The organism is Alkaliphilus peptidifermentans DSM 18978 (assembly GCF_900101495.1).
GTDB lineage: Bacteria > Bacillota > Clostridia > Peptostreptococcales > Natronincolaceae > Alkaliphilus_C > Alkaliphilus_C peptidifermentans.
Map to the genome: position 1 here is coordinate 57,672 of NZ_FMUS01000014.1, position 53,723 is coordinate 111,394.

A 53,723-nucleotide genomic window follows, 5' to 3' on the forward strand; every position below is an offset into this window, starting at 1 on the left:
CATCGTAGGCAGCTCTTTGGCTATAGGGCCCAGTATGACCAAATCCAGAGCAAGCAGCATATATAATAGAAGGATTGATTTTTTTAAGTTCTTCATATCCTAGTCCTAGTTTTTCCATAGTGCCTGGTCTGAAGTTTTCTACAACTACATCACACTTCTTAACCATTTCAATGAATAGCTGCCGTGCTTTTTCCTTTTTGAGGTTTAATGTTATGCTTCTCTTATTTCTATTCAAGCTTAGAAAATATGCACTTTCTCCTTTTACGTATGGCCCAAATTGTCTTGAATCATCACCAACACCTGGCATTTCTATCTTAATGATATCTGCTCCCATATCACCTAAAACCATAGTGGCATATGGTCCTGCCAATACCCTCGTTAAATCTAAAACCTTTACTCCCTCAAGGGCTTGATTCATGTTCTCCCTCCATTCTCTATAGTATACTCATCCTTAATTTTTCTTTTTTAGATTTTTATCATTCAACATTCTACATTTAACAATTTCTTAACTTTTAACTCTTTAGGTTGTTTTTCATTTTCAATTTTGCATTTTCAATTTTCAATTTTGTTTTAACTCTCAACTCTCAACTCTCAACTATCAACTATCACTTGGTTGAGGTTTTATCTCCTATATGGTATTCTTTTAGCAGGCTCGAAGCTGCTCTTCCCTTCCATAAGAATATCACCATACACCTTTACATTTCTATCCTCTAGATGGTCAAATATCATAGGAGATTTTGTACCATAACTAACATGTTTGATTGGATTACTATCTAGCTTCGCAGCTATAATCTCTTCTGTTCCTCTTGCCAAAGCAATTGTTTGACCTATAGGATTTATAATCATACTATGTCCGAAAAAATAGTTTTTGGCAGCGTCAGGCCCAATTGAATTGGCTCCTAGAAGATATACATGGTTGTCATATGCTCTAGCCTTGTTTACAAACTCCCAAATTTCAAAGCTCCTAAGTAAAGCAGAGGGCCGGGTGATAATCTCTGCTCCCTTTAGGGCAAGCACCCTAACCAATTCAGGGAAATCACCATCATAGCAGATTACCATCCCAATTTTACCTAGCTTAGTTTCAACCACCACCACTTCATTACCAGGGGTAGTCCAACCTCCACCCTCTAACCTTTCAGTAGGAAAAGGATGGGTTTTTCTATAATTACCCAGTATCTCTCCCTTATCATCGATTAAAATTGAACTATTATATATTATTCCCTTCTCAGGTCCCCTTTCATAAAGAGGAAAAACAACATGAACCCCTAGTTGGCCAGCAAGCTTTTGTATTTTTTCTGTATGCTTTCCTGGGATTGGCTCAAGTAAACTATAAAATTCATCCGGGGTCATTCCAGGAGTAAATCCTGTAGTAATGGATTCTGGAAACAATACCAGCTCTGCATCATAATCCTTGACAGCTCGTTCTAACCAATGGCAGCATTTATCGATATTATTATTAATATCGTTAGGTTCTACTGCAATTTGAACACAGGCAGCTATATGGTCTTTCATTTTCATACCTCCTAAAATAATTGCCCACCCTTTTGGGCAGGCAATCAATATCTATTCTTTGTCAAAGGCAACAATTCTAGAAATACTAGATTCTCCTCCAACAAACTTCCATGGGAAGCATCCAATAACAAGGCGCTTATTAAGGACCTTATTGATTTCTCCTCCAACATTTTCAGCATGAATTATTTCATGAGGCTTAGGAAATACATGAACATGCATTGCTTGATATGTATTTGGCCATTTATATATTTCATTTAAGCCTTTTCCATACTTTTTCTTCATATACTCGTCAGCCATTTGTGCTTCAAGTGGCTCCCAGTCACGGATTTTTGTATTCATTGGATGATCAGCAGATCCACAGTCAACTCCAATCCATTTTATTTCCATTTCCTTAACCCAGTCTACAAAATCCATAGATGGCCCTGGGTGTCTTAACATATATCTTCTCTCATCTGCTTCTGGTTGATCCCATCCATATTTATGATACCCTGTATTAATTATGAGAATATCACCCTTCTTAACTTCAACCCTATCTGTTATATCCTTTGGTGTGTAAATACCATAGTCTTCTGCTATATCTGATAAATCAACTACGACACCAGGTCCAACTAATTTTTCTAGAGGTAAAGATGCAATATCTCTTCCTGCAGTATCAAAATGCAGTGGTCCATCTAGATGAGTACCCACATGATTTGATGTTGTTATTAGCTGTCCGTTGGCACCATTGGGTGATAGTCTTTTAAAAAACTTAATTTGTAATGGCTCATAGGTAGGCCACGGTGGTGTTAAATGACTTAAATTTTGAGTTAAGTCGTACATTTTCATATTGTTCCAAAATTCCATAATACATCCTCCCTTATTTAAATAATATTAAAAGTTTAGAGTTTAGAGTTTAGAGTTAAGAGTTTAATAAAAATTTCATGAAGAAATTTAAACATTCGACATTCAACATTCACTCTTCATTCTTCACTCTTCACTCTTCACTCTTCACTCCTCATTCTTCACTGTTTACTGTTTACTCAACTAGTCCTTCTTCTGTTAATGCATCAACAAATGCCTCTAAAGCATCTTCAAAGCACTTCATAGGTGGTCTAACCAAGCCAGCACCAACTTGCCCTACTCCAGGCTCCTTATGGGCTATTCCTGTATTAATAATTGGAAGAATTCCTGTCTCCACAACCTTCATAATATTAATCCCTGTAGCAGTTCCCTTAAAATTTAAAACTGGTATTTTATATGTGTTGTTTTCCGCCTCTGTAATCTCGTACATGAGCTTTGAGTAATTTATTGCATCTTGTGGATTACCTCCAACGAATTGAACAATAGCCTGAGCAGCAGCCATGGCAAATCCGCCAATACCAGTTGTTTCTGTAATTACACTATCTCCAATGTCTGGATTAGCATCTTCAGCAGTAAATCCTGGAAACAGTAGTCCATCAACTATCTCAGCTGGTGCAGTAAACCAACGATCCCCTAAACCACTTACTCTAATACCAAATTCTGTTCCATTTCTAGACATAGCACAGACAATTGTACTATATTTAATTCCCATAGCAGGATCAAGAGAAGATTTACAGGCTGGCATAGTTAAATTCAAGAAAAAATGATCATTGCTATTCATAAAGTTTAAAACCTCAATTTTTTCTTGGTTACTAAAGGAGGTGTTAATAATATGGGCTGCAAGCTCTCGTATTAACAAAGAGGTACCAGCTTTATTTCGATTATGTCCCTCGTCTCCCATCATGATCACTTGAGCAATCATAGATTTTAAATTAATTGGACCAGCCAAGCCTATAGCTTCCTTTAAAACTGGCGCAAGGATTGTTTCCATCCACTTAAGCCGTTTAATTACATCTTCACTGTAGGCACCATAGCGCAGAACTTTACCAAGTCCTTCATTCAATGTACAAAAGGCATAGTTCCCAAAGGTTTTATTCTCCACTATAAAAACAGGCATTGAGGCTGTTACAACTCCAGCCATAGGTCCAACGGCATTATGGTGATGACATGGATCAAACTGTATTTCACCAGATTCTACTAAAGCAATTGCATCTACTTCATTTTCTGCTAACCCTTCATATATTAGACCTCCTATAACTGCTCCCTTCAATGGTCCACTCATATTCTCCCAAGTAATGGGGGGACCAGCATGTAGAATAGTCTTTGATGTCATACCAGGAATTACATCACCAGCTACTCCTATTCCCACCAGGGTAGGTTGAGCGCTAAGGATACGTTTCATGGTCTCTTCATTTGCTTTTTTTATTAAATCCTGAACCATTCAATCACTCCTTTTAATATACTTTAAAGATTAAGCTAATTAATAATTAATAATGAATAATTAGTAATGAGTAATTATGGCAGAAATTTGTAGCCAAATTTCTTATTATATCTTTTTTTCTCGATTTATCTTTGTTTTTCATTACTCATTTCACATTGCTATTTCTAATTGATCTTTCATTACTCATTGGTTTTACATTCCTCATTGATTTCATTTTAGCTTTGAAAGCAACGCTATCATTTTTTTATTACCCCCAGCAGGAGGCCTCCAATCCACGTGTACTACCTTAACCTTCTGATTTTTTAGATCTTCAGCAAAGGATCTTAATCCAATATTAGCAACTTTTAATTCAGTTTTAAATAAATCATTAATCTTGGACATATTATTCCCTGCCTTTCCTATGATACATAATCAAATCTGCTGCCAGTCCAACTGCACGAGCATTTGACGCCATTACCACAACTCCAGCTTCCATAAGCTTTCTTTCTTGTTCTTTGAGATTTTGAGGATCTGCTTCAGTACCACTGACAGAAGCAATATAAACAGCCTCATATCCTTTTTGCCTCATAATTTCTCGTGCTTTTTCTATTGAAGCTATCATTTCTCCTGCTGGATCATGATGTGAACCATAACCAAGAACAAAGTCCATTAAATATACTGCAACTTCTGTATCCTCTGCCTCTTTAATAAGCCTTTCCTGTCTGGTGGCTGGGTCGATCATAGGATGTGCCCTGCCAACAGTGAAGGTATCATCACCCAAGTCAATACATGAATTTTCTTTGCTTTCAATAGGATCCATTAGTTTCAAATGTGGTTTTAATGGAATATTGGAATAGATATCACCAATAGTTTTTGAAAGCATTATCATTGCTTCGTCACATAAAGTACCACCAGTATAAAGTCCTCGTATATATTTCTGATCTTTATTGAGATTTTTAGCAAGCATCTTTATTAATGAATCTCTTCCTTCCTCAATAATTTCAGGGGTTTTCATTTTAATATTTGTTAATTGAACAGCCTTAATTGCTGCATCTTCAAGTGTTAAAGCTGGCACACCACCATATTTTTCTATTACTTCAATATCTCCTCCAATAAAAATAACTACAAAGGGTTTACCGGAGTCTTTAGCAGTCTTAAGTACCTTTTCTGCTATTTCTGGTGCTGGTGGCTTTGAAATCAAAAGAACTACCTCTGTCTTTTCATCCTGTTCTAGAGCCTTTATTCCTTCAATCATCATAATTCCACCGATATCTAAGCTTAAATCTCTACCTCCAGTACCAATAGCCTGTGATACTCCACCACCAAATTTATCTATTAATACACTTGCCTCTTGTATACCTGTCCCCGAGGCCCCAACAATACCAATACTTCCTTTTTTAACAACATTTGCAAAGGCTAGAGGTACTTGATTAATTATGGCAGTACCACAATCTGGCCCCATCATCAATAAACCTTTTTCCTTTGCAATCTCCTTTAAAGTCTTTTCATCTTTTACACTTACATTATCACTAAATAGTAAAACATGTAGATTATTATCAAGAGCTTTTTTAGTCTCAGCAAAGGCATATTGGCCTGGCACTGAAATAATTGCAATGTTTAAATCAGGAACATTTTTTAATGTAGATTCTAATGTTGCCGGAGAATACTCTTCAGTTTCATCATCCTTTTTGCTTAATAATTCCTCCAGCTTTTTTAATAGTATTTCAAATAGCTCCTCATTAGTACATTTTACAGTTACAAAGAAATCATTGACGGTTAAACCTTCTATTGTTTCATTTGAAAGCCCCAAATTTCGAGCCAGTTCCTTATTAAGATCCGTTGCCATTCCCACAAGAACCTCTTCAACACCTTCTAAGCTCTTTAATTCTTTGCTTATTCGCATTAGAGTAACAGAATCGTAGTAGGTATTTTTTTGTGTTTTTATTTTAATATTCATTAAAAGCACCCCTACCTCTCCATAATTCATTGCTTAACAGACAGCCTATATATATTCCTGCAGCTAGATCTGTGCCGGAGGTTTCGCCATTATTGATTACTGATTTTAGTGGGTTATTTAAATCCTCTGGCTTACTGACAGAAAACAAACTAATCATCAGTTGTTTTACATTTTCTGAAACCTCACCATTGGAAGCAAAGGTAAGCATTTCTGCACTAATTTTAGTAGTCCTGAATTCTACTCCCTCAACAAGACTTTCAGCAATTTTGTAGATTTTCTCCACATTTTCAGCCAAATAAATTGTACAGTAAACCATTGCAATTATTAGACCTGTTAAAAAGTCGTCGGCAGAAGGTGTTAGCCCTGGCCCAAATCCCACAATTTCCTTTGCTGCCTTTCGAGCTCCTTCTGTGTTATTATTTATTATTGAATCCAATAGCTTTAGCATTCGCCTTTCTATGAAATAGCAATAATGATTATATAGGATTTCATCATTGTTAGATCGATTGGTTAGCTGCTTTTCCAGTTTGGCAAATATTGGTGCGATTCCGTTGAAATTCCCTTCTGAAACCAATGCCTCCCTAAAAAGCTCTAGCTTTTTTTTAAAATCAACATCTTGAGCTTTATCGAATGTACTGTCTGGTCTACTGTCCCATACCAATGCCTCTGATAGGTTAAGCTGAAATTTCCCATCTGCAGCTTCAAGATATTGTTTATTGATAGTTACCTTCATTCCTGGATTAAAATTTAATGAATGAAATGAATTTTGAGAAGGTAGTTCTAATACAATTCCCCTGGGTGGTATTGGTACCTGTGATGATACTATTGAAATCAGTTTATCATCTGGTGTAATAATATTTAATACACGATTAAATATTGAGTGTATCTTACCATTAATCTTCATCTCATTATCAATTAGTTCTTTAGTGTGATGACACATCCTTATTGCTTTCATATTATTAACCCTTCTTTACATTTTATTAAGTAATACCCCTTTTATTTTTTTCTCTATCTATTATTCTTTTTTTGTATAAGGATAACCTTTATACAGAAATTCTAAATCAAAATAGTAGTTTTTGTAATGCTTTACTATATAGATTGATTTATCCTTTCATATATTTTCAATGCAACCTGAAGGCTTAGCTTATCATCTGCATTATCCATATCCATACTGGTTATTTCTTTAATTCTTTGCATTCTATATATGATGGTATTATAGTGAGTATACATTTCCTTTGAAATTCTTTTAAGATTTCCACCATGCTCAAAGTACATCTGTAGAGTTTTTACAAGTTCTGAATCCTTACCTTGATCATATTCAACTAGAGGCTCAAGTGTTTCCTTATAGAACTGGAATAGTTCCTCCTCCATATTATCGCTACTAAGCACTCTATAGATACCTAAGTTATCATAGTGCTGATAAAGATTTTTATTACTGTACTGATAGTTATTAACTGCCTTTACCGCCTCTTGATAGCTTTTCCATAGGTTTTCTGGTGACTGATAAAATCTACCCAAACCAATAGATATCTGGGTATCTTTAAGCTCGAATGCTGCATTCTCAAGAATTTCTTTAGCAAACTGCATCAGCTCTTTCTTTATTTCCCACCAAGGCTTATTTCTATCATTACCATATAGTACTATGATTTCATCGCTTTTGTTTCCAAATACACATTTCATTTGCCGATTTCTAGTTAATCGATCAATCATTTGTAAAACCTTACTGTTAATTCTATATAGGAAGCTTGAATTATTTAAGGTTTCTTTTACAAATCCCTTTAGATTTGATATAGAAATAACCATGGCAGCATACCCAAGCTTTTTATCAAAATCGAATAGGCTTGCTCTATCAATGGCTTTCTTAAATCTTTTTTCATCTCTTGATAGAAGATCATCTAGAAACTCAATCTTATGTCGACTTTCCACCTCGAAAAGTGAAATCTTCTTTACTAAGTCTAATAAAATGATCGGAATAGAGGATTCTATTGCTGTAATCTCCATGGGATTCATGTGTTTATTATCTTCCCATATTATTAAGTATCCATAATGTCGATCTTCTCCATGAATAGGATAGATGATTCGCCTAATTTCTTTAGTATCCACTTGATCTGTACATATCCTAAACTTTTCAATATCTCTTGGATACTCAATAACCTTTACAAGGCTTTCATCTTCATCAATGATTCTTTTGTATTCATTTTTCACTTCAAGTTGACTGGAAATTACGAATGTATCGAATATGTTTTCCTGAATTGCAACTGTATTTCCAACTGATTTATGTATACCCTCTGCAATTTTATCTAAGCTTCCACCCTTAATCATTACATCAATAAGTCTGTTATGTATCTCATCCACCTTAATTAATATACTTGTTTGTCGATTAATTATTTCCGTTAAGGCGGGCATCATAATATCTGTATAGGAAACCTTAAAGGGAATTTCGATTATTGGGAATCCCTCTTGATTTGCAACCTGTATAACCGCTTGTGGCAGCTCTGCAATATATCTTTTCATTTTAATGCCGATAGCAGCTACACCCTTTTTCTTGAGTTTAGGGATTAGATCTTTCAATACCAGCAAGTCGTCTTTAATGGAATAGGCAGTGGTCAATAATAATTCGCCTTGTGTTACCCAGTCTAATATATCCGGAACCTCCATTACATTTATTCTTGTTACCTTCCTCTTTAAGCCCGATCTACCAGCAAGTATTTTGGCGTCCTTCATAATATCAAATTTCATCATGTCTTCAATATTAATACCAAAAGCTCTAAACAAAATTAACTCCTCCTTAGTAAGTGGCATTAAAAAATCTTTTATATATAAATACTAATATATTATAATTTGTGTGTTTTTGTATTTTTTGTTAAGTATTAATAAGTACACCCTCTAAAGCATTATAAAAGTTCTTGATTCTTTGTTAATATAATTTAATTATAGTTAATTCTATTTGTATATCCCTCTACTTATTCTATATAAAAATTCACCTTCCTTTGTTATATATTCACAAAAAAACGCCCCTTTATTTAAAGGAGCGTTTGAAGTGGGGCTTTAGTATTTATTCAGGTAAAATCTTGTTTAGTACAATACCAACTATAGCAGCCAAGGCCATACCTTCTATGGTTATTTCTGTACCCTTAATTGGTATCGGTAATACTGCACCTCCTAATCCTAAAACTAGAATAACTGCTGCAATAATTAGGTTTCTTGATTTACTAAGATCTACCTTGTTTTCCACCAGTGTCCTGCCCCCTATGGCTGCAATCATACCAAATAATATAATAGAAATCCCACCAACTACTGGAGTAGGAATTGTGGAAATAACAGCACCTAGCTTAGGTAGAACACCTAAAAGTATGGCGAAACAAGCAGCAACCTGCATAATTAATGGTTTATGTACTCTTGTTAATGCTAAAACACCTGTATTTTCTGAATATGTAGTATTGGCAGGACCACCAAACATAGCAGAAATAGTAGTAGCGATACCATCACCAATAAGTGTACGATGAAGCCCAGGATTCTTCATAAAATCCTTCTTTACGGTTTCGCCAATAGCCAACACATCGCCAATGTGCTCTACCATAGTTGCAATAGCAACAGGAGCCACCATCATAATGGCTGTGAAATTAAACTTAGCTATTGTGAAATTTGGTACTCCAACAACCGCGGCATTAGATACTGGAGAAAAATCTACATTGCCCGTAATAACAGCAAATAAATATCCACCAACCAAACCACATATTACAGGTAAAAGTTTAATGAATCCTCTTGTGTAAACACTTACACCAGCTACAATCAGAAAGCTCACAATAGCCATTAGCCATCCACCCGAAGCCATATCAATGGCCACTGGAGCTAATTTTAACCCTATAACCATAATAATTGGTCCTGTAACTATTGGCGGGAAGAAAGCTACCACCTTCTGATAACCCACTGCATATACTAACCCAGCTAATATAAGATAAATGATACCTGCAACTACTATACCCCCAAGGGCATAGGGCATTCCAAAGTCCGAATGATTAGCTACCAGAAGAATTGGTGCGATGAAAGCAAAGGATGAGCCCAGAAAAGCAGGCACTTTACCCTTTGTAATAAAGTGAAACAATAGTGTGCCAACACCTGCCATAAATAAAGCTACAGAAATATCTAATCCTGTAATTATTGGTACCAGTACTGTTGCTCCAAACATTGTAAAGGTGTGCTGAATCCCCAAAATGATGGTTTTACTGAGTGGCAACGAATCCTCTTCCCGGATGGTTTCCAGAGCATCATTTGTATAAATCGCTTTCTCTTTACTCATAAAATCGCTCCTTTCTCTTTCTAACCTTCTAAACCCACTTCAAATAAATTAGCTTTATATTAGACGACCGAGCCACATCTCATATGCAGCTCGGACATCTTTGTCTACTTTTCTTTCAAGGCCCTTAATATTTTTTCAGGGGTTATAGGTAAAGACATGATGCGTATTCCTAGAGCATCGTTAACTGCATTGGCAATTGCAGGTGCTGTTGGCACCATACAGGGCTCTCCCACTCCCCTTGCCCCAAATGGGCCGGTTGGTTCTTCATTTTCAATAAAGCTAATAATCATTTCTGGCATATCATCTGCTGTCGGAATTTTATAATCCACAAAATTTGGATTCAATACTACACCTTTACTTATAATTAACTCTTCAAATATGGCTGAACCTAATCCTTGTATAATTCCACCTTCTATTTGACCTTCTATCAATTGTGGATTAATTATCTTACCCACGTCAAAGCTGGAGGCAACCTTCAACACTTCAATCTTTCCTGTTTCTGTATCAACTTCAATTTCAACACCTTGACAGCCATAGGTCCAAAAAGCTACAGGCTTTTCCCCTTGACCAGTCTGTTTATCAGTGTTCTTTACTCCTGGAGGTATAAATGATCCTCTTCCAATGATAGGTCCATGAATTCCTGAGCCATCCTCCAAAGATAGTCCAAGTGCCAGTTCATTAATTGCTATCTTCTTTTGAGGTTGAGTATCTGAGTTTATATATCCATCCTTTAGGTATAGTTTATCCTTTTCAATTCCAAGCTTCAGCTGAGCCAGACCAAGCAATTGCTCCTTTGCATCTTCACATGCCTTTATAACAGCATTACCTGTGCAATAGGTTATTCTACTGGCCACCGTTTGCCACTCATATGGAGTATGGTCTGTATCCCCTGTCTTTATTGTAATTCTATTGGGCGGTATCGATAATACCTCCGATGCAATTTGTGTTAATACTGTATCTGAGCCTTGCCCTATGTCCTGGGCACTTACCATTAGATGAGCTGTACCATCATCATTTATTTTTATAATAGCAGACGAAGCTACATTATTAGGCATTGAGGGAGCTTTATAGGCACATGAAATTCCTCTACCTACTACTCTATTAGGCTTTGACGGGCTTTGCTTTATACTGTTTTCCCAATCTAGCTTTTTAACAACGTCCTCTAAGCAGTCTTGAAGTCCACAAACATCCACAACTTGCCCTGTTGCATTTTTTCCACCAGGTCGCAATCCATTGATTCTTCTTATTTCTACAGGATTAATATCTAGCTTTTTAGCCAACATATCTATATTTTGTTCTATTGCGAAGTGAATTTCTGACATTCCAAAGCCACGATAAGGCCCTCCTACTGGATGGTTTGTATACACACATATGGAGTCAGTCCAAACATTAGGAACATCGTATGGCCCTGTAGAGGCATACCCTCCTGCCCTAACAATATTTACACCGTACTCAGTATAGGCACCTCCATCCCAAATAAATGTGTTCTTAACTGCAACAATTTTACCATTCTTGTTTATTCCGGTCTTAATAGTAGCATGTAGTCCCTGACGTACAAAGCTATTAATAAATTCATCTTCTCTTGTATATGTTAATTTTACAGGCCGACCATTGGTCTTCATGGCTAAAGGAATGACGATTCCTTCAAGGGTGGTACCAGCTTTCCCTCCAAAGCCTCCACCAACAGCAGGAGAAAGAACTCTTACTTTATTTAAAGGAAGATTAAATGCCACAGATAAGGCTTTTTGAACCGCATAGGGAGATTGACAGGTGGACCAAATGGTTAAGCTTTCATCAGGGTCCCTCTGGGCAATTACACTATGGGTTTCTATAGGGCAATGTTGAATATGGGGAACAAAAAACTCATTTTCCACAATAAACTCAGCTTCTGCAAAGCCCTTCTCAACATCTCCCTTTCTTATTTTATAGTGATTACTAATATTTGTACCGGGCTCCGGAAAAAATATAGGGCCCCATTTGTATTCCTTCATGTCTGGATGAACAAGGGGAGCATCCTTTTTTAATCCTTCTACTGCATTGGTAACAGCAGGTAGTTCTTCATATTCCACCTCAATAAGACCAATAGCCGCCAAAGCTATTTCCTTTGATTCCGCAGCCACTGCTGCAACACCTTCTCCCCTGTATCTTATACGATCAGTGGCAAGGAAGGTCTTATCCTCTAAATATAGTCCTACTCGGTTAGCAACATCTTTCCCAGTAATTACAGCCTTTACACCGGGTAGTTTTTCTGCCTTACTTATATCTACCTTCAACAATTTTGCATGGGGGTAAGGGCTTCTCTTGACGGCAGCATACAGCATCCTAGATAATTTTATGTCATCTACATACTTTAATGCACCTGTAACCTTTCTAATGCCATCAACACGATTTATACTTTCACCAATATATCTCATTATATCCCCTCCCATCAAGACTTATCTTCTTTAAGGGCAGCTGCAAGAATTGCCTCTACTATCTTTTTATAACCTGTACATCTACATAAATTACCATTAATAGCTTCTATTACTTCCTCTTCAGTAGGAGCTGGTTTCTCCATTAACAAGGCTTTTCCAGACATAATCATACCTGGCGTACAGTATCCACACTGTAGCGCACCATTATCAATAAAGGATAGCTGTAGTGCATCTAGCTCTGTCCCCTGCGACAGACCCTCAATTGTCAATATGTCCTTTCCATCAGCCTCCACCGCCAGCATTAAACAAGCATTAATGGGCTTTTTATTAACAAGCACTGTACAGGCTCCACACTCACCTGCACCACATCCCTCTTTTGCTCCAGTCAAGTCAAGGTCTTCCCTTAATACTTCCAGTAGTGTTCTGTTAGGTGCAACAGTCATGCTAATTTCTTCATGATTCAATGTGAAATGGATATCATATTTCATACAATTGCCCCCTTTATATAACTAATTCCTTTAATCCACGCTTAACAAGAACCTTTATAATATCCTGTCGATGCACCCTTGAAGCTCTAACATCATCTATTGGCGAAGCTTCATCAAGTGCTAAATTCGCTGCCTCTTCTATAACTATTTCTGTTAAATCCTTATCTCTTAAATACTCTTCTGTTCTTCTACAACGAATTGGGGTAGGTGCTACTGATCCAAGTGCAATTCTAATATCTCCATCAATTTTTGCTATCGAGGCGCACACGGTAGCTAAATCAACCGCATCTCTTCTGGCATGCTTCTGATATAGACCTAATATCTCTTTGTAGGCGGGTATTCTAATGCCCACAACAACTTCTCCAGCCTTTAAGCAGGTTTTTCGAACCGAGATAAAAAAATCATGGATAGAAATTTCCCTTTCTCCACCAGGACCAAAAATTTTAACAAATGCATCCAATATAAGAAGTGGTGTTGCTGTATCTGCAAGTGGTGATGCATTAGTTATATTTCCCACCATAGTTGCTCGATTTCTTACCTGACATGACCCTACTGTGTGGGCAGCTTCAGCAAGTATTTTATAATTACCAATCACATACCTGTTATTCATCATATCATTCAAGGTTGTACAGGCACCCACTGTTAAACCATTATCCTCACAATAGGATATCTCCTTCAGTTTTTCTATTCCTTTAATATCAACAACTATACTTGGACAACTACGTCCTTCATTCAAGGCAACAATCAGGTCAGTGCCACCATTTAGTATCTTTGAGTCACCATATTCCAGCAGTTTTAAACTGACTTCTTCAATGGTATTTGGTTTGAAATATTCAAAGGTCTTCATAAATACACCCCCAACTTGTTCTATTATTTAATAATAGCTTTCTTATTACATCTCAAAAGTAGTAAGAACAATGATCAAAATCATTTCATGCTATAAAATTAAGTTGAAATTATTAGTTAATAATTTCGTCAAAACCTTATGAAATCATTTGTTAAAACTATCTAAATTTGATATGCATTTTTGGTATTTATTTTGATATTATTTTCTTAATATTCTTACTCTTTCCTTTAATATATTTTATCATATATAGATGATGCAATAAACATATACCTTTCATTGAACAAGCAATGTTTTATATTATTATGTTAAATTTCTAAAACAAACCTTTTAAAGTTTGTATTTTTACAAATTTTATGTTATAAAAAAACTAATGTTTTACTATGGAGGAAGTTTTATGTTATATAAAGTATCTATTGCTCTTATTGTTATTTTATTAGGTTTTGCCTTCTTTAAGTACACTGGATTAGTTGCCCTTCACAATAGGGTTAGTTTCAAATCAACTGATATTTTTAAAATGGACTTACCTAAGACTATTGAACACTTATAAAGGTATTTAAAAAATTATTTGTGCTATTTTTTTACAATTTTATTTTATTGAGAAGGATTACAAAGATAACTGTAGAATTACTACTAATAGATACATTATAAAATATAAAAGATTTAAGGGGATATTGGTATGGAAAGCAATAAAATTTTATCTAGTGATGTAGAAGGTATCTTAAACAGTATACCAGGAGTACTTTCTACAAAGGTTGTCTTTAACGATAGTGAAGACATTGAAGAACTTCATGTGATATCAACTACAGGGCGTAATCCTAAGCAAATTTCTAGGGATATTCAGTCCATAATTTTTGCTAAATACGGCTTGAACTTCGATCATAAAAAAATTAGTATTGCTCAAATCGACGCTTTAGAAAAAATCAAAGCAGAAAAACGAATTGAAATTGAAGAGATTTTTTACACAGTAAATGGCAATGAGCTTAAGGTAGGAGTTAAATTAAAGCGAAATGATACGGTTTATACTGGCATCGACGAAAGCCTAAATACTACCAATAACTCTTATCGCGTTATTGCCAACGCCACATTAAAGGCTCTTCAACAGGTGGTTTCCGAATACTGCTTTTTTTCAACTGAGGATGTGGAGATAATTTCTATAGGTAAAAAGGAAGTGGCTGTTGCCGCCATTTGCTTTGTAAGTGGATCCCATGAGGAAATGCTTGTGGGTACTGCAACTGTTAAGGGTGATTTAAGAACAGCTGTTGTTAAAGCAACCCTAGATGCCGTAAATAGGAGATTAATAAGCTTAGTTTGTGATTAGTTTTTACTTAGTCAGCTTTTGTAATTTAGATCGACTGCCAAAACAAAAACCAAAACAAAATTGCCTTTCTTAGCGAAGTGTAGCCGCCTACTGCTCTAGCGTCGCAGTGGAGAAATACATGGGGAGGCTATATTAATGACAGTTTTAACAGTAATCGTAAATGTTTTGTTGAGTGCTGCTGCTCGTTTATCTTGGTGGTAAGTATTAAAAACTTTAGTCGATCTAAATTACTTAAATTTGGAGGAGTCAGTATGGAGCATCTACCTAAAAATGCAAGATTGTATATCATTTTTATTATATCTTTAGCATTTATTTTTGGCATCTTACTTTTACTCAATTACACAGTACCAACAATACAATCTTTTTTATTGTTTTTGTTTCTATCATTTTTAATGGAATCTATGGCAGTTCTTATGCCAAACGGTGTTGCTGTCTCTGTAGGTTATGCAGTGGATTTAACTACAATGATAGTACTAGGTCCCCTGGGGGCGGCACTATGTTCATGCTTTGGAATGATGTTGCGTTACACAAAAGTTTCAAACGAAGATAGGCGCCATATAGGTAATACCCCTTTATATAAAACTCTCTTTAACGGTTCACAGTGTTTGTTATCAATAGGTCTGGCTTCAATTGTCTACTATAGCTTCAACACTTCAGTTGGCGATCCATTTTTCTACCTTAATATTGTACCGTTGTTTACTGCTATATTAACTTACTTAATAATAAACACTTCCATTATGACCAAGCTTTTTTCTATTTTACATAAACAATCCTTTAAAGAAATGTTTGTTAATAATATAAAATGGACCTTACCTAACTCCTTTGTTATTGCAACATTGGGGATTTTTATAAGTATTTTATACCTTCACTATGGAAGTATGATTATGTTGTTATTCTTCGGTCCTTTAATGCTGGCACGACATAGCTTTAAAATGTATTTGGATATGAAAAACCTTTATATGGAAACAGTATATGCCCTTACTAAGGCGGTGGAGGCAAAGGACCCCTATACCGATGGTCATTCTAAGCGGGTTGCAGAACTATCCGTTAGACTTGGAGAGTTTATGGATTTGCCCCAACAAAAAATAGAAACAATTAAAACTGCTGCTCTACTACATGACATAGGAAAAATAGGTATAGAGGATTCAATACTAAATAAAGCAGGTAAGCTAAACGATTATGAAATTGATAAGATAAAATCTCACCCTGCCATAGGGGTTAATATATTAAATGAAGTTGATTTTTTAAAGGATGTTAAGCTATTAATTTACTGTCATCATGAAAGGTATGATGGAAATGGTTACCCAGATAGATTAGGAGGCGATGACGTGCCTAAGGAAGCCTACATTTTGTCGGTGGCCGATGCCTTTGATGCTATGACCAGTGATAGATCCTATAGAAAAGCTATGGAGGTTACAAAGGCTCTATCCATAATTCAAGAAGAGGCAGGACGTCAATTTCACCCTGAAATTGCATCACTTTTTTTAAGAATGCTTCAGATGGAAGAGGATAAAAATAATAGTGAGGCCATTACTATATAAAAAGGGTCTCATTTTTTATGAGTATGAGTATATGTTAATATATATTAGTATCTTCTATTAATAAATGGTATACTATATGATAGATTAAAATTGGAGGTTGTAAGTATGAAGCTATTTCTTTACTTTATTATATTTGCAATGCTTATTGTTATAATTCCTATAGCCTTTCGTTTGTCTGTATCACTGGGGGAGAAGATAGGAGAAAAGGCAGTGAAAAATCACGAGGAAAAAAACAAAGGCAAAAATAAAAATTCAAATAAAAAAAAATAATCGGGGGTAAAAACCCGATTATTTTTATCATCTTTATTAATTTATATTTAGTACCATCCTCTAAGCTTCATAGAGTCAGCAATTCTCTTAATTGACATCATGTAGCCAGCGGTTCTCATATCTACTTTGTGCTCTTCCTTTAAAGACCATATATCATCAAATGCTTTAACCATTAGTTTTTCTTGCTTTTCTTGTACTTCATCAAAGCCCCAAGTATATCTCATTAGGTTTTGTACCCACTCGAAGTAAGATACTGTTACGCCACCTGCATTAGCAAGGATATCTGGTACTACTACAATACCTTTAGAGAATAGAACTTTATCTGCTTCTGGAGTTGTTGGTCCATTAGCACCTTCACTAATAATTTTAGCTTTAATATCGCTAACATTTTTTGAAGTAATTTGATTTTCAAGTGCACATGGCATTAATATATCAACATCCATTACTAATACATCATTTCTATCAACTTCTTTAGATGCTCCTGGGAATCCTTTAACGTTCTTATTCTTAGCTGCATATTCAATTAATGCAGGAATATCAAGTCCATTTTCATTAATAATACAGCATGAAGAGTCAGAAACACCAACAACCTTTGCACCCATTTCAACTATATATTTAGCTGCGTAGGTTCCAACATTTCCAAAGCCTTGAATAGCTATAGTAGCTCCTTCTAGTGGTAATCCGATTCTTTTAGCAGCGTCTCTAGCCATGATAGCAACACCAAATCCAGTTGCTTCTGTTCTACCTAAAGATCCATAAAAGCTTACAGGTTTTCCTGTGAATACACCTGGTTCAAATCTACCAGTTGTTTTTTCATACTCATCAACAAACCATGCCATAACTTGTCCGTTAGTATTTACATCAGGAGCAGGAATATCAATTTTCTCTCCAATGATTGGTGCGATAGCTCTAGAGAAACCTCTAGATAACCTTTCTAACTCTCCTTGGGATAATGTAGAAGGATCTACAGTAATACCACCTTTACCTCCACCATACGGAACACCTACAACACCGCACTTGAATGTCATCCAAGTAGATAATGCCTTAACTTCATCTCTTGTAACATCATGATGGAATCTTACTCCACCTTTAAATGGGCCTACAGCATCATTATGTTGTGATCTGTAACCAATAAAAGACTTAACACTTCCATCATCCATCTTTACAGGGATAGAAACTTCTAATACCCGCTTAGGATTTTTTAAGATTTCAAACACTGCAGGGTCTGTACCAAGTAAGTCACACGCTGTCTTTACCTGTTGTTGGGCAATTTCAAACGGATTTAAAGTTTTTTCAGACATTTTTTGATACCCTCCTATGTATAATTTTAAATGTAAAGCATTTGGGTGTACTTTGTACACTATTTTAAGAGGCAATGCCTTCTTAAAAACGTTTTCATTGTTATTTTTATAACAATACTGCAACTCATAATATGTACTAAATCTTTTGTCAGAATTTTTATAAAAAAAACCTCTGTAAAGTACTAAAGCAGGGCAAATTGCCCTCCTTTTCCAGTCTCATATGCATTATATCATATTGACTCTAAAATTGTAAACAACCTACTCATGTATATATAAATTTTTAACAAAAATATTTACTGATAATATGTTTAATGATGTCATTTCTTCTATTTCATATCTAACCTGACTCTGAACTCCTTCAATTAAGGTTTTAATAGGATTCCCATAGACTGCCACAACCTCTATTTCAATTTCAATACCTTCTGGGTAGGATTTAATATCAATATTACTTATTTTTTTTATTCCTATTGCTTTATTAGATACATAAAATATTAGCTCCCTTATTACTCTATCTGATATTGTATATTTCCCCATATAACTAAAGGTTGGTCTAACTACAGATTTTTCATGAAGCTCCTGCACCTCACCTATCCCAAGCTTACGTAGGACCTTCAATGGATTCAAAAAATAACCTGAAAAATCCTTCTTTATTTCAAAGGTAGGAACAGGGATAACATGCTTACCTTCCCGGGTTCTATATCTTCTAGCTATTTTTATTTCATCATTAGAAATATAATCTTCAATATATACCTTTTCAGTAATATCTCCTAAATCTAAGGTTCTTACTATTGATTCAACCATTTTATCTGAAGTTCCAAGAATAAGTATACCTTCGGGGTTTTCTCTATTAATAATGTTTTTTATTTCATCCCTATGGGAGGGATTAATGAATAAAGCCCTCTTGACAGCTGCCATCTTTGAACGCTCTCTTTTAGCAGACGTACCACCTAATACTTTATTCCCTTTTATTAATAACCCATCATCAATAATATATTCAATGATTTTTTCTCTAGCTAAAGATATTGCATGATAGCTTTTACCCGTCCCACTAGACCCTACCAAAACAATTATTCTCATTCGGTAACCTCCCACATTTTATAAATCTATTTTATCATAGTATGCACAAAATCAAAAACTCAATTAATATACAATGATAATCATTATATATTGGTGTTTTTTTCTAAAAAAGCATACATTTCATTGTTTCCTTTTTATTAATGTTGGTATAATACTTTTGTACACATTTTAACTATATTTCAAAGGAGGAATACATATGGCCTATGTAATTAAAGATTCTTGTATCAGTTGCGGAGCCTGTGAGCCTGAGTGTCCAGTTGATGTAATATCTGCAGGAGATAGCATTTATGTAATCGATGCTGATGGATGTATCGATTGTGGAGCCTGTGCAAACGTATGTCCTGTTGATGCACCAGTTCCAGCAGAATAAAAGATTCAAGTTAACAAGGGGTAGAATTTCTACCCTCTTTTTAATTCATAGGATTATACATAGCTTATTATAATATAACAGGAGGATATACTGATGCGTTTAATAAATAATCACAAAAAATTTTTTTTAATATTATGCTTATCACTATTTATTTTAACAGCTTGTCAACAAAATAAAACAGAAGGCGTCAATAATGAGGATTTATTGTCAGCTTCAATAGAAGTAATGAAAAATGTTGATAGCTATGTTGCCGACACTCGTGTTGGCCTAGTGGATCAGGAAGGGGTTTTAACTGATCAGCTTATGGCTACAATAACCTATCACAATAGTCCCTTTAGCTATTCTAATCTACAAGAAATGCAAGCTTCTTCAAATGATGCTGGTATTGTAGATGACCTACAGCTATATTTACTTGTTAAAGATGATGTTGCCTATATCTATAACTCAATTACAGGTATTTGGCTGGATGACGAAGACGACAAGTTAATTGGAAGTATTAAGGAACTATCGAATATTTTTGGCAGCTTCGAATCAAACTACTTCATTGATCTTGAAAATGTTGAAACCAAAGATAATAGGGTGACCATAAGAGGTAATACTAATAGTTCTGCATTTCTTCATAACTTAATGCAGGCTATAGATGCTGAGGCTACAGGAGCCTTTGAAACGGTAATTGATGAAAACACTAATTTTATGGAGTCATTTCACTACACAGTTGACATTGAATCTGAAGGTAAGATGACAAAGCATCAAATTGACATTAGTTTAAAAAGCATTAATAATGCTCCTGAAATTGAAATACCAGAATCAGCCTTATACTAGACATGTACAAAACCGCCAGTATTTATTTACTGTCGGTTTTTTTACTTAGCATATCTATTTTAACTAGAAATTTTAAAATAGCTTTTTCCTCGTTAAAGGTAAAATCATTTAAAAGAGAAAATAATATCTCCTTTTCTACACTGATTACTTGTTCAAATGTTATTTTACCTCTTTCTGTTAGTTGCAATATTTGTACTCTTTTATCGTCTTCCGATTTTTTCTTAGTTAGGTATTTACTAAAATACAAACGATTAATGGCTGTATTCATTGTATTTCTATCAATGTCAAGCTCCTCAATTATTTCATACATCTTCTTTTCCTGTTGGTCTCCTAATAATTTAAGTATAAATAATTCTAAAAAAGAGAAGGTATCTCCATTATATTTAATACCCTTTTTATCTAAAACCATAGTGCTTAATACTAATTTTTCAACATATTCATGAATCTGTAAATAATAATTACGCATATTATCACCTTTTAACTATTCAATCTACCTATTACTTATTTAGGTATTCCTTTTCATTTAATAAATAAGATAGAATAAATAAACTTTCACTTAAATGTACATTTTCTACAGTTACATTACCTGGCACTTTAATATCTATTGGTGCAAAGTTCCAAATACCGCTTACATTTGCTCGGGTTAGTTTATCAGCAATATCCTGTGCTACTTCCTTTGGTGTACAAATAATGCCAATTTCAACGTTATTCTTAATGACATATTCCTCAAGAGCGTCGACATCAAAAATATCAATATCTCTTATTTTCATACCTATAAGTTTGGGGTTTACATCAAAAAGACCTAGAAGCTTGAATCCATATTTCATAAAGCTAGGATAATTTGCAATAGCCTGCCCCAGGTTACCAGCTCCAATAATTACGGTTGTATAGCTTTTATGAAGTCCTAGGATTTTGCTAATTTCATTGTATAATTCTTCTACATTATATCCATAGCCCTGCTGTCCGAACCCTCCAAAGCAATTTAAATCCTGTCTAATTTGTGAGGCTGTAAATCCAATCATTCGACTTAATTCTCTAGATGATATTCTGTAAATCTCTTTATCCAATAAGTCCTTTAAATATCGATGGTACTTAGGTAATCTCCTTATTACCGCCATTGACACATCAGCATAATCTCTATTCATAATATTGCCCTCCTATCATGTTAATAATATTGAAAATTCAGTTTATTGATCATATAAAAAATAGGGTGTTTTTATTTTTATAGGTTTAGCATGACCCTATTAACAGGTAGCTTATTCTAATTTTTATGCAAGCACTCAACTTTTTTCCTGCATAGGATAGCTACTATTATAGCAATCTGGTAGCCAAATGTCAATTTTTACATATTAAAAATATCATTTTTTTTAGACTATTTTATTTATGTTAAGAAATAATCTTCCTCTAAATACTCTTATTTTAAATTATAATTAACTAAAAATCAATACAAATTAGAATATTAGCACTTATTTATTTATATAAACATTACATTATATGTGATTTGTTAATTAGTACCCCTTTATTCATACAGTTATTTTTGTTAAAATGTTTATAGTAAGAAGGCCTTAGGAGGAATACTTATGATTATCTTATCCTGTAACAATATATCCAAATCCTATGGTATTGACACTATTCTTAAGGATTTAACCTTTAGTATTCAAAAAGGTGATAGAGTAGGCTTAATTGGCGTTAATGGCGCAGGTAAATCTACTCTACTGAAAATATTGACAAAGCAAATATCCTATGACAATGGAGATTTATTCATAGCTAAATCAACTACTATTGGCTACCTTGAACAAAGCTCAATATTTGCTGAAGACAAAACTGTTTTTGAAGAAGCCCTTTCAATATATCAATTCCTTATAAATATAGAGAAAGCTCTAAGGGAGAAAGAATTAGAAATAGCTTCTCTAAACCATGAGAATAGTTCAGATACACTTATGGAAGATTTAATGAACGAATACGCTTTATTAACTGAGGATTTCGAGAAAAATAATGGTTACGGTTATCAAAGTGAAGTAAAGGGAGTTTTAAAAGGTCTTGGTTTTTGCGATGATGATTTTGATAAACCAGTTACCCATTTGAGTGGTGGAGAAAAAACAAGATTATCTCTAGTAAAGCTGCTTCTATCTAAGCCTGATATACTTCTTTTAGACGAGCCTACAAATCATCTTGATATACAAGCTGTTGAATGGCTAGAGGGCTTTCTAAAGGATTATGCAGGTACAGTATTGATGATTTCCCATGACCGCTTCTTTTTAGATCAGTTAGTTACAAATATATTTGAAATAGAAAATCATTCAATTTCCTGTTATAAGGGCAATTATTCTACCTTCATGGAGAAAAAGCGAGCTGATATTGAGCAACAGCTTAGAGCATACCAAAACCAGCAGCAGGAAATTAGTAAGCAAAAGGATATAATACGCAGATTACGACAGCATGGAACGGAAAAGCTAATGAATCGTGCTAAAAGTAGAGAAAAGCAATTGGATAAAATTGACCAAGTAGAATTACCTCAGCAATATAAAAAGAAGGCAGGTATACATTTTACATCTCAAGTAAAAAGTGGAGAGAATGTTCTTTTAGTTAAAGAATTATGTAAATCCTTTGATGAGGATAAACTTTTTGATAACGCTTCTTTTCAAATATATCGCGGTGAAAAAGTGGCTCTAATTGGACCTAATGGAATCGGTAAGTCAACTCTCTTTAGAATACTTCTCAATGAAGTTTCTGCAAGTGGTGGAGAATTTCAGTTGGGGCATCGTGTAGATATTGGGTATTATGATCAAGAACAACAGAATCTTAACTCAAATAAAACACTAATTAATGAAATATGGGATGAGCACACTGGTAAGACCGAAACTGAAATCAGAACATTATTAGGAAGATTTCTATTTCATGGAGATGATGTTTTTAGGCCAATCTCTACCCTAAGTGGTGGCGAAAAAGCTAGAGTTTCACTTTTGAAGCTTATAATGTCTAAGGCAAACTTTTTGCTTTTGGATGAGCCTACTAATCATCTTGATATTCATTCTAAGGAAGTTTTGGAGGATGCTCTTTGCAGCTATGATGGTACTATATTAGTTATATCACATGATCGTTATTTCCTAAACCGTGTATCAACAAAGATTATTGAGTTAACATCAAATGGCACAGAGGAGTATCTAGGCAACTATGACTATTATCTATATAAAAAGAAGGAAAAGCTAGAGGAATCCTCAATCAATACTATAGAGGAAAAAACTAAAACGCAATTGAAGGAAGAACGCCGAAAAGAAAAGGAAGAATCAAATCGTTTAAGAGATATAAAGAAAAACCTAGAAAAACTAGAAGCTAGTATTATTGAAATGGAAGAAAGATTGTCAAATTTAGAAGCCTTGATGTGTCAAGAGGAGATCTATTCTGATCCTGAGAAAAGCAAGGAAATCAACCTGGAAACAATAGCATTAAAGGAAAAACTGCAAATTTTTTATGATGAATGGGAATCTAGTATTGACATTTCTTAGTAAACCTAGTAAACTAATTCTGTTAACCATTTTATTATTTAGGTTAACAGAAGGAGGGCTTTAATATGAATACTAAAAATATGATACTTGTTTCTTTTTTTGCTACCATTACTGCTATTTGCTCGCAAATTGCTATTCCATTGCCTACACCTGTCCCTTTTACATTGCAAATATTTGCTGTATGCCTATCGGGTGCTGTATTAGGTAGTAAACTAGGAGGAATGTCACAGCTGGTATATCTATTATTAGGCGCTATGGGACTTCCTGTTTTCGCTAATATGTATGGTGGTTTATCGGTTTTAGTTGGACCAACTGGTGGCTTTTTACTTGCCTTTCCACTGGCTGCAGCATTAATTGGATTCATGCAGGAGAGAAGGCAAGGTCTTCTAACCTCCTTTTCCTCTATGATTCTGGCACTTGCAATTATTTACACCTTAGGGGTAATCCAGCTAAAGCTTGTGGCTTCTCTAAGCTGGCAGTTGGCATTTGCATATGGTGCTGCACCTTTTTTACTCCTTGATATAGTTAAGGTAGGTATAGCAGCTTTAGTTGGCAAATCCATCAACATAGCTCTACTTAAAAATAATTTACAGCCCTATAATAGTAAATGAAAACAGTTTACAGCTCTATAATAGCAAATTAATAATGCTGCTCCAGCCTTTGCTGGTGCAGCATTATTAATTTTAAGCATTTCAATCAGTCAAACCAATTATATTGTAACACTATTTCTTCAACATTCGAATCCATAGAAATTTTTCCATTAACTCTTGTGTAATTATTCTTATCTGTATCGAAAATAAGCACTATGTATTCTTCGGGTATATACCATCCAATTAATATATCATCAGAATGGCGACTTATCATTTTATCATATAAATCATCATATATGCCAAAAACCTCTGTTGCATTATCTCCCACCTTCGCTCCCATCTCAGTCTCAAATGCAGAGGAGGAAAGAACTATTTTAAGCACACTTTTCGATTTAACACCAAAGGAAACAGTTATTCCTTCTTTATATGTCCATTCAATTAAATCTTCTCCTATGTAGTCGGCATCATCATGTATTATTGTTTCATCGAATCCCAAGCCTAGTATCTCTACCACCCTTGACATTGAATCGCCTAAATGAATTCCTCCAAGAGCAATTTTTGATGATTGCCTCAATCGGATTTCATCCTCATTTTCTATATCAGCCTCACTATTTACTTCATTTATGCCTTCTTCACCATCTTCTTTATCAGTCTTATTCTCCTCATCTACTACCAAATCAATATCTGTATTTTCATCCTGGTTTATTTCTTCATTAACTATTTCTTTACTATCCGATTCTTCATATGTAGGCCTACTATTATCAGTACAACCTATCGCCAGGACTATAAACAAAAAGATTAGCAACCCCATTAAATGATTTTTGACTGAATATTTTTTTCCCATTTTATTCTCCTTTTTATAGTATAAATTTTCATTGTTCCCGTTTATAGTAATATTTTTATAAAGGTCATATATTATAAATTAATATTACCATATATTGGTGTGTAATACCATTAAAAAGTTAGACTAGACAATAATTTATTCTATAATAATACATTTTTCTCAGTATAGCGACGATTACATTTATTATGTTAACTCGATTTATGTAGAATTTCATATATATTTGTTGCATATTATTTCAATGAAATTTTTATCCACATTTGTCCACACAATATCCACAGATTCCACATAGTTATCCACATTTAATAGACTTCTTATTAAATAAGCAACCATTTTCTCCACAATATCCACAGTTTTCAATTATTAAATCTGTGGATATAATATGTATAATTGACTGAATAAAAATACCCCTCCATTAATTTAATGGAGGGATTATTAATTTACATAATTATGTATTTATGATTATGTTTCTTTTAGTGCAAATTATTTCTGATTAAGTATTTCTTTCAACTCTTTTATAAACTCTTCATTTTCATTGTTCTTTTCTAATAGTGCATTAATAACCTCATGCATATTATCAATAATATTCAATAAATCCATTTTACTCATGTCTCCATCGACCTTTTTCATCCAGGATAACATTTCCATCTATATTCCCCCCATAGTGATATTTGTACATCTTGATTATATCATAGGGTTGTTGTGGATTTATACCGGCAATATAGTGTATCAATTTCAAAATTTCCCATTTTTAATATCGCTCTCCCAGTTTCAAATTTGGAATAGCATTTATATCTAAATGTGATTCTAAGCCTTTTATATAATCATAATACCCTACACAGCCAATCATAGCTGCATTATCAGTACATAGTTTTATTGAGGGATATTTAAAGGTAATATTTTCATTTTGACATCTCTTAATGAATAGTTCCCTTAGCCCACTGTTGGCAGCTACACCCCCAGCTAAGCAAACTGTTTTGATCCCCATTTCCTTTGCACAAGAAATAGTTTTTTCTGTTAAAACATCTATTACAGCTTCCTGAAAGCTTGCAGCTACATCTGCTATATCGATGGTTTCTTCCTTCATTCTCTTACTGTTCAAATAGTTGAGCACTGCCGATTTTAGGCCACTGAAGCTAAAATCATAGCTTCCCTCCTCTAAAAATGCTCGTGGAAAGTTTATTGCATTTTTATCTCCTTCCTTTGATAGACGATCGATTTCTGGTCCACCTGGATAATTTAATCCTAGTGCTCTTCCAACTTTATCAAAGGCTTCTCCTGCAGCATCATCTCTGGTTCTTCCCAATACTTCATATGACCCATAATCCTTCATTAATACTAAATGTGTATGTCCTCCTGATACCACTAAGCAAATGAAGGGTGGTTTTAATGTAGGATCTTCAATAAAATTAGCATATATATGTCCTTCTATATGATTTACTCCATTTAGCGGTATTCCGAGGGCAAAGGATATTGCCTTTGCTGCAGATAATCCAACTAGAAGCGCTCCTACTAAACCGGGACCATATGTGGCTGCCACATGGGTAATATCATCAAAGGTAACCTTGGCCTCCGACAAAGCTCTATCAATTACCTGGTTTATATTTTCTATATGCTTCCTTGAAGCCACCTCTGGAACAACACCACCGAATTTTTGATGCTGATCTATTTGTGACGCTATAATATTAGATAATATGTATCTACCGTTTTTTAAGATACTAACAGAAGTTTCGTCGCAGCTTGTTTCTATTGACAAAGTAATTATATCCCCCGACTGTATCACATTCATTGATTTAATCTCTCCTCTTTTGCTTTATGCTATTATTATAACATTATAGCCTTATATTAGGAATTTTTATAGGTCTTCTCTTTATTTTGAGGGCTATTTTTTGTATATGGGTAAATACTATTACAAAGGAGTTGATCTAATGGCAAAAAGACGAAATAATAGGAAAAGGCATGTAAGCTTTACAGAAAGACTAGGTACAGAGAATGTGATGCCGGATGGTATGCTGGAGTCAGTAACCCCAACTACAATGGCAATATTATCGATGGCTAAGGACGCACCGGAACCCCCTGAAAAAAATAATTAATAAAATATAGGTAGCAAATGAGTCAGAAGTTACTTCTGACTCATTTAATTAACACTACTCCTCCATTAAACGTTTTTCTCCTTCTAATTTTTTTATACCAGCAATGTTCTGAGTAACTTCCAGTGTCCCCATAAAACTCCCCTCTTTATCTCTTACTGCAAAGTACTGTATATAAATGAACATTCCCTGCATTTGAATCCAGAAATCAACATGATCCTTTTTCCCTGATTGAAAATCACTAACAATCTTTTCAACAACATGTACACTTGATGGTGGGTGACAATTTTCTACCTTTCTTCCAACGATTGCTTTTGTTCTAGTAAAAATTCTCTCCTTACCCTCTGAAAAGTATTTTACTATATTATCTTTATCCACGAAGGTTATATCTAAGGGTAAGTGATTAAATATAGCACTTATTTCTTCAAGCTTTAGTATCCCAGTGTCAAATTTCAAGTAGCCTTGAGTTGTTTTGCTTTCATTTAATTCATCTTTGGCCTTATCCTCTATCTCTGATGGCTTCCATTGATTCTCTGGCTCAATTAGACAATATCCTATTTCTGAGCTTTCACTTAGAATGTATCCCCATTCATCTACAGAAAGAAGCTCTAGGGCTGTAGGGAAAAGAATATTTTCTTCTTTGTAAATCATGGACTGTATAGCTTCAACCAGTTCTTCAGTTTTAGTAACTAAATCCGATACATCTCCATTATCATCCTGTAGCCCTTTAGTTAATAGAATTCCCTCCTTAAGCATTCCTCTAATATCATCATCAATTCCCCACATTACAGATGTAGGTCCTGTAAATTCATACTTCTCTAGGTATGGGAATAGTAGGTTTTCCTTCCTACTATAATGCTTCTCAATATCAGATAGCTGATTAAAGCCTTCTCTAAACTTCAAAAGCTCTTCCTTAATGTTTTTACTCTTAGCCTTCAATGTATCTAGGGCAGGAAGAATTATTAGGTCTATAACCTTTTCAATTGCGCGATTTTCCTGTCTAAAGGTATAGATAGGATGTCCTGGCACTGTATCGGAGGTGGGAGCTTTATCTAAGCTCTCTTTAAAGACTGTTACATGGACATCACAAAGACGTTTTACCTCACTTACCGGTACTCCCTCTGTAATTAATGCCTGTTCCATTTCAGCTATCTCTGTAGCTCCTATATTATCAATAAGCTGATTAAACCTTGTCTTTACATCATCCACCGATTTACCTTCATGTAGCTCCGTAATTAGTTCCTTAAGAATCTTTTTTCTCTCTTCTCTGTTATTAATAAGCTCACTCATATAATTCCCTCCTAGTAAAATTAAAAATTGAAATTAGCGTTCTCTAATGCATTCAAAACATTTTTCAGATTAATCCCCTTCATTTTACAGCCTTCAGGTATTGTCATTAATCTTCCTGCGGTTTTTCGTACAACAGGGTTTTTAATATCTTTAAATCCTTCACTTACCATTATTTCAATAATTTCTGGATACTCTTCAGTTAGTTCAAATACATTCTTGTTCAAATCTATTTGCTTCATACCCGTCCCTCCATTTATCAACCATATTTTGAATATCTATGGGTTTATTTTATACATATTCTTCCTAAATATCCGTGATTCAAATCACTATGATGTAAAAAGAATTAGTAATAAAAAAACAAGGTAAAAAGGCTACGGTTTATTTGTAAATAACCATAGCCTTTTTACTATTTTTAGATTTGCAATTTTCTATTTTTCGCTTTAAATTATGAACTTCTATTTTATTAGAGTACTACTTTACTTTTTCATTACTCATTTCACATTACTAATTACTCATTGATTTAATGTACTGGAGATATTGGATCTATCTCATCATTCTCATGTTTATAATATCTTTTTATCATAATGAGTATTGCGCCAATTCCTGCAACCATCACAAGCTTTGAAGCCCACCATCCAGCAAAAGGTATTAATAATATTGCTTCTATTAAAATACTCCCAATTAAAAATGAAACAACAGGATGTGGAGATTCTTTATATATTTTATGGCCAAGCCAAATTTCCACTGGAATCTTTGCTAAGTATAACAATATACCATACAAAGCTAGTAGAATAAAACTAATAGGTATTCCAATAATCATAATCATTAATATTATAGCTGCAACTGGCACACCAATCAATATACTAAAACCTATTACTATATTAATCCATGATTTTTCTTCTACTATTGCAGCAGCCCTTATTAAAGGTTTCTTAAATATTAATATAGTAATGCTTCCAATTATTAAATATGCTAGTAAAAATACAATTTTTCTAACTATTGATAAAGCCCTCCACCTATTTTGGAAATTTTCAAATTGACTTAGTATCCCTAAAGTTGATGGATAGCGATGTTCAATTGTCCCTTGAACAAATTGTGGATCAATGAATTGTTCTTCTTCGCTTACATAAATTAAATTCCCTTCTATTAAAGCTCCAGGCTCTAATTCAATCCTTCTTGCATTTATTAATACATTTCCCTTAATGTTACCACTAATTATAGCACTACCTACTACTCCTCTTATATCGCCTCCAATAAAGCCTTTAATATTAATAGTATTTGCAAAAGCATGAACACTTCCATCTATAACACCATTATCATTTATTAAAATATGGTTGGATAGAATTGATGCATTCCTACTAATTTCACCATCAATAATTATATCTTCAGCTGCTATACGTAGGTCTCCCTTTACATTTCCCATCTGCTTAAAGCTGGAAGCTAAGGATATGATATCCCCTTCCACCATACCATAATTGGTAATTTCGTTACTAACAGTAATTAAATCGCCAATTATAATACCTCTATTTTGAATGTATTCATTGGCTCTAATATAATCTCCTTCGATAATTACATCCTCTTCAACTATACTGTAAAGACCTCTTTCATCTTCCTTGCCAAAGGTAATTAAAGTTGCTGCTACAATAATAATTAACCCACATAAAAGAAATCGCCTATACTTCCAAAATTTATTCTGCATTTTTATCATTTCCCTCCCGAATAAGGTTCGGATTAAAATCTCCCTTTGGTGGTATAGCTGGAGGTATTTTTACCTCACCAAACCTACTGTCTACAACCTCTCCCATTCCTACAAACTTCAATGCCATAGTAAATAATTTACCTATAATAGTTATTTCAATGAGAATATAAACAATTGTACCGACTAACAATTCCAGCATTATACTCCAATTATTACCGATTCGCTTACCAATACCTCTTCCTATGGCTAGTTTAGCAGTTGTATTTCCAGCAAACTCTACCAATGACAAGGCAGGTATTAATAGTACAACCAATGGTACTCCGATTACGATAATTACTAAAATTGCTGCCAAAACAAATGCACCAAAATATACCAACAAGCCTATCAAAGCCTTTTTTCCTATATCAAAATTAATATTGGTAGCCATCCTATCAAACCTATCATTGAAGAATAAAACCGCTACCACAGAAAGTATATAGGCCAATATTTGCTTAATTAATATCAAAGTTGCCAATAAAATGAAAAGTATTCCAATAGGAGGCGCTCCTACAGGCATTATTCCCATTACATTAATTCTGTCACGATATATAACTCCATCATTGGTAATTCCATGTCCCAGTATAGATATAGCATCTCTATTTACTTTAGCATTTTTTGTTACAGTAATACCTCCAAAGATTGCTATAACATCGCTATTTACATTACCATTGACTACTACATTACCAAAAATGGCAACTACATCCTGTCTAACCTCACCATCTATCCATACATCTCCAAATATAGAAACTACATCGCTCACAGAATCTTCAGAGGATACATGGACACTCTTAAAAAAGCTAACTATTTCTCCACGATAATTTTGATTATATCCCCAAGCAAGAGAAGTGGATAATACAAGTATTAAACTTGCAAATAGTGTAATATTTTTTACATTCAATTTGATATTTCTCACTTCAAACCCCTCCTCTACTGATTTTTTAATATTTTAAATAACGTAGTTTGAATCATCACCAGTACTAAAGTTAATACAAATAGCCCTAAGCTATATACCATCAATGTCGATGTGGTTGCCCGAGAAAATACACTTAATAAAAAGAATATCATCTTTCTAGGATACAGGAATGCAATCATACTATATCCAACTAGCTCTTCTATAACAGTACCTAGTAGCGATAACTGCTGAATAAGCTTTGGTATTTTAGAAAAATTAATGTTAAAGCTATATTCTGCCCCATTTATTACAAACAGCGCTGTCAAGTAGATTATTGTACAAATAAAAACTTCCTTTAGTCCTAATAACCTGGTGGTGGTTTTTTTATACAAACTATAGTCAATAGAGTCCATTACTTTCATTTCAAACCCTGCACTAGGTTCTATCATAGGTAAATCCTTAACACCCTCTACCATTTCTTCAAACAACAAGAATTCTTCACTACAATTTGCACAAACAGCAATATGATGTTGGAGGTCTAGCAAATCTTTATCAGCTATATTTTTATCCATATAACTCATAATTAAATCTGAACTTGTTTTGCAGTCCATTGCGTTTCCTCCTCTTTTACATTTTTTAAGCTTTCCTTTAATATATTCCTTGCTCTATGAATCCGATTTTTCACCTTCGACATTGGAAGGTTTGTACTTTCTGCAATTTCTTTATAGCTTAACCCGTGTTGATGAAAAAGTATTATTAACGACCGGTATTCTATGGGAAGGCTACTTATTGCCTTCTCTATTAACGTTTTGTTATTTTGATGAAAAAATATAACCTCTGCACTAGCACTTTCTTGCTTAGATGATATTTCCTCCTCCAGTGGCATTGTATCTAATTTTTTCTTTCGTAGGCTGTCAATTGTGGTATTGGTTGCAATTTTTAGAATCCAAGTTGAAAATTTATATTGAGGATCATACTTTTTTAAATTGTTATAAGCCTTTATAAATACCTCCTGAGATAAATCTTCTGCCTCTTCATTGCTTTGAACCATCCTATAACACAGTGAATGAACTGCCTTTTTATATCGGGTTACAATTTCTCCAAAGAACTCACTTTCGCCATTGATAATCCTTTGAACAATATCCCAGTCGGACTTACACAAATTAACCACCTCTTTTACTTCCCTCAATAAATATTTACGTAATAAAATATCAAAAGTTTATTTTAAAAATAATGTTTTTTACTAAAACTTAATATTTTTTATTATTGTAACGTATGAGTTATTGTTATAATTTGCTGTCAAAACTGAAATGTCCTTCCCTAAAACACTATTTGTAATAATATTTAATACTCTCTGTTCTTCCTCTTTATCTTTATGCTTTAATAAATTTTCTTCCAGTAGTATCAGCCGGGGTCTACTAACTAAAGCCTTTGCCAGCTTTGTCTTAGCTAAATCAAATTTATTAAGCTCACAGCATTTGATATTCTTTATATGTTGAAGTGATAGTTCATTAAGCCGTTCTTCAATAATCGATTTCCATTTTGTAGGATATATTCCACTGGCCTTCAGCTGCCATCGAAGGTTATCTATCACTGTCTTTTCCATTATTAAAAAAGAGCTCTCTGCTAGGTTAAGGACTTCTCTTTTTCTTAAGGAAGCCCTTTGTAGCATAGAGAACTCTTTCACATTTACGCCCTCAATTAAATAGACCCCCTTTAATGGCATAATTCTTCCTTCAAGCATCCTAAAGAGAGCCTTATATTGTGTTACACTTAAATCTATCAAATTAATCCAAATACCTTTTTCAATTGTTAATTCAATATTATTAAATAATACTCCTTCATTTTCTACTAAACCGATATCAATTAACTTAATCAACAGAATTCAATTCCCCTCTATTGTTTAACTCATCACTTACAATTACACCATCCCTAAAGGTAACTACCCGTTCTGTCATTTGCGCAATATCAGCTTCATGGGTTACTAAAATAACAGTAACTCCTTCTTCTTTATTTAATCTCATGAATATCTCCATTACTTCATTCCCTGACTTTGTATCAAGATTTCCTGTAGGCTCATCAGCTAGTATTATTGATGGTTTATTAACCAAAGCTCTTGCAATAGCAACCCTTTGCTTTTGCCCTCCAGAAAGCTCATTGGGATTATGATGGGTTCTATCCCCTAAGCCTACCCAATCTAAAGCCTCCAGGGCTCTTCTTCGTCTTTCTTTACTGCTCATTTTAGCATAGATCATTGGTAATTCCACATTTTTTAGAGCACTTGTTCTAGGTAATAGATTGAAGGATTGAAAGACAAATCCGATCTTGCTGTTTCTTACCTCCGCCAGTTCATTATCCGTCATCTTGGCTATAGGTTTGTCATCCAGTATGTAAATACCTGAGGTTGGTCTGTCTAAACAGCCTATTATATTCATAAAGGTTGACTTCCCAGACCCTGAGGGACCCATAATACCAATAAACTCTCCCTTTTCTATCCTTAGATTAACATCCTTTAAAGCTGTTACTGCAATACTTCCGTTTTTATAGGTTTTTGTAAGCTTCTTTATATCAATCACTATTATTCACCTCCATCATTGCTACTCATAACGCAATGCTTCTATTGGGTCTAATTTTGATGCTTTATTGGCAGGATATACTCCAAAGATAACCCCTACAACTACAGAGAAAATAAAGGCTATTATGATTCCGTCCACTGAAATTATAAAGGGTAGCTTTATCAGTTTTACGATGCTATATCCAATACCACTTCCAAATAAAAGTCCCAGTAATCCACCCATAAAGGATAGTATAACTGCTTCTAACAAAAATTGTAATAATATTGTTCCTCTGTTTGCTCCTATGGCCTTTCTAATTCCAATTTCTCTAGTACGTTCAGTTACTGATACCAGCATAATATTCATAATGCCAATGCCTCCAACCAATAAAGAAATAGCTGCAATACCAGAAATTGTTGTGGTTAGAAACCCTAATCCTTGATTTAACTGATTAAATTCTGTCTCCATATTATTAATTCTATATATGTCTCTATCTTTATTTTTTCTTTCAAGAAGATTCAATATTTGCTCACCCACTCCGTCTACATTTACAGCTTCGATAGCTTGAACTGTAAGTCTAGGATAGCGTTCTAGGTTAAATAGCCTTGTAGCAAGACTTATGGGCATATACCCATAGTTATAATTACCCATGGCCATATTGGCAATAACTGAATCTGACATCTTAGTTACACCTATTATCATTAGGTCTATTGTTTGGTATCCTGAAGCCATTGAAACTGTCTCTCCAATGGCTTCAACAGTTCCAAAAAGGTGTTGAGCAGCTCTTTCATCGATAACAATAACATTCCTTCTTCCTAATATATCTGACTCTGTTAGGAATCTTCCCTGTAATAAATCTATATGATCTACCAAATCGTAATTATGATTTACACCATATAGGTCCATTCTGAGATTTTTGTCTCCATATTTTAAATCTACCCATCTACTTATATCTGGTGCAGCAGCTACAATGTCTTCTATATGATCAATAGACTCAACATCTGCATCGCTAAATAAATCACGGTAATAAACTGGGCGATCTGCATTATAATTCATTCTAACAGTTAACTTTCCTTTGCCATGCTCTTGAAAAGCTCCTGACATATCAGCCTGCGCTGCATTCCCTAGAGTGGTAATTATAACAACAGACATTATACCAATGATTAGCCCCAGCATTGTTAGGGAAGACCTCATCTTATTTACCCATATATTTTGAATCGATACCTTAAATATCTCATATAGCACCATTTTTAATCATCCTCTTATCTATTTCTACATTATTCATATCGTAACGCATCAATTGGATCCAATTTTGCTGCTCTGTTGGCAGGATAAACACCAAACAGTATACCAATAGTAATGGCAAGAAAGGCAGCAAGCAATACTTCCTTAAGGCTTATTAAAGGCGGTAATTTTAAAAAAACTGATACCCCTGTTGCCAGTAAAAATCCAAAGGCAATACCTAAAACTCCACCCATTAGTGAAATTATGGCTGATTCTGTTAAAAACTGAAATAATATAGTTCCTCTTTTAGCACCAATTGCCTTTTTTACTCCTATTTCTCTTATTCGCTCGGTAACTGTAACAAGCATAATATTCATAATGCCTATTCCTCCAACAAGAAGAGCAATACCCGCAATAAAAGCCAGTACTGAGGTTATAGTAGTTAAAACTGAATTAACTGCTTCAAAGGCCTGTTCTAGATTGAAGGTTTGGTATTTGTCATTGTTATTATGTAATCGTTCCAACAACCTGATAGTTTGTTCGCCTATATAATCCATTTGATTCCTGTCTTCTACCTTTAGATTGACTCCATAATAAACTGTTTGCCCATAAATTCTCAGTATTGTATTTACTGGAACATATACCTGAGCATATCCTCCATTAATTGCGGAGTTAAAAGGGCTATCCTCATATTGATAAATTCCTACTACCCTAAAATCCACTGGCCCTCTATAGGTGTTTAGAGTGATTGCTTCACCAACAGCATCAGTCTTACCAAAAATCTCCTTTGCATCCTTTTCAGATAGTACAATTGTATTTGCATAGGATTCGTTATCCTGTTGATTAATATATCTTCCATACACCATCTCAACATTATTAATAATCTGCATATCTGAGTTGGCTCCCACAAGTATAACATCTTGATTCTTGTCCTTAACCTTTATAGTGGAATATTCTTCATATATTGGAGCTACTGCTTCAATACCATCTAATTGTCTTATGGCCTCAATATCACGGTCATTTATATAATCTCTAAGCTGCATTTCATTTTGATTGCTCCAATTCATATATACCATTAATCTATTTGTTCCAAATTGTTCAAGACTCTTTTGAATTTGATACTTTCCTCCATTTCCAATTGCAGAGATGGCAACCACAGCTGATATACCAATAATTATACCCAGCATGGTTAATAGTGTACGCATTTTGTTTGCTCTAATGGAGGAAACTGCCATACTTATATTTTCTAATAGGTTCATTAACATCAATCCCTTTACCTACTTATTATTTACCTCTGTTGCAGTAACTAAATCTCCATCATTCAAGGTCATATTAGGCCTTAAAACAATTTTTTCTCCCATCGTTAGTCCACTGACTATCTCAACATGGAAATCAGACTCGATACCTATTTCTACCTCTCGTTTTTCAAGTACATTATCATTACAAACGAAAACAAATCTCTTATCTTGATCTTCTACAATAATTGAATCAAAGGGTAAAACGATTGTATTTTCTCTTTCCTCGCTTACAATCCTGGCCTTCACAGAAAAACCTGGCTTAAGCATCTCATGCTGATCTATTACATTGATTGTAACAGGTACTACGGTTTCATTAGTCTGTCCAGTAGATATTTTGGAAGCTGTAGGTGCAATTTTTTCGATAATACCATTAAATAAAGTATTAGCTAAAGCATCAGATTCAATCTCTACTTTTTGACCTTGCCTTACTTTACTTATGTCATACTCACTGACATTAATTCTAATTTGAAGGTTTGTTGTGTCTGCTACAATAAAGGCTGGTGTTGAGGGACTGATAAAGAAACCTTTGCGAGCATTAACCTCAGTAACTATACCATCAATTGGACTTGTTATATCGCCTTGATTCTTTTCCATTTGACGAATTGTGTCTTGTATAGTTAATTGACTTACTTTAATTTGTTTTTCAGTTTTTAGTATTTCATAGTAAAGAGAGTCTTCATTATTTGTAAATTGTTCGTAGCTTCTAACAATATCTTGATAATTCTTTTCATTTTGTTCGTATTCTAATTGAGAAATTGCTCCATTTTCAAACAGCTCTTTGCTTCTTTCAAAGGATTTTTTTGCTTCTTCTAATTGACGCAAAGTGTCATCCATTGACTCCTGTCTGGATTTTTTTAGTCTTTGTAAATTAAGTTTTTCCACCTCAAGCTGTGTCTCTGAAATAGAAAGCTTATTCCCAAATTCTACTGAATCTAATGTAGCTAATACTTGACCCTTCGTTACAGTATCTCCAACTTCGACTTCAACCGTCTCCACTTTTCCTGCTGACTCACTATCATGAAAGACCAATTCTCTTTCAACTTCTTCCAGTAATCCATTGGCAGGTATTTTAACCGAAATATCTCCAGCCTCAATAGTCGCTACATCAACAGTTATTCCCTGTTTTCCTCCTTTAGAAGCCGATACTGCAGCTGCAGTAATACCAGCTGCTATTAATAGTACAACTATAATAACTATAATCTTTTTCTTACCCTTTTTCTCCATTTATATCCTCCTCTTTCCTCTATTACATATTAACTTAAATATTATTTTGATCATTCATATAGCTTTACGTAAAATAACTTAAAAAGTTTATATTTTTTTAATTTTATTTATAATTATTTTTATATGGGCATTTTTTAAGATCCTTCACTAACCCTCAGGATGACAAATCACATTCAACATTCAACATTTAACATTCAACCATTTTACTTTCATTACATATTTGTTTTAAGTTCCTTCCACATAATTACCGCATCCTCACCATTATCAGAGTAGTATCCTGGTCTAATTCCACATGGCAAAAACCCTAAGCTTCTATATAAGCCTTGGGCAGTAATGTTATTTTTACGTACCTCTAATGTCATTCTTGCTATTCCCAAACCAATAGCTTCCTTAATAACCTCTTCAACTATTTTCTTTCCAATTTTTTTACCCCTAAACTGGGGATGCACTGCTATGTTTGTAATATGAGCTTCATCAATTATAATCCACATACCTAAATAGGCTACAATTTTATCTGCTAATACCGCTACGTAGTATCTAGCACATATGTTGCTTTTTATCTCCTTTTCAAATGAAGCCTTAGTCCAAGGTATTGGAAATGAATTCTCCTCTATGTACATTACGTCGTTTAAATCCTTAGTTGTCATTTTTCTTATAATAGGTACTTCCATAAATCTTGTGTCACCCCTTCATTCGTTCCTCAAGTTGATTTTCAGCCTGTGACTTTCTCATATAAATAGGTACAATTTTATCAGCATCCTCTAAGTCACCTGTTTTAGCTTTTTCAAAAGCTAAAGTACCTATTGATGAGGCTCTTGCTATGGCAGTGGCTGAAGGAGCTATTACGGCCAAATGACCCAACTCAGTAATTAATTTGTCCATATGTAGATTAAGTCCATCTCCTAAAAAAATAGTCTTCATTTTCCTTTCTTTAATATCGGAAATTAATTCATCAATATGAAGTATGGCATGTTTATTATGCATTTTAATCTCGTTGTTTTCCCAAGAGTATATTGCAGTATATACATTATCCCTTTGAGCATCAATAATGGGACAAATGTAGCTATTACAAAAAGGTAGATTATAAGCCAACCCATCGAGGGTGGAAACCCCTACTACTGGCTTATTTAAAGCCTGTGCCATTGCCTTTACAGTAGTTACTCCTATCCTTAATCCAGTAAAAGAGCCTGGGCCAATAGCCACTGCATAAACATCAATGTCTCCTGGTAGCAAATTACAATTTTCTAATGTTTCTTCAATTAATGGCATTAGTTTTTGTGAATGGTTTTTTTGATGATTCAATACTATTTCTGCTATAAGCTTAGTATTTTCTAGTACGGCAATTGTTGCCACTATTGAAGAGGTATCTAATGCCAGTATCCTCATTTCATCAACAGCTCCTTAATAATATTTTTATAATTTTGACTTTGATCCTCTACACATATAGTGCGGCTTTCAGCACCCGTTACCTGTATTTCTATCCATAGGCAATTTTCAGGTAATATCTCTTTAATGATTGAAGCCCATTCTATTATGCATACTCCATCACCAAAAACATATTCATCAAATCCTATATCATCCATCTCATGAGGTTGATTAACCCTATATACATCAAAGTGATACATAGGAATTCTGCCTTGATACTCCTGTACAATAGTAAAGGTTGGACTTGTAACAACCTCCTGTACTCCTAATCCCTTTGCGAAGGACTTAGAAAAGACAGTTTTTCCCGCCCCAAGATCTCCTGTTAAGCAAATGATATCGCCTTTTTTCACCATGCTTCCTAATTTTTCTGCAATGGCTTCGGTTTCCTGCTGATTATTTAGTTTAATACATTTCATTGTTGCACCTACTAACTGATATAATTTATATGTAAAAACTACCATATACTATTTTAACACAAAAACATAATTTGAAAATTGAAAGTTGAAATTTATATAGTGCTTGAATTAGTAAGAAAATATATAAAAAGTGTTTCTTTGTTTTATAATTATTAACTATTCTTTATTAGCTATTCCCTTTCCCAAGCTAGATAATCAATATATTAACAAAACCCAGCTAACGCAATATATGGTATATATAACGGTGCTGGGTATGGTTTTTAAAGTTAGTCATTAGTCATTAGTCATTACTCATTACTCATTATTAATTACTCATTGTCTTTTGTTATTATCTGTTCTTTAAAATTGGTGAGATTTTTTTATAGATCATTAATGTAACAAGGGTAATTATTGAACCCTTAATGAAGTTAAAGGGGGTAATGGCATATAAAACTAGTGATGGTACATCAACTATATTACTATTAACAACTGTTCCCATTTCTACAATTACATCTATGGGCATAAAATTTGAGTAAAATGGAATTAAAATATAAAGATTAGCCAAGGCTCCAAAAAAACACATTGATAATGTTCCTGTAATAGCTCCCATAACTGCATGCTTTTTATCCTTTTTAATATGATATATTAATGCTGCTGGGAGAACATATGAAGCTCCTATAATAAAATTCGCTAATTCACCCACACCTCCTGTGTCTGTTCTTGTAATAAAGAATAAGAACACTTTGATAAGCTGGATTATAACCCCTGCTACTGGACCAATGGCAAAGCCTCCAATAAGTGCTGGAACATCACTTAAATCTACCTTTAAAAAGTTGGGAAATAAGGGGATGGGGAACTCCAGCATCATTAACAGAAATGCAATTACAGAAAGTATTGATATCTTTACCAAGGTAACTGTTGTTAATCTCTTCTTTGACCTACCATAACCTATTGCTTTTTGCATAAAACAACCTCCGATTTATATAGATTTTATATTTGGAGAAGATTAAATGGAACTTTCCTATAAAAAACAAAAACACCTAAAGAAGTATCCTCAGGTGTATATGAATCCACGAAAAAAGATCATGATTTCTTCTCCCATCCAGACTGTACTGTCGATACTGGAATTTCACCAGTTCAATCGATTAAAATCGACTCGCGGATTTTGACCGCCGGTCGGGAATTTCACCCTGCCCTGAAGAATTATAAAAATATTTAATTATTCAAATACATTATACCCTTAAATAAATTTAAAAACAAGTATTTAAAAACTATCTTCTCTTCCTTTAAAATTCTTTATCACCTTAAACTCTTCTTCCAATGTAAATTTATACTTTATACATAAGTATAGTATTCCAAGTAGAATTAATAATTTGGGAGTAAATATAAGAATACGGAGCCAGCTCCTGGACATTATTTCACCAAAAGAAATATCTAAAAGCCCCAAAGCAATAATACTATATAACCCCTCAACTAAACTATTTAGTACTACACCCAATAGATTTGAAAATACCGATGTTATAAACGGAACTTTAACTATTAACCATGTTAAAAAAACAAAGGAAGCATAAAGGTATAGTACATGTACACCAAAGGGAACATCTCTTCTCACAAAATATGCTATAATTCCTTGAATAACTGCAGCAATTATTAACCTCCTCCATGAAGGTTTTATTCCAATCATAACTAGTCCAAGTGCCATCACTAGTATGGATTCTGGAATTGAGCCAAGTATGACAACATTTAATGGCATATTGTCCATGTTAAATCTCCTTTACTTACAGAAATATCTATGATTAACTTACTTTTTATAAACAATATTACCATCAATAATAGTACACTCAACTGATGCTTGCAGATCTAGTGGATGCTTATTCCAAATAACAATATCTGCATCCTTACCTATTTCTAGACTTCCTATTCTATCATCTAGACCTAATATTTCAGCTGCATTAATGGTAATAGACTTAAGGGCTTCTTCTTCTGGTAATCCAGATTTCATTGCAAGAGCTGCACACATAGGCAAATGCTGTACAGGTATAACAGGATGATCTGTCATAATTGCTATTTTTACACCTGCCTTATATAATATAGCTGGTGTTTCAAAATCTTTATTTTTTAATTCAAACTTAGAACGATCACCTAAGGTTGGTCCAACTATAGCAGCACAACCCTCTTGACTTATATAGTCCGCAATTAAATGTCCTTCTGTACAATGCTCCAATGTAATCTTTAATCCAAATTCCTTGGCAATTCTAATGGAGGTCAATATGTCATCTGCTCTATGGGCATGGGCCTTAAGGGGAATTTTTCCCTCTAAAACAGGTAACATTGCCTCTAATTTAAAATCAAAGGTTGGTTGCTTAGATTTATCATTTTTAGCTTCTTCTTTTTTGTTTTTATAATTTATAGCCTTCATAATAGTTTCTCTCAAAATAGCAGCTGTTGCCATTCTAGTCATGGGCGAACGCTTCTTTTCATGATATACTCGCTTAGGGTTTTCTCCAAAAGCAACCTTCATTGCAACTGGTTCAGCTATAATCATTTCATCAATTCTTCTTCCGAAGGTTTTTATTGCCGCAAATTGACCGCCTATTACATTAGCACTTCCTGGGCCAGTAGCAACGGCTGTGATACCACCCTGATATGCCTCTTCAAAGGTTCTATCCATTGGATTAATACCGTCTAGGCTTCTTAAATGTGGTGTAACAGGATCTGTCATTTCGTTTCCATCTGCTCCTTCAAAGCCTATGGCATCTTCCCATAGACCTAAATGACAGTGGGCATCGATCATTCCAGGAAATATCATTTTTCCCTCAGCATCAATAATTGTTGTTCCATCTGGAGCATCAATGTTTGGGGCAATATCAATTATTTTATTCTTTTCCACCAGTATACAACCCTTTTCAATATTTACTCCTGCCATTGTTATTATTTTACCATTTTTTATTAGAAGCATTACCAATCTCTCCTTTGTTACATTATGTTATGAACATATTCCACAATTTGAAATAAATTCCTTTATTTTTCGAGTACAAAAATATTTTTTATTTAATAGTAAAGTTCAACTTTCCTATTAAATTCTTGGTTGTTAAGGGGGCGATCCCCCTTATGATTAATGAGGAGGATACAGCATTTTATCCATAGGCTTTAACGCATGAAATGCTTTTGTTCTAAAAGGCTACCAAAAATATAGACCTATTAGAATCTAAAAAAGTTCCATAATTGGAAACTTTTTTAAAATTTTTCCCACTAAGACTCTTGGTCAGATACATAATACTAATTTCCATAAACTATATAGCGGAAATCTTTTTTCAAAGAATGGTCATTAAGTAGCTCAACATTATTTAAATTCCGAATTGACAGGTGAAGGTGTTGTGATGTAACTCATTGCATATACTTAGTATGGATTATGTATATGATAGTGTTATATCCCTTTCATAGTGTAACGAACAATATTATTCCATATTATTTGATATATATTATAATATTGCATATTTGTAAATATATGGTTGATTTTTTGTTCTTATTTTGTTATTATTTACTCATATTACGTGAGGTAATTAAAAAAGGATATATAATTTCGAAAAAATTACTAGGTATAGAATAATAATTCTATACCTAGTGAAATTTTCTACAGGGGGAACCATTAATGAAACTTAAAAAGGGCTTTAAATTAGCAGTAGTTCTATCTGTTGTTATAATTATAAATTCTTTTTTAAAGGGTGGATTAAGGCTTGCGTCACTAGTTAGTTCCTATATAGGTATTACATATCCTATATTACTATTTTTTATTCCAGAATATGTAGCGCCTTCCATAAAAGAAGATGCTGACTTAAAAAAATACAAATATTTTGCTATTTTACTTATAGTCTTTTATATTGTATTTCAGTTGATATATTTGATTTAAAGATATCGGAGTTAATCAACTTACATGCATTTGTTTAATTTTCCATTTTCCATTTTCATTTAATCTTTAATTCTTAACTCTTAACTCTTAACTCTAAAGTACTATTCCCGACTCTTCAAGGGTAACCATCTCATTTACCATGTATGTAGCTGCCTCTAACAAATTGAATGCCAACACAGCTCCTGAACCTTCCCCTAATCTCAAACCTAGGTTAAGTAATGGGTCTAGTCCTAGTAATTGTAGTGCTTTCACTCCTCCTTTTTCAGCAGACATATGGGATACAAAAATAAAACTTTTAATCTTAGGCTCTAGTGCTACAGCTAATAATGCTGCAGCATATGAAATAAATCCATCGATCACAATCGGTTTTCTTTGTGCTGCCGCTGCTAAAATGGTTCCTACCATTCCGCCTATTTCAAAACCCCCTACCTTTGATAATACGTCGACGGGATCATTTGCATCTGGATGGTTTTTATTTATAGCTCTTCTTATAACCTCTGCCTTGTGATGGAGCTTGTCCACTGGCAATCCTGCCCCTATGCCAACCACATCATGTGGATTACAGTCTCCCAACACTGAAATTATGGCAGAGCTTGCAGTGGTATTTGATATTCCCATTTCTCCTATTGCAATACAATTTGCACCCTTCATTATTTCTTCATTTGTAATTTCAATACCTATTTCTATGGACCTAACTGCCTCTTCTCTTGTCATGGCAGGCCCTTGAGTCATGTTGCTGGTGCCTGAACGTATTTTTTTATTAATTACCCCATTATAGTTAACTTCATTTTTTACTCCTACATCCACCACGATTACCTTTGCCCCTGCCTGTTTTGCAAAGGCACACACACCAGTAACACCCTTAGCCATATTATTTGTTTGAATAGCTGTAATTATTTGAGGATTTGGAGCAACCCCCTCATCATATACTCCATGATCGGCCGCCATAACAATAACAGCCTTATTATCTACTTTAGTAAAAACATTACCAGTAATTCCCGCCAGCTGAATTGCTAAGTCTTCTATTCTGCCAAGACTCCCAGGTGGCTTTACAAGATTATTTACCCTATGGCCAGCTTCCTCCATAGCATCCATGTTTAATTCTCCAATGTTTTTGATGGTCTCAAGCATTAATTTCATCTAATTTCCTCCTTTATTTTAACTCGAATATTTATATAAAAAAGCCCATGGATTATATGCAGTAGCAAATAATCCATGGGCTTTACCATCATCCATGCTTACATCTATTATAGGCAGGTCTCCTGACTCAGATTCATCGCCCTCCACGCCTTCCCGAAAACAGTGGCATTAGTGGTAGCTCCCCTTTACAGTGGTGGGTCCGTTGAAGCATTTAACTTCATTCCCTATTCTCCCAATGGGCACCTATAATAGTTAAATTTTTAAATTATTATTCAAAGAATAATTAGTCTATTATCTTATATAATAAAGATTTTCTAAGAAAATTTCAATACTATTTTAAAATATTAAATATATTCTTACAATGGGTTTCCTTCACAGCAAAGGTAAATAAATAGCTTGCTGCTACGAAAATAAAGCAATATAAGAAGGCTTTTTGAAATAACTGTACTGGCTCAAGCTGCCCTCCATAGGTATCAAATACGTAACCCAAAATGGGAGGAATCACAGCACCGCCTAAAAACCCACCAATATTAACTATTGAAGTGGAAATTCCTGCAATGGCAGGATGATTTACTTCTTTACCACAGGCCCATCCTAGCACAAAAGTAGAACAAGTAAACCCTAGGGTGAAAAATAGTGGATAGAGTATAACAATGGGAGGTCTACCTCCATTCATAAACACAAGGATTCCCCAACAAAGTGTATATACTCCACCAAATAATATCATTGGAAGCTTTCTTTTTTTTATACTGTCAGAAAATTTCCCTATAGTATAGCTTCCAATAGCCAAGCCAAACACTGCAACTGTTAAATAATTTGGCGCAACAGCTGGGTCCAGTTTATAAACATCAACTAAATAGCTTAGACCCCAAGTACCAGTTAAAGCAACATAAGCGCCAAAAAAGCCTGTAAATACAAAGAAGCTTGGCCATGTATTCCAGTTAGTCAAAGCCTGTAGAAGACTTTTTAATAATGGAGGACTCTCCATAGTCTGGGTAGACTTTTTTTCTCCCTCTATTTCTTCGATGGTAGGTAGCCCCATGTCAGCAGGTGTGTTTCTAACTACCCAAAAAGCAACCAAGGCTAATATAATACTAAGTATCCCAATGGCTGCAAATGTATTTCTCCAAGTAAAATACGCAACCATAATGGCTAATGGAGTTTGTGCCATCACCCCTCCCATATTTCCAACAAAAGAGGTAATTCCAGACATTGTAGCAAACTCGCTTTCTTTAAACCAACTGGATTGCACTTTAAGAATTGAAATAAACACCACAGAAACTCCAATACCAACTAATAAACGACCAAAGAATACCATAAATAAGTTTGGTGCAAACCCAAATACAATTGATCCAATCCCTGCCAATAGAGTTCCGAAGGAAACAGTTTTTCTTGCCCCTAGGGTATCTGCTAAAATTCCCGAAGGAATTTGCATAAGCATATAGGCATAAAAATATGTTGAACCAATATTTGCAAATGTGGTTGCCGAAACGCCATAAGCTTCTACTAGATCTTCACGAACTACTCCAATGGCTAATCGGTGAAAAAAAACAATAATATAGGCTAGGACTAAAACCCCCCAGACTACCCATCGGTATGTCATCATTTTCTTAATCTTCAGCTGCATATCATGCATATCTAAGACTCCTTTAATGCTAAACTAGTTATTCTGTTTTATTCCCTTCATACTTAAGGAAACACGTCCCTTTTTCAAATCTATTCCAATTACTTTTACATTAACAATATCACCTATAGCTACTACCTCCATTGGATTTTTCACAAATTTATCACATAGCTCAGATATATGAACAAGTCCATCATTTTTTATCCCTATATCTACAAATGCTCCAAAATCAATTACATTCCTAACAGTTCCCATTAATACCATATCCACCTTTAAATCTTCTATTTTCAGGACATCTGTTCTAAACAGAGGTTTGGGCATTTCTTCTCGTGGATCTCTACCTGGTTTTTTCAGCTCTTTTGCAATATCCTTTAGGGTTGGTACGCCAATGTTGAGTTTTTCTGCCATGTCCTCTATGTCTATATTATTAAGCTTTTCTCTTAAATCATTCAGACTTTTATTATTTAAATTTTTTAATGGAAAAGCCACATTATTTAATAAAGCTTCTGCTGCTTTATAGGATTCAGGATGTACAGAGGTATTATCTAAAGGATTTTCACCATCTGTAATCCTTAAGAAACCAGCACATTGTATAAATGCAGCAGGTCCTAGTCTTTTTACCTTTTTAAGCTGATTTCTATTAGTAAGCTTTCCTTCTTCTTCTCTGTATTTAGCTATGTTTTCTGCAACTGCTTTACTTATACCAGAAATATATTGTAATAATGAAGGAGAAGCTGTATTCAGATCAACCCCTACACTATTAACACAGTCCTCCACTACACCTGTTAATGCTTCATCTAAACGCTTTTGATTAACATCGTGCTGGTATTGGCCAACCCCCACGTGCTTAGGATCTATCTTAACTAACTCTGCCAGTGGGTCCTGTACTCGTCTTGCTATGGATATGGCTCCCCTTATGGATACATTAATATCAGGGTATTCCTTTGAAGCTAGTTCCGAAGCCGAATAAACAGATGCCCCAGCTTCACTAACAATCATATAATAAACAGATCTATTAATTTCACTCAGCATCTCAGCAACAAATAATTCTGATTCTCTAGATCCAGTACCATTCCCTATAGCTATTATTTCTACATTGTTTTTTTCAATCATTTGTTTTAACTTATTTTTACTGCCTATAATATCGTTTTGTGGAACTGTTGGATATACTGTTGTCGTTTCTAAAAGTTTCCCAGTACCATCTACAACAGCAATTTTACAGCCGGTTCTGTATGCTGGGTCAAAGCCCATTACAACCTTATCCTTAATTGGTGGTTGTAATAACAGTTTCTTTAAGTTTTCTCCGAAAACTTTGATAGCCTTTTCTTCAGCCTTTTCTGTTAAAAAGCCTCTTATCTCCCTCTCAATTGATGGTGAAATTAGTCTTTTATAAGCATCCTCTATGGCAGTTTCTAAGTAAATATTCTTTTTTCCATCATTATTAATTATCTTCTTCTTTAGGTAATAGTTTATTGCTTCTTCATTAATATCTAATTTTATTTTAAGAAATTCTTCCTTTTCTCCTCTATTAATGGCAAGAACCCTATGATCTGCTATTGTTTTCACAGCTTCTTTGAAATCATAGTACATTTCATAGACTGAGGAAGTCTTTTCATCTACTGCCTTAGATATTATAATACCTTCCTTTAATGTCATACTTCTAATTTCTTTTCTATAATCAGCATTGTCAGATACTGTTTCTGCTATAATGTCCATTGCTCCATTAAGTGCATCCTCTATTGTACTTACTTCCTTTTCAGAATCAATGTACTCCTCTGCCGCCACCATTATTTCCTCTGTATTTAATGTTTGGCCATAAATAATATCTGCCAAGGGCTCTAACCCCTTTTCCTTTGCAATGGTTGCCCTTGTCCTTCTCTTTGGTCTAAATGGTCTATAAATGTCCTCAACCTCTTGCAGGGTATTTGCTTTCTTAATTTTTTCCTCCAACTCAGGTGTAAGCTTTTCCTGTTCGTCAATTAAGCGATGCACTTCTTCCTTACGATTTTCTAAGTTTCTCAGATAATTCAATCGTTCTGCCAGGTCCCGTAGAACTGTATCACTTAGTTCGCCGGTTTGCTCCTTCCTATAACGAGCAATAAAAGGAATAGTATTGCCTTCATCTATTAGCTTCATGGTATTTGTTACTTGAAATTCCTTTAATTGAAATTCTTTAATCAATTGTTGAACTATATTCATTTTTTTCTCATCCCTTCCTTAAATTTCATAATGATATTATACCATAGTGAAATCGTTACTGTATATTTTATACTAATACCAAATAAATATAAAAAAGACCTCCCTATAAGGGAAGTCTATGTTACATATTTCATATGATTTATTAATTACTATTTATGCCTTCTCCCATTTTTCTTCCTTTACAACATAATCGTTAAGCTGACCTTTTCCATATGTATAGCCTGTTACTACTGCAGGCCCCTGTTGATGGCCTAACTCTTCACTTGATAACTGTTGCCATGCATCGAATAATGGTGAAACAACCTTTAATGCTTCATCTAGCCTCACAGGGTCTTTATGGATAGCACCTGCGGTAATTAGACGGTTTATAAAAAGATATATGCTTCTTAAATTATTTGTAATTTCCGAGTCCCCTTGAAGAGTTGCAAATAACTCAGCTAAAATATCTCTAACCTTTGTCATATTATAATTAAAATCTATTTCGTTTTTATTATTTAAAGCTGTTTTTCCTTCTTCTATGTATTCCATTAAACCCTCATATAATAGTTCTACCAATTGTAGATCGTTGGCAGTAGTGATTCTATTGGTAATATATTCTTTATCTAACATTTAATCCACTCCTAACTACCCAGTAGTTGTAATACCGACTGAGGACGTTGGTTTGCTTGGGCCAGCATTGCTGTGCCTGCCTGGGTTAAAATATTAAGCTTTGTAAAGTTGGACATTTCCAGGGCCATGTCCAAATCTTCTATTCTTGATAGAGCTGCAGTTAAATTTTCAGCAGTATTATCTACATTTGCAACAGTATGCTCGAGTCTGTTTTGGATGGCACCTAGCTTTGATCTAACGTTAGAGACTGTTTTGATTGCTCCATCTATTGTCTCTATGGCCTGTGAAGGATCAGTTACCATATTAATACCACTTATGCTAGATCCACTAGTGCCTATTTTACTAATCAGCAGACTATCTATTGTAAAGGTAAGGGTTTCACCTTTATTTGCACCGATTTGAAGCTGAATACCGGAGGCTGATAGTTGACCATCGATAAGCTTTTTATCATTAAAATTGGTTGTCGTTGCTATATTATCAATTTCTTCAAGCAGTTCATCTACTTCATTCTGTACAGTTTGTAAATCATCGGCGTTATATATACCATTACTGGATTGAACAGCCAGTTCTCTCATACGTTGAAGCATAGCATGAATTTCATTCATGGCCCCCTCTGCCGTTTGAACCATTGAAATACCATCTAGAGAATTACGTGAGGCAACTCGTAGTCCATTGACTTGACCCCTCATTTTTTCTGAAATGGCCAGCCCAGCAGCATCATCAGCTGCACGATTAATTCGCTTACCAGAAGATAGCTTTTCTAATGCCTTTGATGTAAGATTTGTATTCTGAGTTAATAAACGATGGGCATTCATTGCCGGTACATTATGATTAATTCGCATCTATTCTTCCTCCTTAGTATTTAATTCTATATTATTTATCGACATATATTTGCAATAACTTTAATGGATGCTTTGCTTTTTCCCATCTATGTCTTCTATAAATATTAAAATTTGTGCTACAATTTCATAAAGCTCTGTTGGGATTTCGGTACCCACCTTCATTTGTACTAATTCCTTTACCAGCCTTTCATTTTTATGAATAGGCACTTGATTTTCTTCTGCCGCCTCTAAAATGTTATCCGCAACAATACCTTTACCTGCAGCCGTTACCTTAGGTGCGTTATCCTTTTCTGGGTTGAATTTAAGTGCCACTGCTTGTTTAATTTTTTTTCTGTCCATTGTTTTCACCTCTAAATGATTATATCTATAGAATGCCTTGAAGTCTCTTGCATTTCAATCTCTTTAATCATACCCAATAGGTGCTGATTCTCATCTACCTTATAGGATATCTCCTTCACCTCATAGCCTGCCGTCTCCATAAGTCTTTCCAATTGCTTTATTTCAGCATCAATTGCACGCTTGTACTCCCACTGCTTTACTCCAATTTTAATAATAGCCTTTTTAGCTACCACACCAACATAAACATTAATATCCTCCATACTATCTGTATCAATATTTAGCAATATAGACATATTATTAGGGTCAATTTTTTTACTATTTTTTTTCTTATTCATCACGTATATTTGCAGGTTATTAAGCTTATCATTCATCATTATGGGTAGCTGTAGCAAAATATCATTTTTATTCAACTGTCCTTGAAGCTGTAGAGAATTTGTAATTTTTTCAAGCTGTTTTTCTACTTCTTTTTTAAATTTCGGATTAATTTCCTCTGCTTTATATGATAGGTTTTTTATATTGTTTATGAAGTCATCATAAAACTTATTAACATCTGTATTTCCTGCCTTTATCTCCTTTGTTAAACCTTCTAAGGACTTCTGTAATTCCTGGATTTCCTTTTGCAAGCTACTGTTTTCAAATTCCTTTGATAGCCTAAATAGGTCATCCAGCTGATGTGCCAACTGTTGCTTATTGTAAAGAAGCATTGATATATTTTGTACGCCTGATAGATTTTGAGGTATATTATTTTTCATTAATAAGGAGATGATGCTTTCCTTTTGATTACCTATTTCCGTTAAATAGGAATAGGAATTAGCTGTTATTTTATCCTGTACATAGGCGTTTAACTGTCCTAATTCTAATTTTTCAAGCTGTATGCCCTCTGCGGTACCCTCTTTAATCATGGATATATTCATATTGTTTCGCAGGTTATTATAATAATTTTCAGTCCTGTATAGACTTTGTATATTTAACTTATCAATGCTAAGACCATTATTCATCAAAGCTTTAACCAGTTGAATATCTTTACTATTTGTAGGATTTAGTCCAGCTCTTACTATGTCAGTTTCAGACTTCAATAGACTTTCCTCAGCTATATTTTTATCTATCATAATACCTTTATTTTTATAAAGATTTTCTAGGGTATTGGGTATACTCCTATTTAAATGAAAGGCTATTGTATTGTAATCGATAGTCTTCATTTCAGAGAAAATATTAATAATCCCTATAGTTGAATGGTAAGTCTCCTTAACATTAGCGCTCTCTTTACTTAGTAGTTCATCATTGTTTTTTTCTTTTCCCAATAAAATTTGACTTAATTTTATGTCTCCATTACCCTTTATAAGTAAAAGTAGTTCTTCATCATTTATTTTGGAAAGCTTAGCAAGCTTTTCAATAATTTTATTTACTTCATCTTGATTTATATTCCCAGAGGTTGATAAGACCTGAAGGTCCGCCTGATTTACTTCATTAAGATATTTAATTAATTGGTTGATTTCTTCCTTATCTACATTAATACCTCTACCTAAAAGATGTGCTATTTTATTTTGGTCCAGCTCTATAGCCAGTTGATTAATTGCTGCTTTAAGACTCAATACTTTATCAAGGGATTCTTTAGCTATGGGTAAATTGCTTTTAATCATCAGCTTAGATAGTTGAATGTTTTCCTTTGTCCCCTCAATACCCTCATCATGTAATTTGCTCCTTATGTCATCCTCCATCATTCTTAAATCTTTTTCGCTTAATCCCTTTGAAGGTCGAAATCCTTCATAGACTTTAGCTGCATAGTAATTAATTTTCTCTTCTATTTCTAATCGTCCTTTAGTAATGGTTTTTTTCACCTTGTAAAGATTATCAATTGATGCTTCTATCTTATTTTTTACAATATCAACAAGCTTTTCATCTTCAATGCTTTTAATTGTATGCAGCTTATCAAATACATTATTTACCCTATCGATATTCTTTTTTGATATTTCCATACCTGCCTGATTAAGGGCTTTAATAATATCAGTGATATCTTTACCCATTTTACTTCCATATATTTTTTGAGCTATTCCTTCTGCATCTTCCGTTGTCATTTTAGAAAAGCTTTTAACTATTTTGGCTAAAGAAAATCCCTTATTTGTCTCTTTACTATCATCAATTGCTTTAGATACTGTCGACAAAGGATCTTTTTCTACATCTACATCTTTTTCAAGTAACTGGATTGCAGAATCATAGTCTAAGCCTTCTATAATTGTATCCAAGTGATTTTTTGCTGTTATAAAGGCCAATATATTATCTTTGTTAATATCTATACCATGATTTTCTAGTGCATGTATACTTTTAAAGTACTCGCTTTTCTCTGGAAGATTGAATGCCTTTAGTATCTTTACATACTTATCCTCTTCCTGAAACATAGATGATGTATTTTCCTGTATAAGCTTAGAGGTTAATATGTTCTTTTTATCAATTGTTACAATATCTCCAGCTCTACCTTTTATTTCCTGATTTAGTTTCATATCTAAAATCCGTTGATTCCCTATATCTATCTTTATATCCAAACCATTATTGGATACAATTGTTCCTCTAATTTTTAATGTGAATCCTGTGCTTCCATAGGCTTGATTTATCCTGTGATATACTTGATTATTGATGCCATTGTTCATATCCTTATCACCTCTTCACAAGATATATCGTCATTATTTCCTGTTTTCTTTAATTGTTGGCTAATGTCTTTTCTGATTTCTACCGATAGTATATAATAGAAGCATCGGAAAAAGGAGGTGTCCCATGAAAAGAATTGATGGAGTTAATCCTACTGTGGAGTTAAGGGATACAAATAACATAAATATAAGAAAAACTGAAATTAACAGACAACAGTTTATAGAAAAACTACAAGATATAAAATCAGATAATGTGAGAGGTCATCTTGAAGATTTATATAATAAGATAAATAAACAGTCTGAACGAATTGGAGATAAATTGCATTTAAGTGAGGTAATAAAGTATAAAAGCTTAGTTCGTGAATTTCTTGATGTGGCGGTAAAGCATTCTCATCAGTTCTCTAAGCAAAACTTTTTAGACCGAAGGGGACGTCACCGGGTATATAGTATAGTTAAAAATGTTGACCGTGAATTGAATGAGTTAACTAAGGAATTCTTAAGTCAAGAAGTGGACCGAATTTCGGTTTTAAAAAGATTAGACGATATACGGGGAATGCTATTGGATGTATTAATGTAGGTACATTTACATTTTACACAGAATTTGGGATATACCCTTTTTTACACCACCAAAAAAGCCCCTAATGGGCTTTTTTTCAGACTGTTGAAAATCCTCCATCTTATTCGTTGCTACAAAAACCCAGCACCCTCACGTATTACGTATACGCTGCGTTCGCTGGGTTTTCTAGCGCCTCGAATCTGAAGAATTTTGAACAGTCTAGATATTGTTGACTTTTTCAAACAATCACCAAAAAGCCCCTAAGGGGCTTTTTGAGACTGTTGACAAAGTCCACCTGAAAAGGGTGGATTTTTTTT

Annotated in this window: 54 protein-coding genes and 2 riboswitches (1 of these 56 only partly in view); of the genes, 11 read left to right on the plus strand and 43 right to left on the minus strand. The window is 34.2% G+C overall.

What is annotated here, in order from left to right; genetic code table 11:
- From BLP68_RS11250 to BLP68_RS11305, 12 genes are all read right to left on the minus strand, one after another.
- Nucleotides 1–418: the 5' end (the start) of a CaiB/BaiF CoA transferase family protein gene (locus BLP68_RS11250; RefSeq protein ID WP_091543464.1), read on the minus strand. Its footprint begins 770 nt before the window's first position; the window shows 418 of its 1,188 coding nt (coding positions 1–418); it begins with the start codon at nucleotides 416–418; the stop codon falls past the left edge of the window.
- Nucleotides 419–621: 203 nt separating this feature from the next.
- Nucleotides 622–1,512, minus strand: coding sequence for a carbon-nitrogen hydrolase family protein (locus BLP68_RS11255; protein ID WP_091543466.1), 891 nt, complete (start codon nucleotides 1,510–1,512; stop codon nucleotides 622–624).
- Nucleotides 1,513–1,563: 51 nt separating this feature from the next.
- Complete coding sequence (locus BLP68_RS11260; protein ID WP_091543467.1) at nucleotides 1,564–2,355, minus strand: cyclase family protein; 792 nt, start codon at nucleotides 2,353–2,355, stop codon at nucleotides 1,564–1,566.
- A 172-nt stretch (nucleotides 2,356–2,527) separates the two neighbouring features.
- The gene (locus tag BLP68_RS11265; protein WP_091543469.1) at nucleotides 2,528–3,793 is read right to left on the minus strand and encodes a YlbE family protein; all 1,266 of its coding nucleotides are present in this window, start codon (nucleotides 3,791–3,793) and stop codon (nucleotides 2,528–2,530) included.
- Between the two features lie 210 nt (nucleotides 3,794–4,003).
- Nucleotides 4,004–4,174 carry a fdrA domain protein gene (locus tag BLP68_RS11270; protein WP_091543470.1) on the minus strand — a complete coding sequence of 57 codons (171 nt, stop codon included), beginning with the start codon at nucleotides 4,172–4,174 and terminating at the stop codon, nucleotides 4,004–4,006.
- A 1-nt stretch (nucleotide 4,175) separates the two neighbouring features.
- The gene (gene fdrA, locus BLP68_RS11275) at nucleotides 4,176–5,729 is read right to left on the minus strand and encodes an acyl-CoA synthetase FdrA (protein ID WP_091543472.1); all 1,554 of its coding nucleotides are present in this window, start codon (nucleotides 5,727–5,729) and stop codon (nucleotides 4,176–4,178) included.
- The gene (locus BLP68_RS11280; RefSeq protein WP_091543473.1) at nucleotides 5,719–6,684 is read right to left on the minus strand and encodes an oxamate carbamoyltransferase subunit AllH family protein; all 966 of its coding nucleotides are present in this window, start codon (nucleotides 6,682–6,684) and stop codon (nucleotides 5,719–5,721) included. Before BLP68_RS11280 ends, fdrA begins: the two co-directional genes overlap by 11 nt.
- A gap of 134 nt (nucleotides 6,685–6,818) precedes the next feature.
- Nucleotides 6,819–8,504, minus strand: coding sequence for a PucR family transcriptional regulator (locus BLP68_RS11285; protein WP_176758984.1), 1,686 nt, complete (start codon nucleotides 8,502–8,504; stop codon nucleotides 6,819–6,821).
- Between the two features lie 280 nt (nucleotides 8,505–8,784).
- Nucleotides 8,785–10,029, minus strand: coding sequence for a uracil-xanthine permease family protein (locus tag BLP68_RS11290; protein ID WP_091543477.1), 1,245 nt, complete (start codon nucleotides 10,027–10,029; stop codon nucleotides 8,785–8,787).
- Between the two features lie 104 nt (nucleotides 10,030–10,133).
- The gene (locus BLP68_RS11295; protein ID WP_091543479.1) at nucleotides 10,134–12,443 is read right to left on the minus strand and encodes a xanthine dehydrogenase family protein molybdopterin-binding subunit; all 2,310 of its coding nucleotides are present in this window, start codon (nucleotides 12,441–12,443) and stop codon (nucleotides 10,134–10,136) included.
- A gap of 14 nt (nucleotides 12,444–12,457) precedes the next feature.
- Nucleotides 12,458–12,931 (minus strand): (2Fe-2S)-binding protein, encoded by a 474-nt coding sequence (locus BLP68_RS11300; protein WP_091543482.1) that lies wholly within the window; start codon nucleotides 12,929–12,931, stop codon nucleotides 12,458–12,460.
- A 13-nt stretch (nucleotides 12,932–12,944) separates the two neighbouring features.
- A complete protein-coding gene (locus tag BLP68_RS11305) occupies nucleotides 12,945–13,778 on the minus strand; it encodes an FAD binding domain-containing protein (RefSeq protein ID WP_091543484.1) in 834 nt (277 codons plus the stop codon).
- 394 nt (nucleotides 13,779–14,172) lie between these two features.
- Between BLP68_RS11305 and BLP68_RS21770 the strand changes: the two genes are divergently transcribed.
- From BLP68_RS21770 to BLP68_RS21775, 4 genes are all read left to right on the plus strand, one after another.
- Complete coding sequence (locus BLP68_RS21770) at nucleotides 14,173–14,325, plus strand: hypothetical protein (RefSeq protein WP_176758985.1); 153 nt, start codon at nucleotides 14,173–14,175, stop codon at nucleotides 14,323–14,325.
- Nucleotides 14,326–14,454: 129 nt separating this feature from the next.
- Nucleotides 14,455–15,096 (plus strand): hypothetical protein, encoded by a 642-nt coding sequence (locus BLP68_RS11310; protein ID WP_091543486.1) that lies wholly within the window; start codon nucleotides 14,455–14,457, stop codon nucleotides 15,094–15,096.
- Between the two features lie 251 nt (nucleotides 15,097–15,347).
- Nucleotides 15,348–16,637 (plus strand): HD-GYP domain-containing protein, encoded by a 1,290-nt coding sequence (locus BLP68_RS11315; RefSeq protein ID WP_091543490.1) that lies wholly within the window; start codon nucleotides 15,348–15,350, stop codon nucleotides 16,635–16,637.
- A gap of 105 nt (nucleotides 16,638–16,742) precedes the next feature.
- On the plus strand, nucleotides 16,743–16,907 hold the full coding sequence (locus BLP68_RS21775; RefSeq protein WP_176758986.1) for a hypothetical protein: 165 nt from the start codon (nucleotides 16,743–16,745) through the stop codon (nucleotides 16,905–16,907).
- Nucleotides 16,908–16,954: 47 nt separating this feature from the next.
- Here the strand turns inward: BLP68_RS21775 and BLP68_RS11320 are convergent, their stop codons facing one another.
- Nucleotides 16,955–18,208 (minus strand): Glu/Leu/Phe/Val family dehydrogenase, encoded by a 1,254-nt coding sequence (locus BLP68_RS11320; RefSeq protein ID WP_091543493.1) that lies wholly within the window; start codon nucleotides 18,206–18,208, stop codon nucleotides 16,955–16,957.
- 258 nt (nucleotides 18,209–18,466) lie between these two features.
- Nucleotides 18,467–19,285, minus strand: a complete 819-nt coding sequence (locus tag BLP68_RS11325) for an Asp23/Gls24 family envelope stress response protein (RefSeq protein ID WP_091543495.1) — start codon at nucleotides 19,283–19,285, stop codon at nucleotides 18,467–18,469.
- A 196-nt stretch (nucleotides 19,286–19,481) separates the two neighbouring features.
- Here BLP68_RS11325 and BLP68_RS11330 point away from each other — a divergent pair, with 196 nt between their 5' ends.
- Both BLP68_RS11330 and BLP68_RS11335 read left to right on the plus strand, forming a co-directional pair.
- Entirely contained in the window at nucleotides 19,482–19,655 is a 174-nt protein-coding gene (locus tag BLP68_RS11330; protein ID WP_091543498.1) for a DUF362 domain-containing protein, read from the plus strand.
- 93 nt (nucleotides 19,656–19,748) lie between these two features.
- A complete protein-coding gene (locus BLP68_RS11335; RefSeq protein WP_091543501.1) occupies nucleotides 19,749–20,477 on the plus strand; it encodes a hypothetical protein in 729 nt (242 codons plus the stop codon).
- A 22-nt stretch (nucleotides 20,478–20,499) separates the two neighbouring features.
- Here BLP68_RS11335 and BLP68_RS11340 read toward each other — a convergent pair whose 3' ends face one another.
- Nucleotides 20,500–20,943, minus strand: coding sequence for a MarR family winged helix-turn-helix transcriptional regulator (locus tag BLP68_RS11340; RefSeq protein WP_091543504.1), 444 nt, complete (start codon nucleotides 20,941–20,943; stop codon nucleotides 20,500–20,502).
- Between the two features lie 31 nt (nucleotides 20,944–20,974).
- Nucleotides 20,975–21,622: a redox-sensing transcriptional repressor Rex gene (locus BLP68_RS11345; protein ID WP_091543506.1), complete on the minus strand. Its 648-nt coding sequence runs from the start codon at nucleotides 21,620–21,622 to the stop codon at nucleotides 20,975–20,977.
- Nucleotides 21,623–22,057: 435 nt separating this feature from the next.
- On the opposite strand from BLP68_RS11345, the gene BLP68_RS11350 reads away from it, so the two are divergent.
- Nucleotides 22,058–23,983: an ABC-F family ATP-binding cassette domain-containing protein gene (locus BLP68_RS11350; RefSeq protein ID WP_091543509.1), complete on the plus strand. Its 1,926-nt coding sequence runs from the start codon at nucleotides 22,058–22,060 to the stop codon at nucleotides 23,981–23,983.
- Nucleotides 23,984–24,048: 65 nt separating this feature from the next.
- Nucleotides 24,049–24,594 carry a biotin transporter BioY gene (locus BLP68_RS11355; protein ID WP_091543512.1) on the plus strand — a complete coding sequence of 182 codons (546 nt, stop codon included), beginning with the start codon at nucleotides 24,049–24,051 and terminating at the stop codon, nucleotides 24,592–24,594.
- Between the two features lie 85 nt (nucleotides 24,595–24,679).
- Here BLP68_RS11355 and BLP68_RS11360 read toward each other — a convergent pair whose 3' ends face one another.
- The 3 genes from BLP68_RS11360 to tsaD all read right to left on the minus strand — a co-directional run bounded on the left by BLP68_RS11360 (nucleotide 24,680) and on the right by tsaD (nucleotide 27,203).
- Complete coding sequence (locus BLP68_RS11360) at nucleotides 24,680–25,417, minus strand: hypothetical protein (protein ID WP_091543514.1); 738 nt, start codon at nucleotides 25,415–25,417, stop codon at nucleotides 24,680–24,682.
- A 480-nt stretch (nucleotides 25,418–25,897) separates the two neighbouring features.
- Nucleotides 25,898–26,062 carry a hypothetical protein gene (locus BLP68_RS21780; protein WP_176758987.1) on the minus strand — a complete coding sequence of 55 codons (165 nt, stop codon included), beginning with the start codon at nucleotides 26,060–26,062 and terminating at the stop codon, nucleotides 25,898–25,900.
- A gap of 103 nt (nucleotides 26,063–26,165) precedes the next feature.
- Nucleotides 26,166–27,203 (minus strand): tRNA (adenosine(37)-N6)-threonylcarbamoyltransferase complex transferase subunit TsaD, encoded by a 1,038-nt coding sequence (gene tsaD, locus BLP68_RS11365; RefSeq protein ID WP_091543517.1) that lies wholly within the window; start codon nucleotides 27,201–27,203, stop codon nucleotides 26,166–26,168.
- A 139-nt stretch (nucleotides 27,204–27,342) separates the two neighbouring features.
- On the opposite strand from tsaD, the gene BLP68_RS21785 reads away from it, so the two are divergent.
- Nucleotides 27,343–27,507: a hypothetical protein gene (locus tag BLP68_RS21785; protein WP_176758988.1), complete on the plus strand. Its 165-nt coding sequence runs from the start codon at nucleotides 27,343–27,345 to the stop codon at nucleotides 27,505–27,507.
- Between the two features lie 54 nt (nucleotides 27,508–27,561).
- Here the strand turns inward: BLP68_RS21785 and BLP68_RS11370 are convergent, their stop codons facing one another.
- The 17 genes from BLP68_RS11370 to BLP68_RS11450 form a co-directional block, all read right to left on the minus strand.
- Nucleotides 27,562–28,794: a DUF438 domain-containing protein gene (locus BLP68_RS11370; protein WP_091543518.1), complete on the minus strand. Its 1,233-nt coding sequence runs from the start codon at nucleotides 28,792–28,794 to the stop codon at nucleotides 27,562–27,564.
- Between the two features lie 20 nt (nucleotides 28,795–28,814).
- Nucleotides 28,815–29,033 (minus strand): DUF1858 domain-containing protein, encoded by a 219-nt coding sequence (locus tag BLP68_RS11375; RefSeq protein ID WP_091543521.1) that lies wholly within the window; start codon nucleotides 29,031–29,033, stop codon nucleotides 28,815–28,817.
- Between the two features lie 281 nt (nucleotides 29,034–29,314).
- Nucleotides 29,315–30,493 carry a bactofilin family protein gene (locus tag BLP68_RS11380; protein ID WP_143003092.1) on the minus strand — a complete coding sequence of 393 codons (1,179 nt, stop codon included), beginning with the start codon at nucleotides 30,491–30,493 and terminating at the stop codon, nucleotides 29,315–29,317.
- Entirely contained in the window at nucleotides 30,483–31,445 is a 963-nt protein-coding gene (locus BLP68_RS11385) for a hypothetical protein (RefSeq protein WP_091543527.1), read from the minus strand. Before BLP68_RS11385 ends, BLP68_RS11380 begins: the two co-directional genes overlap by 11 nt.
- A gap of 14 nt (nucleotides 31,446–31,459) precedes the next feature.
- Nucleotides 31,460–32,035: an anti-sigma factor family protein gene (locus BLP68_RS11390; protein ID WP_091543530.1), complete on the minus strand. Its 576-nt coding sequence runs from the start codon at nucleotides 32,033–32,035 to the stop codon at nucleotides 31,460–31,462.
- Nucleotides 32,008–32,586 (minus strand): RNA polymerase sigma factor, encoded by a 579-nt coding sequence (locus BLP68_RS11395; protein WP_176758989.1) that lies wholly within the window; start codon nucleotides 32,584–32,586, stop codon nucleotides 32,008–32,010. The genes BLP68_RS11390 and BLP68_RS11395 overlap by 28 nt, the downstream gene beginning before the upstream one ends.
- An 81-nt stretch (nucleotides 32,587–32,667) precedes the next feature.
- Complete coding sequence (locus BLP68_RS11400) at nucleotides 32,668–33,303, minus strand: ATP-binding cassette domain-containing protein (RefSeq protein ID WP_091543534.1); 636 nt, start codon at nucleotides 33,301–33,303, stop codon at nucleotides 32,668–32,670.
- Complete coding sequence (locus tag BLP68_RS11405; protein WP_456297606.1) at nucleotides 33,296–34,006, minus strand: ABC transporter ATP-binding protein; 711 nt, start codon at nucleotides 34,004–34,006, stop codon at nucleotides 33,296–33,298. The genes BLP68_RS11400 and BLP68_RS11405 overlap by 8 nt, the downstream gene beginning before the upstream one ends.
- A 15-nt stretch (nucleotides 34,007–34,021) precedes the next feature.
- Entirely contained in the window at nucleotides 34,022–35,227 is a 1,206-nt protein-coding gene (locus tag BLP68_RS11410) for an ABC transporter permease (protein WP_091543541.1), read from the minus strand.
- A 29-nt stretch (nucleotides 35,228–35,256) separates the two neighbouring features.
- Nucleotides 35,257–36,462, minus strand: a complete 1,206-nt coding sequence (locus tag BLP68_RS11415) for an ABC transporter permease (protein ID WP_176758990.1) — start codon at nucleotides 36,460–36,462, stop codon at nucleotides 35,257–35,259.
- Nucleotides 36,463–36,480: 18 nt separating this feature from the next.
- On the minus strand, nucleotides 36,481–37,725 hold the full coding sequence (locus tag BLP68_RS11420; RefSeq protein ID WP_091543546.1) for an efflux RND transporter periplasmic adaptor subunit: 1,245 nt from the start codon (nucleotides 37,723–37,725) through the stop codon (nucleotides 36,481–36,483).
- Nucleotides 37,726–37,937: 212 nt separating this feature from the next.
- On the minus strand, nucleotides 37,938–38,396 hold the full coding sequence (gene rimI, locus BLP68_RS11425; RefSeq protein WP_091543549.1) for a ribosomal protein S18-alanine N-acetyltransferase: 459 nt from the start codon (nucleotides 38,394–38,396) through the stop codon (nucleotides 37,938–37,940).
- A gap of 10 nt (nucleotides 38,397–38,406) precedes the next feature.
- Entirely contained in the window at nucleotides 38,407–39,111 is a 705-nt protein-coding gene (gene tsaB, locus BLP68_RS11430) for a tRNA (adenosine(37)-N6)-threonylcarbamoyltransferase complex dimerization subunit type 1 TsaB (RefSeq protein ID WP_091543552.1), read from the minus strand.
- The gene (gene tsaE, locus BLP68_RS11435) at nucleotides 39,108–39,566 is read right to left on the minus strand and encodes a tRNA (adenosine(37)-N6)-threonylcarbamoyltransferase complex ATPase subunit type 1 TsaE (protein ID WP_091543556.1); all 459 of its coding nucleotides are present in this window, start codon (nucleotides 39,564–39,566) and stop codon (nucleotides 39,108–39,110) included. The genes tsaB and tsaE overlap by 4 nt, the downstream gene beginning before the upstream one ends.
- A gap of 328 nt (nucleotides 39,567–39,894) precedes the next feature.
- Entirely contained in the window at nucleotides 39,895–40,509 is a 615-nt protein-coding gene (locus BLP68_RS11440; RefSeq protein ID WP_091543559.1) for an ECF transporter S component, read from the minus strand.
- Between the two features lie 122 nt (nucleotides 40,510–40,631).
- A riboswitch (FMN riboswitch) is annotated at nucleotides 40,632–40,752 on the minus strand.
- A 57-nt stretch (nucleotides 40,753–40,809) separates the two neighbouring features.
- The gene (locus BLP68_RS11445) at nucleotides 40,810–41,307 is read right to left on the minus strand and encodes a hypothetical protein (RefSeq protein ID WP_091543560.1); all 498 of its coding nucleotides are present in this window, start codon (nucleotides 41,305–41,307) and stop codon (nucleotides 40,810–40,812) included.
- 39 nt (nucleotides 41,308–41,346) lie between these two features.
- Nucleotides 41,347–42,504, minus strand: coding sequence for an amidohydrolase (locus tag BLP68_RS11450; protein ID WP_091543563.1), 1,158 nt, complete (start codon nucleotides 42,502–42,504; stop codon nucleotides 41,347–41,349).
- Between the two features lie 693 nt (nucleotides 42,505–43,197).
- Here BLP68_RS11450 and BLP68_RS11455 point away from each other — a divergent pair.
- On the plus strand, nucleotides 43,198–43,455 hold the full coding sequence (locus BLP68_RS11455; RefSeq protein ID WP_091543565.1) for a hypothetical protein: 258 nt from the start codon (nucleotides 43,198–43,200) through the stop codon (nucleotides 43,453–43,455).
- Between the two features lie 93 nt (nucleotides 43,456–43,548).
- On the opposite strand, the gene cobT is transcribed toward BLP68_RS11455, so the two are convergent.
- The 7 genes from cobT to BLP68_RS11490 form a co-directional block, all read right to left on the minus strand.
- Nucleotides 43,549–44,595, minus strand: a complete 1,047-nt coding sequence (gene cobT / locus BLP68_RS11460; RefSeq protein ID WP_091543566.1) for a nicotinate-nucleotide--dimethylbenzimidazole phosphoribosyltransferase — start codon at nucleotides 44,593–44,595, stop codon at nucleotides 43,549–43,551.
- Between the two features lie 95 nt (nucleotides 44,596–44,690).
- Nucleotides 44,691–44,857, minus strand: a riboswitch (cobalamin riboswitch).
- Between the two features lie 69 nt (nucleotides 44,858–44,926).
- Entirely contained in the window at nucleotides 44,927–46,231 is a 1,305-nt protein-coding gene (locus BLP68_RS11465; RefSeq protein WP_242876967.1) for an MFS transporter, read from the minus strand.
- 24 nt (nucleotides 46,232–46,255) lie between these two features.
- Nucleotides 46,256–48,418 carry a Tex family protein gene (locus BLP68_RS11470; protein WP_091543569.1) on the minus strand — a complete coding sequence of 721 codons (2,163 nt, stop codon included), beginning with the start codon at nucleotides 48,416–48,418 and terminating at the stop codon, nucleotides 46,256–46,258.
- A gap of 153 nt (nucleotides 48,419–48,571) precedes the next feature.
- Entirely contained in the window at nucleotides 48,572–49,027 is a 456-nt protein-coding gene (fliS, locus tag BLP68_RS11475; protein ID WP_091543571.1) for a flagellar export chaperone FliS, read from the minus strand.
- Nucleotides 49,028–49,038: 11 nt separating this feature from the next.
- A complete protein-coding gene (locus BLP68_RS11480) occupies nucleotides 49,039–49,869 on the minus strand; it encodes a flagellin N-terminal helical domain-containing protein (RefSeq protein WP_091543574.1) in 831 nt (276 codons plus the stop codon).
- A gap of 60 nt (nucleotides 49,870–49,929) precedes the next feature.
- Nucleotides 49,930–50,208: an EscU/YscU/HrcU family type III secretion system export apparatus switch protein gene (locus BLP68_RS11485; RefSeq protein WP_091543577.1), complete on the minus strand. Its 279-nt coding sequence runs from the start codon at nucleotides 50,206–50,208 to the stop codon at nucleotides 49,930–49,932.
- Between the two features lie 11 nt (nucleotides 50,209–50,219).
- The gene (locus BLP68_RS11490) at nucleotides 50,220–52,853 is read right to left on the minus strand and encodes a DUF6240 domain-containing protein (RefSeq protein ID WP_091543580.1); all 2,634 of its coding nucleotides are present in this window, start codon (nucleotides 52,851–52,853) and stop codon (nucleotides 50,220–50,222) included.
- Nucleotides 52,854–52,977: 124 nt separating this feature from the next.
- On the opposite strand from BLP68_RS11490, the gene BLP68_RS11495 reads away from it, so the two are divergent.
- On the plus strand, nucleotides 52,978–53,427 hold the full coding sequence (locus tag BLP68_RS11495; RefSeq protein WP_091543583.1) for a YaaR family protein: 450 nt from the start codon (nucleotides 52,978–52,980) through the stop codon (nucleotides 53,425–53,427).
- The last annotated feature ends 296 nt before the right edge of the window (nucleotides 53,428–53,723 follow it).

What these genes read in the sequence shown, in the direction of transcription:
- BLP68_RS11355 (WP_091543512.1), top strand. Translation starts at nt 24,049, where the DNA reads ATGAATACTAAAAATATGATACTTGTTTCTTTTTTTGCTACCATTACT.
- BLP68_RS11445 (WP_091543560.1), bottom strand. Translation starts at nt 41,307, where the DNA reads ATGGACAATATGCCATTAAATGTTGTCATACTTGGCTCAATTCCAGAA.
- BLP68_RS11255 (WP_091543466.1), bottom strand. Translation starts at nt 1,512, where the DNA reads ATGAAAGACCATATAGCTGCCTGTGTTCAAATTGCAGTAGAACCTAAC.
- BLP68_RS11490 (WP_091543580.1), bottom strand. Translation starts at nt 52,853, where the DNA reads ATGAACAATGGCATCAATAATCAAGTATATCACAGGATAAATCAAGCC.
- BLP68_RS21780 (WP_176758987.1), bottom strand. Translation starts at nt 26,062, where the DNA reads ATGGAAATGTTATCCTGGATGAAAAAGGTCGATGGAGACATGAGTAAA.
- BLP68_RS11455 (WP_091543565.1), top strand. Translation starts at nt 43,198, where the DNA reads ATGAAACTTAAAAAGGGCTTTAAATTAGCAGTAGTTCTATCTGTTGTT.
- BLP68_RS11295 (WP_091543479.1), bottom strand. Translation starts at nt 12,443, where the DNA reads ATGAGATATATTGGTGAAAGTATAAATCGTGTTGATGGCATTAGAAAG.
- BLP68_RS11310 (WP_091543486.1), top strand. Translation starts at nt 14,455, where the DNA reads ATGGAAAGCAATAAAATTTTATCTAGTGATGTAGAAGGTATCTTAAAC.
- BLP68_RS11340 (WP_091543504.1), bottom strand. Translation starts at nt 20,943, where the DNA reads ATGCGTAATTATTATTTACAGATTCATGAATATGTTGAAAAATTAGTA.
- BLP68_RS11305 (WP_091543484.1), bottom strand. Translation starts at nt 13,778, where the DNA reads ATGAAGACCTTTGAATATTTCAAACCAAATACCATTGAAGAAGTCAGT.
- BLP68_RS11465 (WP_242876967.1), bottom strand. Translation starts at nt 46,231, where the DNA reads ATGCATGATATGCAGCTGAAGATTAAGAAAATGATGACATACCGATGG.
- tsaE (WP_091543556.1), bottom strand. Translation starts at nt 39,566, where the DNA reads ATGAAATGTATTAAACTAAATAATCAGCAGGAAACCGAAGCCATTGCA.
- BLP68_RS11320 (WP_091543493.1), bottom strand. Translation starts at nt 18,208, where the DNA reads ATGTCTGAAAAAACTTTAAATCCGTTTGAAATTGCCCAACAACAGGTA.
- BLP68_RS11375 (WP_091543521.1), bottom strand. Translation starts at nt 29,033, where the DNA reads ATGAAGCAAATAGATTTGAACAAGAATGTATTTGAACTAACTGAAGAG.
- fliS (WP_091543571.1), bottom strand. Translation starts at nt 49,027, where the DNA reads ATGTTAGATAAAGAATATATTACCAATAGAATCACTACTGCCAACGAT.
- rimI (WP_091543549.1), bottom strand. Translation starts at nt 38,396, where the DNA reads ATGGAAGTACCTATTATAAGAAAAATGACAACTAAGGATTTAAACGAC.
- BLP68_RS11415 (WP_176758990.1), bottom strand. Translation starts at nt 36,462, where the DNA reads ATGAACCTATTAGAAAATATAAGTATGGCAGTTTCCTCCATTAGAGCA.
- BLP68_RS11300 (WP_091543482.1), bottom strand. Translation starts at nt 12,931, where the DNA reads ATGAAATATGATATCCATTTCACATTGAATCATGAAGAAATTAGCATG.
- BLP68_RS11420 (WP_091543546.1), bottom strand. Translation starts at nt 37,725, where the DNA reads ATGGAGAAAAAGGGTAAGAAAAAGATTATAGTTATTATAGTTGTACTA.
- BLP68_RS21775 (WP_176758986.1), top strand. Translation starts at nt 16,743, where the DNA reads ATGAAGCTATTTCTTTACTTTATTATATTTGCAATGCTTATTGTTATA.
- BLP68_RS11410 (WP_091543541.1), bottom strand. Translation starts at nt 35,227, where the DNA reads ATGGTGCTATATGAGATATTTAAGGTATCGATTCAAAATATATGGGTA.
- BLP68_RS11370 (WP_091543518.1), bottom strand. Translation starts at nt 28,794, where the DNA reads ATGAGTGAGCTTATTAATAACAGAGAAGAGAGAAAAAAGATTCTTAAG.
- BLP68_RS11315 (WP_091543490.1), top strand. Translation starts at nt 15,348, where the DNA reads ATGGAGCATCTACCTAAAAATGCAAGATTGTATATCATTTTTATTATA.
- BLP68_RS11440 (WP_091543559.1), bottom strand. Translation starts at nt 40,509, where the DNA reads ATGCAAAAAGCAATAGGTTATGGTAGGTCAAAGAAGAGATTAACAACA.
- BLP68_RS11325 (WP_091543495.1), bottom strand. Translation starts at nt 19,285, where the DNA reads ATGAGAATAATTGTTTTGGTAGGGTCTAGTGGGACGGGTAAAAGCTAT.
- BLP68_RS11360 (WP_091543514.1), bottom strand. Translation starts at nt 25,417, where the DNA reads ATGGGAAAAAAATATTCAGTCAAAAATCATTTAATGGGGTTGCTAATC.
- BLP68_RS11345 (WP_091543506.1), bottom strand. Translation starts at nt 21,622, where the DNA reads ATGAATAGAGATTATGCTGATGTGTCAATGGCGGTAATAAGGAGATTA.
- BLP68_RS11290 (WP_091543477.1), bottom strand. Translation starts at nt 10,029, where the DNA reads ATGAGTAAAGAGAAAGCGATTTATACAAATGATGCTCTGGAAACCATC.
- cobT (WP_091543566.1), bottom strand. Translation starts at nt 44,595, where the DNA reads ATGAAATTAATGCTTGAGACCATCAAAAACATTGGAGAATTAAACATG.
- BLP68_RS11495 (WP_091543583.1), top strand. Translation starts at nt 52,978, where the DNA reads ATGAAAAGAATTGATGGAGTTAATCCTACTGTGGAGTTAAGGGATACA.
- fdrA (WP_091543472.1), bottom strand. Translation starts at nt 5,729, where the DNA reads ATGAATATTAAAATAAAAACACAAAAAAATACCTACTACGATTCTGTT.
- BLP68_RS11270 (WP_091543470.1), bottom strand. Translation starts at nt 4,174, where the DNA reads ATGTCCAAGATTAATGATTTATTTAAAACTGAATTAAAAGTTGCTAAT.
- tsaD (WP_091543517.1), bottom strand. Translation starts at nt 27,203, where the DNA reads ATGAATGTGATACAGTCGGGGGATATAATTACTTTGTCAATAGAAACA.
- BLP68_RS11390 (WP_091543530.1), bottom strand. Translation starts at nt 32,035, where the DNA reads ATGGACTGCAAAACAAGTTCAGATTTAATTATGAGTTATATGGATAAA.
- BLP68_RS11265 (WP_091543469.1), bottom strand. Translation starts at nt 3,793, where the DNA reads ATGGTTCAGGATTTAATAAAAAAAGCAAATGAAGAGACCATGAAACGT.
- tsaB (WP_091543552.1), bottom strand. Translation starts at nt 39,111, where the DNA reads ATGAGGATACTGGCATTAGATACCTCTTCAATAGTGGCAACAATTGCC.
- BLP68_RS11260 (WP_091543467.1), bottom strand. Translation starts at nt 2,355, where the DNA reads ATGGAATTTTGGAACAATATGAAAATGTACGACTTAACTCAAAATTTA.
- BLP68_RS11470 (WP_091543569.1), bottom strand. Translation starts at nt 48,418, where the DNA reads ATGAATATAGTTCAACAATTGATTAAAGAATTTCAATTAAAGGAATTT.
- BLP68_RS11280 (WP_091543473.1), bottom strand. Translation starts at nt 6,684, where the DNA reads ATGAAAGCAATAAGGATGTGTCATCACACTAAAGAACTAATTGATAAT.
- BLP68_RS21785 (WP_176758988.1), top strand. Translation starts at nt 27,343, where the DNA reads ATGGCAAAAAGACGAAATAATAGGAAAAGGCATGTAAGCTTTACAGAA.
- BLP68_RS11380 (WP_143003092.1), bottom strand. Translation starts at nt 30,493, where the DNA reads ATGCAGAATAAATTTTGGAAGTATAGGCGATTTCTTTTATGTGGGTTA.
- BLP68_RS11485 (WP_091543577.1), bottom strand. Translation starts at nt 50,208, where the DNA reads ATGGACAGAAAAAAAATTAAACAAGCAGTGGCACTTAAATTCAACCCA.
- BLP68_RS11350 (WP_091543509.1), top strand. Translation starts at nt 22,058, where the DNA reads ATGATTATCTTATCCTGTAACAATATATCCAAATCCTATGGTATTGAC.
- BLP68_RS11335 (WP_091543501.1), top strand. Translation starts at nt 19,749, where the DNA reads ATGCGTTTAATAAATAATCACAAAAAATTTTTTTTAATATTATGCTTA.
- BLP68_RS21770 (WP_176758985.1), top strand. Translation starts at nt 14,173, where the DNA reads ATGTTATATAAAGTATCTATTGCTCTTATTGTTATTTTATTAGGTTTT.
- BLP68_RS11330 (WP_091543498.1), top strand. Translation starts at nt 19,482, where the DNA reads ATGGCCTATGTAATTAAAGATTCTTGTATCAGTTGCGGAGCCTGTGAG.
- BLP68_RS11450 (WP_091543563.1), bottom strand. Translation starts at nt 42,504, where the DNA reads ATGCTTCTAATAAAAAATGGTAAAATAATAACAATGGCAGGAGTAAAT.
- BLP68_RS11480 (WP_091543574.1), bottom strand. Translation starts at nt 49,869, where the DNA reads ATGCGAATTAATCATAATGTACCGGCAATGAATGCCCATCGTTTATTA.